General features: G+C 66.1%; 49 protein-coding genes and 2 pseudogenes (2 of these 51 only partly in view). 26 read left to right on the top strand and 25 right to left on the bottom strand.

Annotation, left to right across the window (positions count from 1 at the left end; genetic code table 11):
• The 3 genes from OEJ37_RS11445 to OEJ37_RS11435 all read right to left on the bottom strand — a co-directional run.
• Positions 1-89, bottom strand: partial view of a glycosyl hydrolase family 79 C-terminal domain-containing protein gene (locus OEJ37_RS11445; protein WP_263344335.1) — the start only. Its footprint begins 1,519 nt before the window's first position; only the first 89 of its 1,608 coding nucleotides appear in the window; the start codon lies at positions 87-89; the stop codon falls past the left edge of the window.
• Between the two features lie 235 nt (positions 90-324).
• Positions 325-1,803 carry a hypothetical protein gene (locus OEJ37_RS11440; RefSeq protein ID WP_254624610.1) on the bottom strand — a complete coding sequence of 493 codons (1,479 nt, stop codon included), beginning with the start codon at positions 1,801-1,803 and terminating at the stop codon, positions 325-327.
• Positions 1,804-2,092: 289 nt separating this feature from the next.
• Entirely contained in the window at positions 2,093-2,416 is a 324-nt protein-coding gene (locus OEJ37_RS11435) for a hypothetical protein (RefSeq protein ID WP_175918535.1), read from the bottom strand.
• 1,851 nt (positions 2,417-4,267) lie between these two features.
• On the opposite strand from OEJ37_RS11435, the pseudogene OEJ37_RS11430 reads away from it, so the two are divergent.
• Positions 4,268-4,927: pseudogene (locus OEJ37_RS11430) on the top strand (IS630 family transposase); the annotation flags it as partial.
• A gap of 644 nt (positions 4,928-5,571) precedes the next feature.
• Here the strand turns inward: OEJ37_RS11430 and OEJ37_RS11425 are convergent.
• The 8 genes and pseudogenes from OEJ37_RS11425 to OEJ37_RS11390 all read right to left on the bottom strand — a co-directional run.
• Positions 5,572-6,024 (bottom strand): annotated as a pseudogene (locus OEJ37_RS11425) (integrase core domain-containing protein); the annotation flags it as partial.
• Between the two features lie 195 nt (positions 6,025-6,219).
• Positions 6,220-7,626 (bottom strand): methyl-accepting chemotaxis protein, encoded by a 1,407-nt coding sequence (locus OEJ37_RS11420; protein ID WP_317891529.1) that lies wholly within the window; start codon positions 7,624-7,626, stop codon positions 6,220-6,222.
• A 220-nt stretch (positions 7,627-7,846) separates the two neighbouring features.
• Positions 7,847-8,917, bottom strand: coding sequence for a porin (locus OEJ37_RS11415; protein WP_258284362.1), 1,071 nt, complete (start codon positions 8,915-8,917; stop codon positions 7,847-7,849).
• A 218-nt stretch (positions 8,918-9,135) separates the two neighbouring features.
• Complete coding sequence (acs, locus tag OEJ37_RS11410; RefSeq protein WP_263344334.1) at positions 9,136-11,118, bottom strand: acetate--CoA ligase; 1,983 nt, start codon at positions 11,116-11,118, stop codon at positions 9,136-9,138.
• Between the two features lie 279 nt (positions 11,119-11,397).
• Entirely contained in the window at positions 11,398-13,293 is a 1,896-nt protein-coding gene (locus OEJ37_RS11405; protein ID WP_263344333.1) for a sigma-70 family RNA polymerase sigma factor, read from the bottom strand.
• Positions 13,277-13,591, bottom strand: a complete 315-nt coding sequence (locus OEJ37_RS11400) for a high-potential iron-sulfur protein (protein WP_174417644.1) — start codon at positions 13,589-13,591, stop codon at positions 13,277-13,279. Before OEJ37_RS11400 ends, OEJ37_RS11405 begins: the two co-directional genes overlap by 17 nt.
• 98 nt (positions 13,592-13,689) lie before the next feature.
• Positions 13,690-14,892, bottom strand: a complete 1,203-nt coding sequence (locus OEJ37_RS11395) for a c-type cytochrome (RefSeq protein WP_174417643.1) — start codon at positions 14,890-14,892, stop codon at positions 13,690-13,692.
• A 117-nt stretch (positions 14,893-15,009) separates the two neighbouring features.
• Entirely contained in the window at positions 15,010-16,731 is a 1,722-nt protein-coding gene (locus OEJ37_RS11390; RefSeq protein WP_152858297.1) for a methanol/ethanol family PQQ-dependent dehydrogenase, read from the bottom strand.
• Between the two features lie 419 nt (positions 16,732-17,150).
• Here OEJ37_RS11390 and OEJ37_RS11385 point away from each other — a divergent pair, with 419 nt between their 5' ends.
• Positions 17,151-19,556 (top strand): TonB-dependent receptor, encoded by a 2,406-nt coding sequence (locus OEJ37_RS11385; RefSeq protein ID WP_263344332.1) that lies wholly within the window; start codon positions 17,151-17,153, stop codon positions 19,554-19,556.
• A gap of 70 nt (positions 19,557-19,626) precedes the next feature.
• Here the strand turns inward: OEJ37_RS11385 and OEJ37_RS11380 are convergent, their stop codons facing one another.
• The gene (locus OEJ37_RS11380) at positions 19,627-20,688 is read right to left on the bottom strand and encodes an alpha/beta fold hydrolase (protein ID WP_263344331.1); all 1,062 of its coding nucleotides are present in this window, start codon (positions 20,686-20,688) and stop codon (positions 19,627-19,629) included.
• A gap of 316 nt (positions 20,689-21,004) precedes the next feature.
• Between OEJ37_RS11380 and OEJ37_RS11375 the strand changes: the two genes are divergently transcribed.
• The 7 genes from OEJ37_RS11375 (at position 21,005) to OEJ37_RS11345 (ending at position 27,515) form a co-directional block, all read left to right on the top strand.
• Positions 21,005-23,026 (top strand): sigma-54-dependent Fis family transcriptional regulator, encoded by a 2,022-nt coding sequence (locus OEJ37_RS11375; protein WP_263344330.1) that lies wholly within the window; start codon positions 21,005-21,007, stop codon positions 23,024-23,026.
• Positions 23,027-23,338: 312 nt separating this feature from the next.
• The gene (gene pqqA / locus OEJ37_RS11370) at positions 23,339-23,413 is read left to right on the top strand and encodes a pyrroloquinoline quinone precursor peptide PqqA (protein ID WP_006485436.1); all 75 of its coding nucleotides are present in this window, start codon (positions 23,339-23,341) and stop codon (positions 23,411-23,413) included.
• Positions 23,414-23,475: 62 nt separating this feature from the next.
• The gene (gene pqqB / locus OEJ37_RS11365; protein ID WP_263344329.1) at positions 23,476-24,399 is read left to right on the top strand and encodes a pyrroloquinoline quinone biosynthesis protein PqqB; all 924 of its coding nucleotides are present in this window, start codon (positions 23,476-23,478) and stop codon (positions 24,397-24,399) included.
• A 2-nt stretch (positions 24,400-24,401) separates the two neighbouring features.
• On the top strand, positions 24,402-25,121 hold the full coding sequence (pqqC, locus tag OEJ37_RS11360) for a pyrroloquinoline-quinone synthase PqqC (RefSeq protein ID WP_175918526.1): 720 nt from the start codon (positions 24,402-24,404) through the stop codon (positions 25,119-25,121).
• Positions 25,118-25,399 (top strand): pyrroloquinoline quinone biosynthesis peptide chaperone PqqD, encoded by a 282-nt coding sequence (pqqD, locus tag OEJ37_RS11355; protein ID WP_175918525.1) that lies wholly within the window; start codon positions 25,118-25,120, stop codon positions 25,397-25,399. The genes pqqC and pqqD overlap by 4 nt, the downstream gene beginning before the upstream one ends.
• A gap of 1 nt (position 25,400) precedes the next feature.
• On the top strand, positions 25,401-26,540 hold the full coding sequence (pqqE, locus tag OEJ37_RS11350) for a pyrroloquinoline quinone biosynthesis protein PqqE (protein ID WP_174417636.1): 1,140 nt from the start codon (positions 25,401-25,403) through the stop codon (positions 26,538-26,540).
• 183 nt (positions 26,541-26,723) lie between these two features.
• The gene (locus tag OEJ37_RS11345) at positions 26,724-27,515 is read left to right on the top strand and encodes an energy transducer TonB (RefSeq protein ID WP_263344328.1); all 792 of its coding nucleotides are present in this window, start codon (positions 26,724-26,726) and stop codon (positions 27,513-27,515) included.
• 316 nt (positions 27,516-27,831) lie between these two features.
• On the opposite strand, the gene OEJ37_RS11340 is transcribed toward OEJ37_RS11345, so the two are convergent.
• Positions 27,832-28,170, bottom strand: coding sequence for a helix-turn-helix domain-containing protein (locus OEJ37_RS11340; RefSeq protein ID WP_034180783.1), 339 nt, complete (start codon positions 28,168-28,170; stop codon positions 27,832-27,834).
• A 78-nt stretch (positions 28,171-28,248) separates the two neighbouring features.
• Here OEJ37_RS11340 and OEJ37_RS11335 point away from each other — a divergent pair, with 78 nt between their 5' ends.
• Both OEJ37_RS11335 and OEJ37_RS11330 read left to right on the top strand, forming a co-directional pair.
• Entirely contained in the window at positions 28,249-29,148 is a 900-nt protein-coding gene (locus OEJ37_RS11335; RefSeq protein ID WP_263344327.1) for a hypothetical protein, read from the top strand.
• Between the two features lie 207 nt (positions 29,149-29,355).
• Positions 29,356-29,586: a hypothetical protein gene (locus tag OEJ37_RS11330; RefSeq protein ID WP_174417660.1), complete on the top strand. Its 231-nt coding sequence runs from the start codon at positions 29,356-29,358 to the stop codon at positions 29,584-29,586.
• A gap of 97 nt (positions 29,587-29,683) precedes the next feature.
• Here OEJ37_RS11330 and OEJ37_RS11325 read toward each other — a convergent pair whose 3' ends face one another.
• From OEJ37_RS11325 to OEJ37_RS11305, 5 genes are all read right to left on the bottom strand, one after another.
• Positions 29,684-30,691 (bottom strand): aldo/keto reductase, encoded by a 1,008-nt coding sequence (locus tag OEJ37_RS11325; protein ID WP_263344325.1) that lies wholly within the window; start codon positions 30,689-30,691, stop codon positions 29,684-29,686.
• A gap of 53 nt (positions 30,692-30,744) precedes the next feature.
• A complete protein-coding gene (locus OEJ37_RS11320; protein ID WP_152858265.1) occupies positions 30,745-31,071 on the bottom strand; it encodes a carboxymuconolactone decarboxylase family protein in 327 nt (108 codons plus the stop codon).
• Between the two features lie 132 nt (positions 31,072-31,203).
• On the bottom strand, positions 31,204-32,097 hold the full coding sequence (locus tag OEJ37_RS11315; RefSeq protein WP_174417632.1) for a LysR family transcriptional regulator: 894 nt from the start codon (positions 32,095-32,097) through the stop codon (positions 31,204-31,206).
• 75 nt (positions 32,098-32,172) lie between these two features.
• Positions 32,173-33,051, bottom strand: a complete 879-nt coding sequence (locus tag OEJ37_RS11310; protein ID WP_174417659.1) for an alpha/beta hydrolase — start codon at positions 33,049-33,051, stop codon at positions 32,173-32,175.
• Between the two features lie 151 nt (positions 33,052-33,202).
• Complete coding sequence (locus tag OEJ37_RS11305) at positions 33,203-33,634, bottom strand: YciI family protein (protein WP_174417630.1); 432 nt, start codon at positions 33,632-33,634, stop codon at positions 33,203-33,205.
• A 208-nt stretch (positions 33,635-33,842) separates the two neighbouring features.
• On the opposite strand from OEJ37_RS11305, the gene OEJ37_RS11300 reads away from it, so the two are divergent.
• On the top strand, positions 33,843-34,073 hold the full coding sequence (locus tag OEJ37_RS11300) for a hypothetical protein (protein ID WP_174417629.1): 231 nt from the start codon (positions 33,843-33,845) through the stop codon (positions 34,071-34,073).
• 43 nt (positions 34,074-34,116) lie between these two features.
• Here the strand turns inward: OEJ37_RS11300 and OEJ37_RS11295 are convergent, their stop codons facing one another.
• The 4 genes from OEJ37_RS11295 to OEJ37_RS11280 all read right to left on the bottom strand — a co-directional run bounded on the left by OEJ37_RS11295 (position 34,117) and on the right by OEJ37_RS11280 (position 38,316).
• Entirely contained in the window at positions 34,117-34,815 is a 699-nt protein-coding gene (locus OEJ37_RS11295) for an MBL fold metallo-hydrolase (RefSeq protein WP_174417628.1), read from the bottom strand.
• Positions 34,816-35,017: 202 nt separating this feature from the next.
• Positions 35,018-36,442: an MFS transporter gene (locus tag OEJ37_RS11290; protein ID WP_174417627.1), complete on the bottom strand. Its 1,425-nt coding sequence runs from the start codon at positions 36,440-36,442 to the stop codon at positions 35,018-35,020.
• A gap of 162 nt (positions 36,443-36,604) precedes the next feature.
• Positions 36,605-37,366 (bottom strand): ABC transporter permease, encoded by a 762-nt coding sequence (locus OEJ37_RS11285; RefSeq protein WP_174417626.1) that lies wholly within the window; start codon positions 37,364-37,366, stop codon positions 36,605-36,607.
• Positions 37,367-37,371: 5 nt separating this feature from the next.
• On the bottom strand, positions 37,372-38,316 hold the full coding sequence (locus OEJ37_RS11280) for an ABC transporter ATP-binding protein (protein ID WP_263344324.1): 945 nt from the start codon (positions 38,314-38,316) through the stop codon (positions 37,372-37,374).
• A 434-nt stretch (positions 38,317-38,750) separates the two neighbouring features.
• Here OEJ37_RS11280 and OEJ37_RS11275 point away from each other — a divergent pair, with 434 nt between their 5' ends.
• The 9 genes from OEJ37_RS11275 to OEJ37_RS11235 all read left to right on the top strand — a co-directional run bounded on the left by OEJ37_RS11275 (position 38,751) and on the right by OEJ37_RS11235 (position 47,903).
• Positions 38,751-39,047, top strand: a complete 297-nt coding sequence (locus OEJ37_RS11275; RefSeq protein ID WP_174417624.1) for a cupin domain-containing protein — start codon at positions 38,751-38,753, stop codon at positions 39,045-39,047.
• Positions 39,048-39,665: 618 nt separating this feature from the next.
• Positions 39,666-41,279 carry a DUF2957 domain-containing protein gene (locus OEJ37_RS11270; RefSeq protein ID WP_263344323.1) on the top strand — a complete coding sequence of 538 codons (1,614 nt, stop codon included), beginning with the start codon at positions 39,666-39,668 and terminating at the stop codon, positions 41,277-41,279.
• Between the two features lie 71 nt (positions 41,280-41,350).
• Positions 41,351-42,604 (top strand): DUF2957 domain-containing protein, encoded by a 1,254-nt coding sequence (locus OEJ37_RS11265; protein ID WP_263344322.1) that lies wholly within the window; start codon positions 41,351-41,353, stop codon positions 42,602-42,604.
• A gap of 73 nt (positions 42,605-42,677) precedes the next feature.
• Positions 42,678-43,502: an OmpW/AlkL family protein gene (locus tag OEJ37_RS11260; protein ID WP_065501258.1), complete on the top strand. Its 825-nt coding sequence runs from the start codon at positions 42,678-42,680 to the stop codon at positions 43,500-43,502.
• Between the two features lie 122 nt (positions 43,503-43,624).
• Positions 43,625-44,128, top strand: a complete 504-nt coding sequence (locus OEJ37_RS11255) for an activator protein (protein WP_152858237.1) — start codon at positions 43,625-43,627, stop codon at positions 44,126-44,128.
• Between the two features lie 226 nt (positions 44,129-44,354).
• Positions 44,355-45,443 carry a hypothetical protein gene (locus tag OEJ37_RS11250; RefSeq protein ID WP_263344321.1) on the top strand — a complete coding sequence of 363 codons (1,089 nt, stop codon included), beginning with the start codon at positions 44,355-44,357 and terminating at the stop codon, positions 45,441-45,443.
• Positions 45,444-45,656: 213 nt separating this feature from the next.
• A complete protein-coding gene (locus tag OEJ37_RS11245) occupies positions 45,657-46,799 on the top strand; it encodes an MGDG synthase family glycosyltransferase (protein ID WP_174417620.1) in 1,143 nt (380 codons plus the stop codon).
• The gene (locus tag OEJ37_RS11240) at positions 46,796-47,290 is read left to right on the top strand and encodes a hypothetical protein (protein ID WP_263344320.1); all 495 of its coding nucleotides are present in this window, start codon (positions 46,796-46,798) and stop codon (positions 47,288-47,290) included. The genes OEJ37_RS11245 and OEJ37_RS11240 overlap by 4 nt, the downstream gene beginning before the upstream one ends.
• A 13-nt stretch (positions 47,291-47,303) precedes the next feature.
• The gene (locus OEJ37_RS11235) at positions 47,304-47,903 is read left to right on the top strand and encodes a dual specificity protein phosphatase family protein (protein ID WP_263344319.1); all 600 of its coding nucleotides are present in this window, start codon (positions 47,304-47,306) and stop codon (positions 47,901-47,903) included.
• Between the two features lie 83 nt (positions 47,904-47,986).
• Here the strand turns inward: OEJ37_RS11235 and betA are convergent, their stop codons facing one another.
• The 3 genes from betA to betI are packed head-to-tail and all read right to left on the bottom strand — an operon-like array spanning position 47,987 to position 51,795.
• Entirely contained in the window at positions 47,987-49,687 is a 1,701-nt protein-coding gene (gene betA / locus OEJ37_RS11230) for a choline dehydrogenase (RefSeq protein WP_263344318.1), read from the bottom strand.
• 23 nt (positions 49,688-49,710) lie between these two features.
• On the bottom strand, positions 49,711-51,180 hold the full coding sequence (gene betB, locus OEJ37_RS11225) for a betaine-aldehyde dehydrogenase (protein ID WP_263344317.1): 1,470 nt from the start codon (positions 51,178-51,180) through the stop codon (positions 49,711-49,713).
• Between the two features lie 30 nt (positions 51,181-51,210).
• Positions 51,211-51,795, bottom strand: a complete 585-nt coding sequence (betI, locus tag OEJ37_RS11220; RefSeq protein WP_174417613.1) for a transcriptional regulator BetI — start codon at positions 51,793-51,795, stop codon at positions 51,211-51,213.
• Between the two features lie 724 nt (positions 51,796-52,519).
• Between betI and OEJ37_RS11215 the strand changes: the two genes are divergently transcribed.
• The 5 genes from OEJ37_RS11215 to OEJ37_RS11195 form a co-directional block, all read left to right on the top strand.
• Entirely contained in the window at positions 52,520-53,422 is a 903-nt protein-coding gene (locus OEJ37_RS11215) for an alpha/beta fold hydrolase (protein WP_175944016.1), read from the top strand.
• 67 nt (positions 53,423-53,489) lie between these two features.
• Positions 53,490-54,059, top strand: coding sequence for a methyltransferase family protein (locus tag OEJ37_RS11210; RefSeq protein WP_175918506.1), 570 nt, complete (start codon positions 53,490-53,492; stop codon positions 54,057-54,059).
• A 17-nt stretch (positions 54,060-54,076) separates the two neighbouring features.
• On the top strand, positions 54,077-55,360 hold the full coding sequence (locus OEJ37_RS11205) for a glycosyltransferase (protein WP_263344316.1): 1,284 nt from the start codon (positions 54,077-54,079) through the stop codon (positions 55,358-55,360).
• Positions 55,357-56,958, top strand: a complete 1,602-nt coding sequence (locus OEJ37_RS11200; protein WP_174417609.1) for a DHA2 family efflux MFS transporter permease subunit — start codon at positions 55,357-55,359, stop codon at positions 56,956-56,958. Before OEJ37_RS11205 ends, OEJ37_RS11200 begins: the two co-directional genes overlap by 4 nt.
• Positions 56,959-56,968: 10 nt before the next feature.
• Positions 56,969-57,215, top strand: partial view of a glycosyltransferase family 2 protein gene (locus OEJ37_RS11195; protein WP_263344315.1) — the 5' portion only. It continues 701 nt past the right edge of the window; the window shows 247 of its 948 coding nt (coding positions 1-247); its start codon is at positions 56,969-56,971; its stop codon lies beyond the right edge, outside the window.

Raw genomic sequence — 57,215 nt, 5'->3', positions numbered from 1 at the left:
CGACGTTGCTGTTGAAATTGCGGTAAATCCCGAGTCATCTTTTTCAATTTTTTGCTCTCTAATTTCCGTTTTCCTGGACGTTGTTGCATGGGTTGTGGTGCAAATAGCGCTGGCGAGCGCGCAACCGTCGGGCCGATAGCATCTCAGCGAGCTGTAAGGACTGCCGCCCAAACAATGGATGCTTCGGCATCTTTGAGGAGCAATCGTGCGAGGTTGCGCGTGTCAAAACCTTGAGCCTCACTCGTCGGCCTCCCTATTTGCACCACGGCCCCCACAGTCCATGCTCGCCAGCAGCCTTGTCATGAAACGCGCCACCACCAGGCGTTACGAGATTCTGGCTAGCACGGCGCTGGCCGGGGCTATGGCAATCGCCAATTGCCCGTTGGTGATGGTTGCGGCTACCGGAGGCTGTGGAGACCAACTTCCGTCGGTCGCGAATGTTGCACCGTTGATCTGCGTCCCCGTCAGACTGTCGAGCGATGGCCCGCTCAACGTCGTCAACTGCGCGCCGCTTGCGGTGGGAGCGCAAGCAATCCGAGCCTGATACGTCGCACTGCTGTCGATGTTGACCAGGACAACGACGGTGCTGCCGTCTGTTGCCTGGACTGAGTACGCGAACAGCGTCGTGCCTTGCGTGCTGAGCGTCGTCTGCAGCAGCGTTCCCTGAGCGGCCTGCCGGAACAGATAGACGCCGTAGTACTCGGGATCGATCGCCATAACGGTTCCGCTCTGCATCTGGAACTTGATGGGCGAGTAGGTTGCGGTGCCGCCCGTGTGGAAATTTGCGCCCTGGCAACCGTACTGTGCAAGCGTGAACAGATAGTTGATGGCCCACAACGCGGAAGCGTGTGCATCGCTGATGCCCGCCACCCCGGAGCCGGTGGTGGGAGTGCTGTAGTAAGTGTTAGTCTCCGCCATCCGATAAGGCAGGGTGGGAGATGCAGCGCCTTGCAGTGCCTGCAACATCGTGACGAGGTTGGGGTCCGGCGCCAGCATGCTCGGGATCGTCGCCGTGGCCGGGTTGCGATAGTAGTGTTGCGTCAGAAGCGAGATCAGATTCTTCTCGTCACTGGCAAACGGGATCGTGTAATTCTTGTAGTTGTAGGATGAAGCCGGCCCGGTCAGAACCGACGACGGCACCGCGGCGCGAATGGCGATGGCATACTGTTCCCACTGCGTCTTGAATGTGGCATAGGTGCTGACGGCAGAGGCAGCGATATTTCGGTTATAAAGATCGGGCTCGTTGCACAGCTCGAACCCGATCAGCGCATTGCCCAAAGCCCCGGCGGCATAACTCGCTTCGTCGGCCATGCTGGCGGGCGTATTGGTGACGAAGTTCATGCCATAGATGACCTTCCAGTTGCACGCCTGAACGAACTGCGCCAGCCGGTCGACGCCGGCACGAGTGATGACGTAGGCCGTCTGATCGGGCCCGGTGGCTTGCCAGCTGGATTTATCGGCGCTGTTCCCGCCAATGCGCAGCACCCCTGGCCCCAATCGCTTGAACACGCCGATCAGGGCTGTGTTGCCACCACTCAGCGAGTTATAACTCAAGTTCTGCTTCTCCACGCTCAGCCCGGCAAACGACGTGTCCAGGATCACCGCATTCGCCATGGCCGATAGGGTAATGTCAGCTGGGTAGCTGGGTCCCGTAGGCGTGGGAGTGGGCGTTGAAGGAGCCACCGCTGCGTCGCTGTCCGAGCCGCCACCGCAAGCCGGGAGCAGCCCGGACATCACCAAGCCGCCGCTTGCTTGGAGCAAGCGCCTCCGCATTGGGTTCACCGCATCGTGTTGGTTGCTCATGAGTGTCCGCTTCCTGAACGTGATTCCTGAAAATAGCCATGACGTACGAGGCGTGATTCCGGGGTAGCGGGCCGTGTTGGTCGTTCGCTGCCCCCGAATCAATTTCCGCAAAGACGCAGATTGGATCGATTAGTTGTTGAAGCAGCGGTGTCCATACGGTCCCGGGTGGGTGCCTGGAGGGCATACCAATCCGGTGACAGGACTAACAGCACAACCATTCAATGCCAGAAGTGCCACGAACGATAATCCAACCATCATCTTTCTTTTCATCATTCACACTCGAGCTTTATTACCTGTTTCCGTTTGCGGCAATAGCGGCCTGCCTGATTTCCTGGCTGGCCTGTTCAAGCAGCGCCTTTGCTCGTGCTGCGTGACCACCCATTTCATCGTGATTCGCGACCTGTGCATCTCTTACCCTGTAGAAAGCCTGACCGATGAGCTGCTGTGCAGCAGCGAGTTCTGGATGATTGTCGGGACTCACACTCTGTATTGGATCGGCCATCGCCGTGCCGCTGGCCGCCACAGCGATCAAACCGCTTGCTACGATGAGTGTCAAACGACGCATTTTCTTCTCCTTATGAAACAAAAGTACACGACGCCAATCGTCATGCATTCAACATCAATAACGCAACATCGAGCCATATCGATTACAATGAATCGGTATCTTTTGTAACGTAATATTTAAAAAATATTGAATCTCTATTTATGCACTAATTAAAGCGCTGGCACTATCACCAGTGCCCCGGAACCCAACGGCCAAAACGGTTGTAGTGGCCGCGTACCCAGTACCCGCTTCGGACCGGAGTAGGCACGTAGACGTACTGGGCGGGTACCGCAACGTATCCGCTCACAACGGGCGGCGGTCCCGAATGCCAGCACGAATGACCGTATCGATGCGCCCAGCGACATTCCTGCGGCGATCCCCACCAGCCAGCAAAAGCCGTGTTCGCGCCAAACAGCGCGAGCATCCCACAGGCAACGACGAGCAACTTCTTCATAAGAATCTCCTTCAATCGATGCTCAGTCAGCAGCGCAGGGTTCGCTCATTGCCAGTGCCCCGCGGCGCCAGTAACCGTACGGACCATAGTGGCCGGGAACCCAGGCAGCGGGGCTGGCAACGGGAACCGGCGCAATGACGCATCCGGAAAGCACCGTGGCAAAAATCGCGGCGGTCAGCACGTATATGATTGACTTCATTGTCCGTTCTCCGTTGTCAGGAACGCTTCTCAGAGAAAGTGTTTTTCCTGACGAAATGACAATTGCCATCCACGCACGTAGACCGTGCGCGTACCAACGTGTCCGAGCAAGTCCGGATGGCGCGATATGTCACAGAACAGGCGTTGACTTCGCTCATCGCTACAGCGGTACTCTTGTCTTCTTGCGACAGGCTTGGTTAGCAATGCAGAGGAGCTGTCGACAGGTTAGCGTTTCGGCCGATTTCCCGTCGGTCAATATGGATCAGTTATAGAAGCATCGATGTCCGTACGGACCGGGATGCATGCCCGGAGGACACACCAGACCCGTAGCAGGACTGACGAAGCAACCGCCCAAGGCCAGCAGGAGCACGGACGACAGCACGGCGAAAAGACATTTTTTCATGAGACGACCTTCAGTTTTTTTGCAGACTGTAGAGATACGAATACAACTGACAGCATTACCGTCAACGAAGCACCGGCGACTCGATCAGGAAGAACGCAATCCCGAATATCAGCAATAAGCCAAGGGTCCAGAGCATCGTTCTGAATACATCGCGTACATTCATCGCGTCCCAATCACCTCAATCAGAGCGGATATAGCGCCTTCATGGTGCTATACCATTCAATCCAGTTTGCAGACGGTGCCCCATCGGCCCGGTCTGATTAAAAACTCCGGACCTCACATCACCGCTACCCTAAGACGAGAAGCCTCACGACATGGCTCCTCCCATCTTGAACGGTCCTTGCGCGGAAATCCGTCGCACAGCTTCCGTTTTTTTTGAGCGCATCCCGTGCTGACCATTGCGTCGACCCGCGTTTGGCGCCTTCAACATGTCCGCGCAACACACCGTCGTGCGTCTGCCGTGCCGCCGGCAGGCGATTGTAGGCCGCGCCGATTGCGCTTCGTGCATCCCGCAGTTCAGGGTGGTGAGCGCCGATATCCTGCTCCGGCAGCGGCGCTGCAGTTAGGTGGCGAAGGCAGTCGACGCGCCAAAGCCGATGAGGGGCGCCGAACGGATCAATGTGCGTAGTTTCATCCTCCCGTCCTTCTGATGATTGAGAAACGGTGTTCAAAGTGATGAAGTTGCGCTCTTCATGGAGCTATCGCTGAAAAAAGCTGACTGCTGTATTCCGAGCCGCGCTAGTCGCTAAAGCAGCGGTACCCGAACGGACCAGGATGCGTGCCGGCCGGGTAAACCAGACCAGTTGCCGGGCTGAGACGGTACGGCTGTTCAGCGCGATAAGCAGCCGAGACGACAGTTCGGCTGCGAGTCAGGAAGCTGTTGGGCTTCGCAGCGCAAACGCCGCTGTATCAGGCGTATCGACAGGACGCGCAGCTGGTACGGCAATGAGAGTTCAAAACGTACCCGGCGATTCGCGCCGAGGTGCGGGCAGTGGGAGCGACTCTCTACTTTGCCGATGAATCGGGCATCCGTTCGGACTACCACGCGGGCACGACATGGGCTCCGCAAGGCAGCACGCCGGTGGTGGCAGTGACGGGCAAGCGCTTCTTGCCGAACATGATTTCGGCGGTCAGTGCTCAAGGCGAGTTTCGATTCATGATGCATGAGGGGGCCGTCACCACCGCCGTCTTCCGGGAGCGTCTCGGTCGTCCGATGCTCGGCGTGAGCGGTCCGGTGTTCCTCGTGCTGGACGGCCACCCGGTTCGCAAGGGTAGGTTGGTCCATGATTTCGTGAGGGCGCAGAAGGAAAGCCTTGAGCTGTTCTATCTGCCGCCTTACTCGTCGCACCTGAATTCTTACGGAAAAGCCTGGGCGCATATGAGGCGCAACGTTTCCATGCGCCCGGTGCAGTCCAAAGATGAAATGAAACGAGTGGCCGTCGGTGCTCTGCGACGCATCCGGAATTTGCCGGCACTGGTGAAGTCCCTCTCTCTCCAGCCCGAATTTCGGTATACCACCATGTGACATTTATTTCGGAAACCTTACTAATAGGTTGCTAAACCACAAAGCTGAGGCGGGGACTATTGCAGCAGAGAGAAACGGTATGGGCGCGCTCCGTTTCGTGAATAAGGGAGCCTGCAGAATTTCCGGTAGCGTAGCAGTATCCGCATCGTAAAATGTCAAGAAATATGATGGATGCGTCGACGTCCCGGGGCAATTGCGTGAAACGTTACATCGCCATGAGCCATGCCGGCCAGGCAATTGAGCGAGATAGCGATCGTCCGTGCATTCTTTGAGGCGACGGATTTTCAGCCCCATCTTCGTTTGGCGATTCTCTCGTAGCAGGTTCATCGCAATGCGTTGAAGGATGGCGAAGTTCTCCGCGGCATTGTCTACGCGTACCCGGTACCGATCGTCGCCGAAGGCCACGTCGAGCACCCAATGCATCGAACTCCCGGTGCCCCAACGCAAGCGCACCGTATGGGCGATGCGAGCCGCCTCCGGTGGCGGGCTGGACACGTATACGGTGCTCCACCTACGGCGCTGTCACGTTGCCGAATTGGTCGAGTAAGATGTGCGACTCATAGAGTGCGCGAGCAGTGTTGATCTGACCTGAGCCGTTTCTTGTAGCCATTTGGCAAGTGAGTTCTCTTTAATCTGAGCGGTACTCAGGCTCGACGGACCCTTGCCGGAGGTAGACAGCGATGCGCGCGATGGGGCCGACGCTCGTTGCAGAACGGCCGCCAGCTCTGGCCTCGGCACGGCTGCGGAACCATTCCCGGTTCAGCAATTCGTCGCGCAGTTTGCCGTTGATGCTCTCGACGCACCCGTTTTTGCCACGAACTGCCGGGCGCGATGAAGGCCGGATCGATCGCAGCATCCCGCAGCCAGAGCATAACCTTCGGTGCCGTCGTCAGACCGAATAAACGCTGGCTTACCGTACAGCCGCATCGGTTGCGGCGGTGTCAGGATGACATCTTGCGACCGCAGGCCGGCGCCCACTCGGTCATCAGGCATTCGCGGGCGTATTCATCGATCACGCAGCGCATCTTCAACGCCTGTCCATCCACCAGTGGGTCGTGCGCAAAGTCGTAGCTCGAGACTGAATTGGGTTGGGTCGCGCGGTGCCGAGGTCACCGGGTTCAGGCGCATCGCCCGTTCGACCTGGATCGATAGCCCGTCGATGTCCAGGCGGCAGTCGAAAGCGGCGAAGCAGGCCAGGTCGCGGGAGCGGGCGGCCACTGTGCGATCTGTCCGGGCCGGCGTTCCGGGCGGCGGTGCGAGCGCCGCGCGGGAGGCGGCCCGTTAGCGCCGATTCACGCGCTGTAGCCGATCCGCAGGACACCCCATTGCCGTCCGCCGACAACGATGGGTGCCGAAACGTCCTTCATCAGCGCGAAGTTGCCGTTGCCCATGTCGCGTCGATAGGTCTGCAGCAGGAACGGTTTGGTATGCGACACGGAGGTGCGCGCCGTCCGGTCCGTGTAGATCCGGCGGTTCCGGCAGTTCGCCGCGTTCCACGCGGCGTCTGCGCGCTGGGGCAGCGAGAACTTCCGGTTGTGGGTCGGCAGGTAGCACTGTCGGTCGAAGCTGGCGCAATAGACGATGCGTTCGTCGATCTCGAGCACCGGCTCCTGGATGGCCGGCAGCACGCGATCGGTGAAGGCCGTGAAGCGCGTCATGAACTGCTGCGGATCCGTGCCGGGAATCGGCACGTAGTTTGCGTCGAACAGCGCGTCGAGCGCGATATCGCCGCGCGCGACCGCATCGTCGAAGAGCTTGCTGATCGCCGCGGCCGTGTTCCGCGCGGTTTCGATGAAGCGCGTGTCGGGCGACTCGATGCCGGTCGCGGCCGTGAGTTCGATGAGCGTCTCGGAGACGGAGAGCAGGTTGCCGAGCCGGTCCTTGGCTTGCGAGAAGTTGTCGCTGGAATCCTCGACGCCGGACGCCATTTCGCCAACCTGTTCCTCGAGGTGGTGGCACTGCGTCTCGATCTCGTCCGTCAGCGACGCGATCTGTTCGGCTTCGCCGGCGAGCTCGGTGATCGCGTGCCCCGTCGTGTGCACGACCTCGCCGATCGTGCGCGTGCCCTCGCGGACGCGATGAGCGCGCGCGGCGTTGTCGGTTCCCTCGGCGATCAGGTGTTCGGTCTGCTCGGCCAGGCGCGCGAGGGTCGTCTCGATCTGGGCCGTCGCCTGTCCGGTCTTCGCGGACAGGTTCTTGACCTCGGCCGCGACGACCGCGAAGCTGCGGCCCGACTCGCCGGCGCGCGCGGCCTCGATCGCGGCGTTCAGCGCGAGCAGGTGGGTCTGGCGGGCGATGACGGAGATCTCCTCGGACACGGCCCGCACGTGACCGAGCGCGTCGCGCAGTGCACCCATCTGGCTGCCGATCGAGGTGACGCCCTCGACGAGGCCGTGGATGTCGGCGAGCGAAGCCTCGATCGTCTGTTGCGACTTCTGGACCGCGCTCGACGCATTGGCGCTGACGGCGCGCACCTGCTGCGCGGCTTCGGCGATCCGGTGGTTGCCGCGCAGCGTGACGGCGGCCGATTCACGCAGCGTGTGGCAGACCTCCGCCTGCCTGGCGACGCGGGCGGCGACTTCCTCGACATGGCCCGAGACGTCGCAGATCTCGATGCCGAGCTTGCCGGCCTGCTCGGCGATGTCGCCGACGAGTGCGCGCGACGAACGGCGGCCGCGGCCGATTCCGAAGAGGTTCACGTTGCTGGGTCTCCTAGAGGGCGCGCATTCCCTGTTCTTGACAGATTTTGGGGGTGCGCACCTGACTTGACGGCAGCGTGGCCGTCGACTTGAGGTCGGGTAAACGTCAGGTCCTGAAATCCGGATTGTCGGGCTAGCGCCGCGCGTTTTCCTTTTTCGCGACGGCAGTCAGCCGGCGCGGGGCCGGACGAGCGCCGATCGCCCGTCCGGAGGCGCCGCGTCAGAATACGTGGTGGATGCCGACGTTGGCGCCGACCGTCGTGCCGGGCAATCCGAACAATGCGCCGCCCGTGATGCCGAGGCCCGTATCCATCGCGCCGTGGTTGTTGACGACGCCGACTTGCGCATAAAGGCCCGTGCGCTTCGACAGGCTGTAATCGGCGCCGACCGCGGCGAGCAGCGAATGATTGTGCGAATCGTTGCGATCGATCGTGTACCACGCGCCGGTATTCAGGTCGAGGGCCGGCGTGACGCGATAGTCGAGGCCGGCGCTATACACGTTGTTGCTGAACGAGCCGGCGACCTTGTAGCTCGTGAACGACGCCTTGCCGGTCACGGGCCCGAACGTATACGCGGTGCCGATCGTGCGGCCGACGAACGCGACCGTGCTCGAAACCGGCGTCGGTGACGTGCCGCCGTTGCCGTCGTAGAGCGCCGCGTTGAGCATGAAACCGCCGTTCGTATAGGTGAGGCTGCCGGAATACTGGCGTCCCGCCTGGAAGTCCCCGGCTTTGCCGCCGAACCCGAACATCGCGCTGCCCGTCAGCCCGCCGATCGTCGGGCTCGTGTACGAAATCGCGTTCGGGTTGAAGAGGCCCGTGACGAGCACGTTGTCGACGTACGGGATCAGCGCGGCGCCGAAGTGCGAGATATTGCGAGGGTCCGAGCCGAGCACCGCGAGCACGAACGGCGAGAACTGCAAGCCGATCTTCGTCTCGCCGAAGCCGCCGCCGAGCCCGACCCACGCCTGGCGGCCGAAGAAGTTGCCGTTCGAATGGCCGAACGCGCCGTCCGTGATGTTGAAGCCGCTCTCCAGCTTGAACTTCGCGTGCAGCCCGCCGCCGAGATCCTCGGTTCCCGTCATGCCGAAGTTGGTCGGCGTCATGCCCGTGTCGGTCAGCGCGAACTGGCGGCCGGCGTTGGCGCCGGTCGCCGAGTTGAGCGACCGGCTCGTGTAAAGCAACGCCGCGTCGAGATCGCCGTACAGCGTGACGCTGCTCTGCGCGAAGCCGTTCGTGCTTGCCGCCGCGCCGAGCAGCGCCGCGCAAATCGTCCATGTCCTGCTCTTCATCGTCTGTCTCCGTTTTTGTCAAGTTTTGTAATACGTACGACTAATCAATACTGCGACGGCGGAATCGATGCATGCCGCCTGTCTGCCGTGCTGTCGGGGAACGCACGGCGGTGCGTCGTGCTGCGCCGGAATGCGGCCGCTTGCCCGGCGTGGAGAGCGGGCAAGCGGCCGCGCTCCGGCGCCGCGACGAAGCGGAGCGCCCGCCGGAGCGGGCGCTGTTACATCGAACGGTTCAGTTGATCGAGGATGGCCGGATTCTCGAGCGTGGACGTATCCTGCGTGATCGCCTCACCCTTCGCGAGCGAGCGCAGCAGGCGCCGCATGATCTTGCCCGAGCGCGTCTTCGGCAGGTTGTCGCCGAAGCGGATGTCCTTCGGCTTCGCGATCGGCCCGATCTGCTTGCCGACCCAGTCGCGCAGCGTCTTCGCGAGCGTCGCCGCTTCCTCGCCCTCCGGACGCGAACGCTTCAGCACCACGAACGCGACCACGGCCTCGCCCGTTGTGTCGTCCGGACGGCCGACCACGGCCGCCTCGGCAACGAGTTCGTGCGACACCAGCGCCGACTCGATCTCCATCGTGCCGAGCCGGTGGCCCGACACGTTCAGCACGTCGTCGATCCGGCCCATGATCGTGAAGTAGCCGGTGTCCTTGTCGCGCACGGTGCCGTCGCCGGCGAGGTAGAGCGTGCCGCCGAGTTCTTCCGGGTAATAACTCTTCTTGAAACGCTCCGGGTCGCCCCAGATCGTGCGGATCATCGCCGGCCACGGGCGCTTGACGACGAGGATACCGCCCTGACCGTTCGGCACGTCCTGGCCCGTCTCGTCGACGACGGCCGCCATGATGCCCGGCAGCGGCAGCGTGCACGAACCGGGCACGGTCGGCGTCGCGCCCGGCAGCGGCGTGATCATGTGGCCGCCCGTCTCGGTCTGCCACCACGTATCGACGATCGGGCAACGCTCCTGGCCGACGTGCTTGTGATACCACATCCACGCTTCCGGATTGATCGGCTCGCCGACCGTGCCGATGATGCGCAGGCTCGACAGGTCATAGCTCTTCGGATGCACCTTGTCGTCGGCTTCGGCCGCCTTGATCAGCGAACGGATCGCGGTCGGCGCGGTATAGAACACGCTGACCTTGTGGTCGCCGATCATCTTCCAGAATCGGCCGGCGTCGGGATAGGTCGGCACGCCCTCGAACACGACCTGCGTGCCGCCGCATGCGAGCGGGCCGTACGTGATGTACGTGTGGCCGGTGACCCAGCCGATGTCGGCCGTGCACCAGAACACGTCGGTCGGCTTCCAGTCGAAGGTCCACTTCATCGTCTGCGCGGCCCACAGCAGGTAGCCGCCGGTGCTGTGCTGCACGCCCTTCGGCTTGCCGGTCGAGCCCGACGTATACAGGATGAACAGCGGATGCTCGGCACCGACCCATTCCGGCTCGCAGCGGTCGGACTCGCCGTCCGCGATCTCATGCATCCACAGGTCGCGGCCCGCATGCCAGTCGATCTTGCCGCCGGTGCGGCGATAGACGATCACGCTTTTCACGGCTTCGCAGCCACCCATCGCGATCGCCTCGTCGGCGATGCTCTTGAGCGGCAGCGTCTTGCCGCCGCGCGCCTGCTCGTCGGCGGTGACGAGCGCCACCGCGCCGACGTCGACGAGCCGCTCGTTCAGCGATTTCGCGGAGAAGCCGCCGAACACGACCGAGTGGGTCGCGCCGATGCGCGCGCAGGCCTGCATCGCGACGATGCCTTCGATCGACATCGGGATGTAGATGACAACGCGGTCGCCCTTGCCGATCCCGCGTTTCTTCAACGCGTTCGCGAAGCGCGACACGCGCGCCAGCAGATCGGCATAGGTGACGCGCGTGACGGTGCCGTCGTCGGCCTCGAAGATCACCGCGACGCGCTCGCCGTTGCCGGCTTCGACGTGGCGGTCGAGGCAGTTGTACGACGCGTTCAGTTCGCCGTCGTCGAACCATTTGTAGAACGGCGCGTTGGACTCGTCGAGCACCTTCGTGAACGGCTTGTGCCACGCGAGGCCCTCGCGCGCGAGACGCGCCCAGAAGCCTTCGTAGTCGCGCTCGGCCTCGGCGGCGAGCGCGCGATAGGCCGGCATGCCGGAAATGGTCGCCGCCTGCTCGAGCGCCGCGGGCGGCGCAAACTGGCGGGTTTCGTGAAGAACCGATTCAATCGTGGACAAGAGTGTCTCCATGCGTTCTTGTGATACCGGGTTGCGTTCGAGAAAACGCAACATGCATGCCAGCAGCGGCGATCGATGCGCGTATTCGGCGAAAGCCGCGGCAGCCGTGCGCGATTCGATCGACCGGGTAGAGCGGGCGGGGGCGCGGACGGTGGCGCGATGCAGCTTGTCGTTCAGATATGCAGCACGTTGTGTTGCAGTCCTCAACAGCCGGTGTATGGCGGCGAGGGCGGCCGGCCGATTCGGATCGCGATCGGGCGGCAGGGCGGCACGGACGCGTCAGGCGATCAGCGATCGAAGCGCCGGCGCGTGCCTGAATTGCCTGATCCGTTCGAGCGCCGCCGCTTCGATCTGGCGAACGCGTTCGGCTGACAGGTTCAGCTGTCGGCCGATCTCGCGCAGCGAATACTCGCCGTCGACGCCGACGCCATACCTCAAGCGCAGAATCCACGCTTCGCGCGCCGGCAGGTTGTCGATCAGCGCCGCAACCGCGGCGCGAAGCTGGCCGGCGCTCGCGGCTTCTTCCGGAGTCGGTGCATCGTGGTCGATCACGACGTCGCACAACGTCAGGTCGTGATGGGGCGAAACGGGCGTGTCCGCGGAGACCGGCTCGCGCACGATGCTCATCAGGTCGCGTACCTTGTCGACGGGCAGCCGCATCTGCGTGGAGAGGGCCGGCGCGTCGGCAGCATGGCCGGTCTGTTGCGCATGCGTTCGCGCGAGCCGCGACAGCTTGTTGATCGCGTCGACCGTATGCGCGGGCACCCGTATCGTGCGGCCCTGATCGGCGATCGCATGCGTGATGGCCTGCCGGACCCACCAGGTCGCATACGTTCCGAATTTGAAGCCGCGCCGATGGTCGTAGCGCTCGACGGCCTTCATCAGCCCGATATTGCCTTCCTGGATCAGATCGAGGAACTGCAGGCCGCGATCGGGATACCGTTTGGCGATCGACACGACAAGCCGCAGGTTGCTCTGGAACAGCTTCTTCCTCGCGGGCTGCATCGCGCGATCAATGCGCGACAGTCGCGCGTCGATCGCAATCGCGATGTCGAGCGGCAGGCCCGGCTGGTCGGCAAGCTGCGCAAGCGAGGTTCGCGCTTCGAGCAGCACCGGTGCGCGCCGGGCGAGCGCGGCGGCGCAGCCGGGATGCCCGGTCGTGCATGCGTCGAGCCATGCGCGGACGTCGTCGCACGGCGCGAACAGGCCGTGGTGCGACGCATCGGCGTGGATGCCGGCTTCGGCCAACGTTGCGGTGATGCGTTTCTCGAGCCGGCGGGCCTGCGTCGCGCGTTCGCGAATCGCGTTGCCGATGCGTTCGATCGCCCGCGCGGTAAAGCGGATTCCTCCGGTCAGCTCGGCTGCCTCGCGCATCAGCGGCCGATATCCGGCGGATGCGAAGCCGGCGGTGCGCAGCGTGTCGCTCATCCGCGATGCCAGCGCGGCGGCGTGGTCGAGCGATTCGGCGATGGTATCGCGCGATGCGGTGTCGTCCGGCGACGGGTCGGATTCGTCGTCCACGGGCGACGATTCGAAATCCGGATCGGGCGCCGCGTCGCTCGAGGGCGAATCCGCGGGCATTTCCGCGTGCGTGTCGGAATCGCGGACGAACCCGGTCACGTAGACGGAAGCGGCCACCTTGCCCGCGCGGATGTCGGCGGCAATCGACGCGATGGCGCACAGCGCGGCCGGATCGCGGCTCATCGCTGCGATGCAGGCCGCGCGACCGCTTTCCAGTTGAAGCGCGAGCGCGATCTCTTCTTCGCGTTCGAGCAAAGGTGTCGCGCTCATTTCGCGCAGATAGATCCGAACGGGATCGTTCGTGCGGCCCGTGAGCAGATCGGCGGTCGCGAGCGGCGCCGACGCATCGGCGAGCGGTGCTGACGCGTCCGCCGCTCGCGCGAAATGACGATCAAGCGTCCATGCGCTTCGCGAGTCGACGTGTTCGCGCATTTCGATCCCCAGCTCGCCGAGCATCGACGCGGCCGCGTCGAAATCCGCGTTTTCGGCCGCTTCGTCGGGCAGCGCATCGACGATTTCGCCGCGCGTCACGTAACCGCGATCGATGCCGAGTGCGATCAGCGCATGCAGATGTGCGGCGCGTTCGGCGTCCGCGCCGCGATGCGGCGCGGTGTCGTGCCCGCATGCGTGCCCGGGATCAAGCAAGCTTTGCATAGACGTTGCACCAGCCTTCGGCGGCAACCGCCTTGCCCGCGAACATCGGGCACGTACCTGAGGATTCGCCCGCAGCGCCCTTGTAGAAGCGGCAGTTCGAGCACGTCTGGCCTGCCTGGTACTTCGGGAACTTGCCGGCGTCGACGGTCGTCGCCTTCGCGCGGTAGCCGAGCGTCTTCGCGGCAGGGTCGTTCTCGTCGACGAGCGGCGCTGCCGCGAATGCGCGGGTTCCGGCCGCGAGCGCGGCACACAGGCCGGCCGTCTGAATCATGAAGGTTCTGCGATTGCGGGAGATCATGTCGTTTTCCTGAATGAAATGAAAAGAAAAAATCTGCCCCGCACGCCGGGAGTGCTTCCCGGCGCGGCGGGTCGGCCGAAACGAAGGGGGCGGGAGCGTTACTTGCGCGGCCCTGCGATGAGCGGCGCCTTCGACGCGTTGGCGGAATCGGCGGTCAGTTTTGTTTTCGACGCGTCATAGCCGTTCGAGTAGAGCAGGAACGCCATCAGGTCCGAGTATTCCTGTTCGGTCATCTTGCCGGGGCGATCGGCCGGCATGTTGTTCGACATGTACTGGTAGATGCCGCCGACCGTGATGTGCGACTTGCCTTCGGGGGCAAAGGATTCCCCGCTCAGTGCGGGGGCGGTATTGCCTTCGAGCTGGTCGCCGTGGCATTTCGCGCAGGCATCGGCGTAGATCTTCTTGCCATGCTGCACCTGCGCCTGCTCGAACGGCGGTACTTCGCTGCCTTCGTTGGCCGAAACCTTGATGAAGCCGCTTTTTACCGGTTGCGCGGATGCGACCGACCCGTCGAGAAATCGGCCGGGCGCATGCGTGCCCGTTGTTTGCGCGACCGTTTCCGGAAGTGCCCAGCCGCGCGTGAGCGCGGCGAGACGGCCGTTGCCGTTCATCCGCGACAAGGCCGCGTCGATGCGCTTCTGCAGCGCTTCCTTGCCCGGCCCGAATGCAAACGACAGTTGCCAGTCGGAGTACGGCGACGCCGTCGCCGCTACCTGGAACCGTTGTTGCGGGTGCGCGCGCTCATACGCGACGACGCTCGGATACCAGACGATGGCGCGCTGTGCGCGGCCCGCGGCGACTGCGCCGATCGTTTTCTCGCTGGTATTTTCGAGGTCGAAGCGGGCGTTCGTCTGCTGCGCGGCGATCAACTGCGAAGGGCTGCCGTACGTGGCTGCGATCGTTTCCTTGACGCCGGACGAGGCTTGCGCGTTGCGCAGCGACACGCTGACGTAGCCGGAGCGCAGGTAGCCTTGCGAGAACGTCATTCTGGAACCCGACCCGTCGGCGATCTCCGAGCGCGGGAAGCCGGCGATCACGTCGCAGTCGCGTTCGAGCGATTTCTTCAGCTCGCTGGCGGAGATGCCGTCGTCGCCGCCGTCGTCGTCGACGCCGCGCTTGTTGAACGATGCGGCGATGCCCGCGGTGCGGAACACTTCGCGTGCAACGGATTGGTCGAGCACCGTGGTCGGGCTGCCGGGCAGCGTGCAGACGCGCACGCCGGCCGACGCGGCTGCCGGTGTCAGCGCCACGCCCACGGCGAGCAGACTGGCGACGGTAACGGGAGTGAGGCGAGTATTCATGATCGTGTGTCCGGTTGAAGCGGTTGGGGCGTCGCACCCGCATCGGGCGCATGCGGGCGCGACCGGGGCCGGGGCCTGTTCGCGCCGGTAGCGGGCTACGAACAGGCCGTGGCCCGATCAGTCGAGCGCGAACACGTAGAGCGTGCCGCCGCGCGGAACGTCCTTCGCGATGTCGGCCATCGGGCCGCCCCAGATCGGGTTCGCGCCGCCGTAGCCGGCGAGCACGGCGACGTACTCCTTGCCGTCGACTTCATACACCGAGGGCTGCGAAATGATGCCGCTCGCGAGCTGCGGGCTTTCCCACAGCACCTTGCCGGTCGCCGTGTCGAACGCGTACAGGTGGCCGTCGAGCGAGCCGCTGAACGCGAGGCCGCTCGCGGTGGTCGCGACGCCGCCGTTCCACGGCTTCTTCGACCAGTGGCTCCACAGCTTCTTGCCGGTGTTCACGTCGATAGCCGTCAGCTCGCCGTAGCCTTCGCTGCCCGGTTCGGGCTTGATCTCGAAACCTTCGCCGAGATACGGCAGGCCTTCCTGATAGCTGACCGACTTGCCGGTCAGGCTCATGCACGCGTGCAGCGCGGGCACGACCGCGATGTTGCGATCCTGGTCGTACGAGATCGACCACCAGTTCTTGCCGCCGAGGAAGCTCGGGCACGTTTCGATCGTCGTGCCGGCCTTCGGGAACTTCGATGCGTCCTGGATCGGCTTGCCGTCGGCCGTGTAGCCGGTGACCGAGGTCGCCTTCACGAACGGCGTCGCATAGATCAGCTTGCCGGTGGTGCGGTCGATCGCGTGGAAGAAGCCGTTGCGATCCGCGTGGATGATCGCGTCGTAGTCCTTGCCTTTGTAGCGGATGTCCGCGAGGACGGCCGCGTTCACGCCGTCGTAGTCCCACGTGTCGTTGCTCGTGTACTGGTAGTGCCACTTCAGGTTGCCGTTCTTCGCGTCGAGCGCGAGCAGCGAGTCGGAATACAGGTTGTCGCCGGGGCGCAGCGCCGCGAGCCACGGGCCGGGGTTGCCGACACCCCAGTACAGCGTGCGGGACGCCGCGTCGTACGTGCCGGTGAGCCAGGCGGCGCCGCCGCCATGGCTCTGCATGCCGTCGGGCCAGGTTTCCGAGCCTTTCTCGCCGGAATCGGGGATCGTGTAGCGTTTCCAGACCTCCGAGCCGTCGTCCGGATTGAGCGCGGCGATGTAGCCGCGAATGCCGTATTCGCCGCCGGACGTACCGACGACGATCGCGCCGTCGAGCGCGAGCGGCGCGAGCGAGAACGCGTAGCCGAGGCCCGGCTCGAACATCTGCTTCTTCCAGACGAGATTGCCGGTCTGCGCGTCGAGCGCCGCGATTTCTCCGTTCAGCATCGCGATATAGACGTTCTTGCCATACAGCGCAACGCCGCGGTTGACGACGTCGCAGCACGCGGTCTTGAACGATGCCGCGCCGAGCTTCGGTTCGTATTTCCACAGTTGCTTGCCCGTCTTCGCATCGAATGCGTAGACGTTGTCCTTCGGCGTTGACACGAACAGGTAATTGCCGTTGACGATCGGCGTCGCTTCGAAACCCTGCTTCAGGTCGGCGGGGAACTTGTAGGCCCACACCTGCTTGAGGTCCTTCGCGTTCGACGTGTCGATCTGCTTGAGCGGCGAATGCGAGCGGCCGTTGTAGGTGCGGTAGTAGGTCAGCCAGCCCGGATCGCGCTGCGCATCGGTCAGCCGCTGGTAGGTCACGGCCGGATAGTCCGCGGCCGCTTCGACGAGGCCGGGGTTCAGCGCAACGGCTGCTGCCGCCGCGATGCCGATCGTCGCCAGCCGGCTCGCTGAAGCCGAGAGTTTTTTCATGGTTGTCTCCTGAGTCATTGTGGTCGCACCGCCGCGAACGGTTCGTCGCGCCGGCACGGGTGGGGTTCCGGGCCGAATGCGATGCCGTTCACGCAAGTCGCATGCCATCGCGGCGCGAGGGCCGCGCGGTGCGGCGTCGGGCCGCAGCGCGCGCCGCGATGGCGTCAACGAAGGTGTTGCATTCAGGTACACCGCCGTGTGCGGGGTGTTGCCAAACATGACAGGTGGCGTGGCACCCGTGACAGGTGAGCGGCCTCACGCGCGGATGCCGAACGGAGACGGTGGTGGCGTGCACTGCGGCGCTTGCGCGCGCCGCACCGGCGGTGCTGGCACGGTTATCGCAAGCTGGCTTCGCGACAACATATCGCCGCTCGGCGCCGAGCACGCCACGGCGGAACACCAGGACGGAGACAGCGGGAATGATCAGGAGGCCAAAGGCAGTCGGGCGCGGCAACGCGATGCGAGGCGGCCGGCGCGCGCGGCACGCCGGCGCGATTCTTGGACTGACTCTCGGTCCGACGCTCGGCGCGATCGCGCTGCTCGGCCTGTCGACGGCAGGCGTGCATGCGCAGCCGAATGCGGACGGCACGACGGACGGAGCGGCAGCGGCGAGTGCCGCCGCACCGCCGGCCGCTGCCGCTGCCGCCGCGCCGCAAGCGTCGGTCGACATGCTGCCCGCGGTGGTCGTCGTCGGCACGACACCGCTGCTCGGAATCGGCACACCGCTGTCGAAGGTGCCGGCGAACGTGCAGACGGTGCGCGCGGCCGAGTTCGACGCACAGCACCGCGCGACGCTGACCGACTTCTTCGCCGCGAACCTGCAGAGCGTGACGATCTCGGAAGCGCAGGGCAACCCGTACCAGACGGACGTCAACTATCGCGGCTTCACCGCGTCGCCGCTGCTCGGCACGCCGCAGGGCTTGTCGGTGTTCGTCGACGGCGTGCGCGTGAACGAGCCGTTCGGCGACATCGTGAACTGGGACATCCTGCCCGCGCATGCGATCGACCGGATGCAGCTGATTCCGGGCTCCAACCCGGTGTACGGACGCAATACGCTTGGCGGCGCGCTCGCGATCACGACGAAGAACGGCAAGTCGAATCCGGGCGGCGAAGCGGAAGTGTCGGGCGGCTCGTGGGGCCGCAAGACGGCCGACGTCGAGCAGGGCGGTACGATCGGCTCGAACCTCGACTACTACGCAACCGCGAACGTCGCGAACGACGGCGGCTGGGCCGACCACAACGCGAGCCGCGTGCGGCAGGCGTTCGGCAAGCTGCGCTACACCGATGCGGACACGACGCTGTCGATCGCCGCGGGCGACGCGGACAACGCGCTGTATGGCACCCAGACGATCCCGCGCTCGTTCCTCGACAACCGGAAGCAGGCGTACACGTATCCGGACCTGAACCGCAACAGCGCCGGGTACCTGACGCTGTCGGGCGACCATTTCTTCGGCGAGCACGTCGAGCTGAGCGGCAACGCGTACTACCGGCACCTGCGTAACAGCAACATCAGCAGCAACAACAATACCGACTACGGTTCGGTCGACGCGGACGGCACGGTCGACACCGTGCAGGGCACCAACGCGCAATCGACGATCGTCACCGACAGCTACGGCGGCAGCCTGCAGCTCACGCTGCTCGGCAAGCTCGGCGGGATGTCGAACCAGCTGATCGCGGGCGTCGCGGCGGATGTCGCGAACTCGAGCTACGTGGCGTCGTCGCAGGACGCGTATTTCACCGACACGCGCGCGGCGATCGGCGTCGGCGATTTCGTCCAGCGGACGAACGCGAAGACGCGCAATGCGAACCTCGGCGTATACCTGAGCGACGCGCTGTCGCTGACGCCGCACTGGACGCTGACGCTGTCGGGCCGCTACGACTGGTCGAAGTCGCAGATCGGCGACGAGAGCGGCTCGCAGCCGCTGCTCGACGGCAACCATACGTTCTCGCGCTTCAACCCGGCGGTGGGGCTCAACTGGAACCCGGTCGCGGGCTTCACCGCGTACGCGACCTACAACGAAGGGATGCGCTCGCCGACCGCGATCGAACTCGCCTGCGCGGACCCAGCCGCGCCGTGCTCGCTGCCGAACGACTTCATCGCCGACCCGGCGCTCAAGCCGGTGATCTCGAAGACGTTCGAAGTCGGCGCGCGCGGCCGCATCGGCGCCGCGACGACCTGGAGCGCGGCCGCCTACCGCACGACGCTGACGGACGACATCCAGTTCATCAGCAGTCCTGCAAGCGCGCAGGGCTATTTCCGCAACGTCGGCGACACGCGGCGCCAGGGCATCGAGCTCGCGGGCCGCACGCAGCTCGGCCCGGTCGGCGTCGGGTTGTCGTACACCTACGTCGACGCGACCTATCGTTCGTCGTGGACCGAACACAGCCCCGCGAACTCGGCCGCCGACGCGAACGGCAACGTGGCGGTCAAGGCGGGCGACCGCATTCCCGGCATTCCCGCGCACACGGTGAAGCTGCGGCTCGATTACGCGGCGACGCACGCATGGAACATCGGCGCGAACGTCACGTGGCGCAACGGCGTGTTTGCGCGTGGCGACGAGAACAACCAGGACGCGAACGGCAGGATCGCGGGCTACGTGCTCGTCGATCTCGACATGCGGTATCGGATCACGAAGCGCTTCGAGGTGTTCGCGAGCGTGACGAACCTGTTCGACAAGCGCTACGCGAGCTTCGGCGTGCTCGGCCAGAACTTCTTCAACGGGCCGAATCACACGTTCGACGGCGCTAATCCGGTCAACGAACAGTTCGTCGGGCCGGGCGCGCCGCGCGGCGCGTGGGTCGGCGTGCGTTATGCGTGGGATTGAGTGTTACATGGCTGCGCCTGCTGTCGCTTGACGACGTGAACCGGCGCCGGGCCGTGCCCGACATGCGCCGTCACGTGAACGGCGCCGCCGCGAACATCGCTTGCACCGCGCGGGCGACGCTGCGCGCCAATGCCGGGTCGCTCGCCAGATGCCCGGCAGGCACGCGTTCGATTTTGGCCCCGGGCACGGCACGAGCGAGACGGGTGGCGTTGTCGACCGGGCAAACGGGGTCGTGCATCCCGTGAGCGGCGAACAGCGGCACGCCTTCGCCAGCTGCCCGCCGCGCGAGTGCGAGCACGCGGCGCTCGCCGAGCCAGCAATCGCGCTGCAGGTAATGCGCCTGGATCCGGTACTTGTCGATCAGCCGGCTGACAGTCTTGTGCGAGCGGATCGCGTGCGCGGGCGAGCGGCGCGTTTGCGACGACGCGAGGACTGCGTTTTCGTACGCGCGCCACGCGAGCGCCACCGCGCGCTGCCGGGCCGCGCCCGCGCCGCGGCGCAGCCGCCGCGCGCAGCACGACAGCAGACGATCCGGCTGGCCGCAGCCGGCCGCCGCACACAGGCGCCGCCATTCGCGGGGCGCGCGCGTGCGCGACGTCGTGAACAGGCGGCGGACTTCGCGCGGCGACGTCAGGAACAGGCCGCGCAACACGACGCCGGTCACCCGCGCGGGATGCGTGCCCGCATACGCGAGCGCAAGCGCGGCGCCCCACGATCCGCCGACGACACCCCAGCGCGCGATGCCGAGTTGCGCGCGCACCGCCTCGAGATCGCAGATCAGTCGCGCGGTGCTGTTATGACGCGTGCCGCCGCGCGGCGCGGACGCGCCCGCGCCGCGCTGGTCGACGAGCACGACGCGTGTGCGCGTCAGGTCGAACAGGCGCAGGATGCCGGCCTGGCTGCCGCTGCCGGGGCCGCCGTGCAGCACGAGGACCGGGTGGCCGTGCGCAGCGCCGGCCACGGTGAACGCGATCGACTGTGCGTCGCGGTGCAGGCGCCGGTGAACGGGGGCGGCGGGCACTGCAGGCGAGGCAGGCACGGCAGGTGCGTCGGGTGATACAGGCGCGCGAGGCGCGGCAGAAGAGGCCGCCATCGCGGGCGACGGCGCGGATCGAATCGGGGCAGGCGTCATGTCGATGTGGTTCGGATGGAATCGGCGCAGCCGTCACTCGGCCGCGTGGGTGTCCGGGCGACCGCCGGGCTTGATCCACGACAAAGCCAGAAACGCGCCAGCCGCGAAGATCGGGATTCGCACGGGTAGTCACGCGTCGGGCAGTCGCGGTATCACGAAGGCCGACCTGTCGGGTGAATCGACATGCGCGGCCGCGATCTGACAATGTCTTACATCATGCTTTCGATCTGCGCCGCGACGCTTGCGTGGCCCGATGCTTGCTTGTTACGACGGCAAAGAGTCCGGCAGATGACCGGAAGGATCCCCGGAGGAGACAATGCGCGATGACGTAGATCAGGCGGCCCGGACTCGGGCCGCGCATCCCGCCGGCTGGCCCGCGCCGTCGATCCAGAAAGCCCATGAGCGGTCCGAAACGTTCGGCCTGCAGGTATCGGCACGCCCCGACTACGACGTGCTGTCGAGCGCGGCGCTGGTGCTGAAGCGCGAGCAGAGCCGCGTGCTGTGCGTGCACGCGATGCCGGTGATGGAGACGCTGCACGAGCAGATCGTCAACACGCAAAGCATGATCGTGCTGACCGACGCGGAAGGCCTGATCCTGCATTCGATCGGCGACGACGATTTCCTGCAGCGCGCGGAGAAGGTCGCGCTGCGCCCGGGCGCGAACTGGGCGGAGAGCCGGCAGGGCACCAACGCGATCGGCACGGCGCTCGCCGAGCTGTGCCCGATGGTGGTCCACGGCGACCAGCACTTCCTGGCCGCGAACCGCTTCCTGACCTGTTCGAGCGTGCCGATCCTCGACCCGTACGGCGACGCGATCGGCGTGCTCGACGTGACGGGCGACCACCGCAGCTATCACCAGCACACGATGGCGCTCGCGAAGATGTCGGTGCAGATGATCGAGAATCACCTGTTTACGACGACCTTTCAGGAAACGCTGCAGGTGTCGTTCCATGGCCGTCCCGAGTTTCTCGGCACGCTGATGGAGGGGATCGTCGCGTTCACCGCCGACGGCCGCTTCCTGTCGGCCAATCGCAGCGCGCAGTTCCAGCTCGGCATGCCGCTCGCGGTGCTGCGCGCGCATACGCTGTCGTCGCTGTTCGACATCACGAGCGCGCAGCTGATCGACCGCATGCGCGCGAGCACCGACCGGCACCTGATGCTGAATCTCGGCACCGGCGCGGTGGTCTGCGCGCGCGTGCACTTCCGGCGTGCGACGCTCGCGGAAGGCAGCCGGCCGACGGACGTCCACGACGCGGGCGCGCCGGCCGCGCGCGCGAGCACGGTGCCGGCGCCGGCGGCGGGCACATCGGCGGGCCTGTCGCGGCTCAACTATCTCGACACCGGCGATCCGCAGGTCGCGTGCGTGATCGCGAAGGTGCGCAAGGTGATCGGCAAGGACATTCCGATCCTGATCACCGGCGAGACCGGCACCGGCAAGGAACTGCTCGCGCAGGCGATCCACAACGACTCGCCGCGTCGCGACGCGCCGTTCGTCGCGGTCAACTGCGCGTCGATTCCGGAGACGCTGATCGAATCCGAGCTGTTCGGCTATGAGGAAGGCGCATTCACCGGCGCGCGCCGCAAGGGGGCGATCGGCAAGCTGCTGCAGGCGAACGGCGGCACGCTGTTCCTCGACGAGATCGGCGACATGCCGTATCCGCTGCAGGTGCGGCTGCTGCGCGTGCTGCAGGAGCGCCTCGTCAACCCGCTCGGGTCGACGAAGACGATTGCCGTGGACATCTCGATCATCTGCGCGACCCACCGCGACCTGCGCGACATGATTGCGCAGAACCGCTTCCGCGAGGATCTCTACTACCGGCTGAACGGCCTCGTGGTGCGCCTGCCGCCGCTGCGCGACCGCACCGATCTCGCGATCGTCGTGCAGAAGATGCTGCAACGCGAAGCGTTCGCGGGCTCCGACTGCCCGCCGCTTTCCGTCGCGCCGGACGTGATGGCGCTGTTCGTGCGCTGCACGTGGCCCGGCAACTTCCGCCAGCTCGGCAACCTGCTGCGCACGGCGGCGGCGATGGTCGACGACGATGGCGAAATCCGGCGCGAGCACCTGCCGGACGATTTCTTCGACGACCTGCGCCGCGGCGATGCGCCGGCCGAGCCGGCCGCGCAGCACGATCCGGCCGTCGCGCCGTGTGTCGTGGAGGCGTTCCCGCCCGCCGACGCGCGCTTGCAGGACGTCGCCGCGTCCGCGATCGCCGCCGCGCTGGCCCGTCACGGCGGCAACGTGTCGGCCGCGGCGCGCGCGCTCGGCGTGTCGCGCAACACGATCTACCGGAAGATGCCGGCGGCCGACGCGGAGCGTCAACAGTCCGACGAAAGCTGACGCGCAGGCCGCGCGATCCACCGCAGCCGGTGTGTCAAGTTGCAACACCCGTTGCAACACCGGTGTTCAACGATTCAACACCTGTCACCGCCCCCGCGCATCGTGCCGCCGGGGCGGCGTATCGCATCCGCGCGAATCGTGTCGGCAAATCGTAAGGATTGCATCCCGATGCCCGGACGGCGGCCATGTGCCGCCGTCGCGCAGGCAAAGTGCGGCTTCGGCACGCTCCTTGCTGAAGAGGAACCGACCGCCAGATTGCCGCGGTTGTCGGACTTACCGACGCGACTCACCAACCCAACCAGGAGACACATCATGCAGTGGACGACCCCGTCTTACACCGACCTGCGCTTCGGCTTCGAAATCACGATGTACATCGCCAACCGCTGATCGTCGCGATGCGCCGTCCGTGCCGCGATGCGCGGCGCGGACGGCCTCGGGAGCTGACGCCCATGAAGATCAAGATACTCGGCTCGGGAGCCGGCGGCGGCCTGCCGCAGTGGAACTGCAATTGCGCAAACTGTCGCCGCGCGCGCAGCGGAAGCGGTCATGTGCTGCCGCGCACGCAGTCGTCGCTCGCGGTCAGCGCGGACGGCATCGACTGGATCCTCGTCAACGCGTCGCCCGACATTCTTTCCCAGTTGCGTGCGAATCCGGACCTGCAGCCGGCGCGCGCGATCCGCGACAGCGGCATCGCCGCCGTCGTGCTGTGCGACGCGCAGATCGATCACGTGACCGGCCTGCTGATGCTGCGCGAGCGTGCGACGCCGCTGCCGCTCTACGCGAGCGCGCCGGTGCTCGACGACCTGTCGACCGGGTTGCCGCTCGTGCCGCTGCTCGGCCACTACTGCGGCGTCGATGCGCACACGATCGCGCTCGGCGAGCCGTTCACGGTGCCGGCGGCGCGCGGGATCCGCTTCACCGCGATTCCCGTCGACAGCAAGGCGCCGCCGTATTCGCCGCGGCGCGCGTCGGCCGCGCCCGGCGACAACATCGCGCTGTCGATCGAAGATGTCGCGAGCGGCCGGCGCGCGTTTTATGCGCCGGGGCTCGCGGCCGTTTCCGACGACGTGCGCGCGGCCATGCACGGCGCCGATCTCGTGCTGGTGGACGGCACGTTCTGGACCGGCACCGAGATGATCGACCTCGGCCTGTCGAGCAAGCACGCGGCCGACATGGGGCATCTCGCGCAGTGCGCGGAACACGGGCAGCACGGCATGATCGACTGGCTCGACATGCTGCCCGCGCGCACGCGCAAGGTGCTCACGCACATCAACAACACGAACCCGATTCTCGACCCGCATTCCGTCGAGCACGCGCATCTGCGCGCGCATGGCATCGACGTCGCGCACGACGGCATGCAATTCCAGGTCTGACCATGAACGCACCGATCCCCGCTACGGCGTTGCACGCGACGCCCTGGACCGCGACCGAATTCGAGGCCCGCCTGCGCGCGCTCGAATCGCGCTATCACATCCATCACCCGTTCAACCGGCGGCTCAACAGCGGCGCCTGTTCGCCCGCGCAGATCCGCGGCTGGGTCGCGAACCGTTTCTACTACCAGATCAACATCCCGCTCAAGGATGCGGCGATCCTGTCGAACTGCCCCGATCGCGACACGCGGCGCCGGTGGATCCAGCGGCTGGTCGACCACGACGGGCAGGGCGACAACGAAGGCGGCATCGAGGCGTGGGTTCGACTCGGCGAGGCGTGCGGTCTCGATCGTGCCGAGCTGTGGTCGCTCGAACACGTGCTGCCCGGCGTGCGCTTCGCGGTCGACGCATATGTGAATTTCGCGCGGCGCGCACCGTGGCAGGAAGCCGTGTGCTCGTCGCTGACGGAGATGTTCGCGCCGCAGATCCATCTCGACCGGCTCGCGGGCTGGCCGTCGCACTACCCGTGGATCGAGCCGGACGGGCTGCATTACTTCCGCAGCCGCGTGCCGCTCGCGCAGCGCGACGTCGAGCACGGGCTTGCGGTCACGCTGCAGCATTTCACGACGCCGGATGCGCAGCAGCGCGCGCTCGGCATCCTGCAATTCAAGCTCGACATTCTCTGGTCGATGCTCGACGCCGTCGAAAAGGCCTACCCCGTATGAACGCGATCGATGCCGCCAGCGGCGTGCCGCTGCGCCCCTGCCTGAGGGGCATGTACCGCCTGCAATGGGAGGCGGCACAGGATGCCTACGTGCTCCTCTATCCGGAAGGAATGGTCAAGCTCAACCCGAGCGCGGCCGAGATACTCGTGCGCTGCGACGGCACGCGCGAGCTCGACGACATCATCGGCGAACTCGAGTGCCTGTTCAGCACGTCGGATCTTGCCTCCGACGTATACCGTTTCCTCGATCATGCGCGGCTGCGCGGCTGGCTCGACTGACATGGCACCCGATACTTCCCGTCCGTCCACGCCGCTGTGGCTGCTCGCGGAGCTCACGTACCGCTGCCCGCTGCACTGCGCGTTCTGCTACAACCCGGTCGACTTCGCGACGCACGGCGCGGAGCTCGACACAGATGCGTGGCGCGCGGTGATAAGCGATGCGCGCGCGCTCGGCGCCGCGCAGATCGGCTTCTCGGGCGGCGAGCCGCTGCTGCGCGACGACCTCGAGACGCTCGTCGAGCATGCGCGCGGGCTCGGCTTCTACACGAACCTGATCACGTCGGGCATCGGGCTGAACGTCGCGCGCATCGAGCGGCTCAAGGCGGCCGGGCTCGACCACATCCAGTTGTCGCTGCAGGATTCGACGCGCGAGCTGAACGATTTCCTGACCAGCACGCGCACGTTCGAGCTGAAGCACCGCGTCGCGCGGCTGATCAAGGCGCACGGCTACCCGATGGTGCTCAACTGCGTGCTGCATCGCTACAACCTGCCGCACGTGGGACAGATCATCGAGATGGCGCTCGATCTCGGCGCCGATTACCTGGAGCTGGCGAACACGCAGTACTACGGCTGGGCGATGCTGAACCGCGACCAACTCATGCCGACCGTCGAACAGGTGCGCGAGGCCGAGGAAACGGTGAACCGCTATCGCAAGCTGGTCGGCGAGCGCTGCCGGATCCTGTTCGTCGTGCCCGACTATTTCGAGGAGCGCCCGAAGGCGTGCATGAGCGGCTGGGGCTCGGTGTTTCTCGGCGTCGCGCCGGACGGCACCGCGCTGCCGTGCCATGCCGCACGTTCGCTGCCGGGGCTTGCGCTGCCGAACGTGCGCGACCGGTCGCTGAAGGAAATCTGGTACGACAGCGACGCGTTCAACGCGTTTCGCGGCGACGCGTGGATGCGCGAGCCATGTCGCACGTGCGACGAGCGGCATACGGATCATGGCGGCTGCCGGTGCCAGGCGTACCTGCTGGCCGGCGATCCGAAGGAAGCCGATCCGGTGTGCGCGAAGTCCGCGCATCACGGCCAGGTCGAGCAGGCGGTGCAATTCGCACGGCGACCGGCGCCGCGCGACGAGCAGCCGCTGGTGTTTCGCAGCAGGGAGAATTCGCTCGCGCAATGCGGGGCGGCGTGCGACCGCTGACGGCAGGCGGCGACGACGACGGGAGCGAGCGATGCGATGCGATGCGATGCGATGCGATGCGATGAACACCGTGGCGATCGATATGCAGTCCTCTTCATGGTGGAGAGGTGGCGTGCGTGAGCGAGGGTGGGTGAACGCGGGACGGGGCGCGTGATGAGTACCGCTGCGTTCGGCGCGCGAGAGATGGGCGGGGCGATCGGAGCCGTCCGCAATCGCGCCCTTCATCGCGGAATGCGCGTCGCGTCGGTCGTCGCTGTCGTGTGCGTGCTGCATGTGGGTGGATTCGTGCTGCTCGCGCGTGAACAAGTCGTGCATAGCGTGCCCGTGCAACGGCAGGTGATGGTGGCGACGCTGATTGCGCCGGCACCGGAGGCTTCGACGATGACGACTACCGCGACGAAGTCGATGGCAGTGCCGCACGCGATGCCTCGGGCGACGTCCGTGCTCCGATCGTCGGCGAGCCGAGAATCGTCGACAGCAAAGCCGATCGAACCTGTTCGAACCCGGCCGCAGGTGCATGACACGCCTGCGCCATTGCGGCCTGTTCCTGACGCCGCCGCGGTTGAGCGACACGGTGCGCCGCAAAACGTTGTGCCGTCCAATGCCGCGCAGACGCAGACGCAGACGCAGACGCAGACGCAGACGCAGACGCAGACGCAGACGCAAGCGTCCCCAGCGCCCACGACGCCCACGACGCCCCGCTTCATCGCGCATCCCGAATGCGCGCTGACCAAACCAGACTACCCGCCACAGTCGCTGCGCATGGGCGAGCACGGCACCGTGCTCGTCGAACTGGAGACTGATGCGGCGGGCCAGGTCGTCGCCGCGCGTGTCGTGACCGGCAGCGGTTATCCGCGTCTCGACGCGGCGGCGCGCGAAGCGGTGCTGGCGAGCCGCTGCGCGCCGCATGTGGAGAACGGCGCGCCGATCCCGACGCGGGCGCGCGCGCCGATCACGTTCAATCTCGACGAATGACAGGACACCTCATCATGAAGGACGATGGAATCGGTCACATCTGGGCGCAACCCGACACCGAAGTCCGCGCGGCAGTAGCGTAGCAAATACCTTCCCGCGACCAGCGCAACTCGACACCAAAGTGAACGCGCGCTGCCGCTTGCCGCCGCGCGCCCGCCTGCAACGAGCGCGCGTTACCCGCATCCAGATGCAACACCGGCGGCGACCGGCTCGATCGTTGCCACCCGCGCGCCGTCATGCCGGGTCAGCTTCGCTCCCCGTCGGCTTCAAGCCGCCCGGCCAGGCGAATGAAATCGAACGAAATCGAACCGCGACATCACCCGTCGTCGGCCTTCGCCTGCAGATCCTTCAACCCCTGAATCACGACCAGCAGCGCGCGCCCGTGCTCGTCGGAGCCGTCCCATGCGTCGACGATCGCGTCGCGCAGCAGGTCGTTATAGCGGCGGCGCGACGGCCCGGTATCGACGCCATAGAAACTGCATAGCTTATTGAATGGCGCGCTACGGCGCAGCCGATGCCCGTTAGACAGCCGCAGGCGCGATACGGTTGGCTGGCTGACCCCGGAAAGTCGCGCGATTTCGCTGGACGAGCGTGTATCTGCCATCAGGCGGCGCAACAGGTCTTGAACGGGAAAATCTTGGTCCGGGGCTTCCATGCGATGCATTATACCTATACAGTTACGGCTGTTGAATGGGCTTCCTGTCACCAGCGAGGCTGTATCCCGAGAAAGTTGATGACGCTGAAACACCTCCCCCCCACGTTCTGCTGGACCAAGATCGGCACCGAGTCCGGCGAGGAACTGCCGACCGTCGTGCTCCGCAAGGAATGGGAGCGCCGGCTCGGGGGCGGGCGTTTTCTGTGGGGCATCAACCAGCCGCTCGGCAGCAGCGCGCAAGTCGCCGCGCATCGCACGGGCTCGCTGCTCGCGCTGTTTTCGCCGGTCGCGTCGCGCCCGCGCGCGGGCGCGCGCAAGGACGCGCTGCTGTGGAACGCATGGATCGACGCGAGCGGGCAGGTGCGCCCGCTTCCGCCGCACACGTTCATCGCGAGCCGCTCGACGCTGCCGTCGGGCCGTCGTCGCGAACAGCACTACGCGCTCGTGTGCGCGTCGTCCACCGCGCTCACGGTCGGCACGCAATTGCGCGTGTTTCCCGATCACCTGCGCAGCGTGAGCACGGGCAAGCCGCTGGGCGCGGCACAGGGCGCGGCCGTGGTCGATTGCGTCGGGCGCGCGAAGGAGCAGACGGGCAAGAGCTATCCGCTCGCGCTGTCGGTCGAGCTCGAAGCGCCGTATTTCGTGCGGCTCGCGCAGCCGTGCGTGCTGAGGGCGCGCGATCTCGCGGAAGTGAACAAGGCGACGCGCGCAGGCGATTTCGATCGTTTCGTCGAGTTGGTTGCGCGCTTGCGCGGCCGTTCGCCGACGGATGCCGTGCGCGGCGTCACGCGCGACCTGTTCGACGTACCGCCGATCGAAACCGCGGCCGCGTATGTCGCACCCGCGCATGCGGCGCGATTGCGCAGCCGGCCGGCGGTCGAGCATCCGCGCGATCTCACGGGCGATCTGTTCGACCTGTCGCCGGGCGACGCTGCTACGTTCGGTGGCCTCGCGCATCCGCGCATCGGGCGCGCGTGACGGCAAGCGCGGAGAAGGTCGCACGAAAATTTGTTGCAATCTCGCCATAGCGGATCGGCGAGCGCAGGGGGACAATCGGCATGAAGCGCGCTGCGCGGCGGCCGATGCGTCGACAATCGATGGATCGTGGTTCACGCCGCCGACATGCGTACCACGCACACTGAGCGTCGGCTTGCTTCACACTGCAATCCTGAGGGAGAAGTGTCGATGTCGACCCATATCTGTTCGCGGGAAGCCCGGGCTGCGCAACGCTTCGTCGAAGCGACGCGCAACGTCGATCAGGCCTTTCGCGCCGTGCGCGGCGAAAGCGACGACGACGCCTCGTCGGCCGAATACGCACGCGCGATGTCGCGCCTCGATCGCGCGCTCGACGAGCTGGCGCGTGCGCAGGAAGTCTTCGATCGCGTGGTGAGTGCCGACGCGGCGCGCGGCAACTGATTCCGCCGCTGCCATTTTTCTGCGCGTCGAGCGACGCGCTTTCGTCATCTTGCCGGGCGTGCCGCCCGGCATGTCAGTCGTTCATTCCTTCCCGACTTCAGACCTTGCGGCCTTCGACCGGATAACCGGGATCGGTGTAGCCGTGCGTCGACGCGTGGCCGGGCGGCACGAGCGAATCGACGAACCTTTCGTCGTCGGGGCCGAGCTCGAGCGTCAGCGCATCGATGTAGCTGTCCCAGTGCGCTTCGGTGCGCGGCCCCGCGATCGTCGAGCTGACGATGCGGTTCTTCATGACCCACGCGAGCGCGAACGCGACCGACGTCGTGCCGCGCGCGGCCGCATGCGCGGCCACCTGCTGCGCGATGTGCAACGACTCGGGCCGCCATTCCGTCTGCTGGATACGCCGGTCGCCGCGACCTGCACGCGAATCGGCGGGCGGCTGCGCATCAACCGTGTATTTGCCGGTCAGCACGCCGCGCGCGAGCGGGCTGTACGGCACGACGCCGATCCCGTAATGCGCGGCGGCCGGAAGCTGTTCGACTTCGGCCGTGCGATCGACGAGGTTGTACAGCGGTTCGCTCGCGACCGGACGATCGATGCCGAGCTGGTCCGCGAGGCGCACGATCTCGGCGATGCGCCAGCCCTTGAAGTTCGACAGCCCGAAGTAGCGCACCTTGCCTTGCCGGATCAGGTCGGCCAGCGCGCGCATGCCTTCGTCGAGCGGCGCGTCGGTCAGCGCACGATGGAAATAGAGGATATCGATGTAATCGGTGCCGAGCCGCTTCAGGCTCGCGTCGACCGATTCGACGATCCATTTGCGCGACTGGCCCTGCCGGTTCGGCCCCGCGTCGGGGCCGGCCGGATAGCCGAACTTCGTCGCGACGACCCAGTTGTCGCGACGCGGCGCGATCGCGCGGCCGACGATTTCTTCCGAGCGGCCCGCGTGATAGACGTCGGCCGTATCGATGAAATTGACGCCCTGGTCGAACGCCTTGTCGATGATGCGTGCCGACGTCGCTTCGTCGGTCTCGCCGCCGAACATCATTGCGCCGAGACACAGCGGCGACACCTTGAGCGCACTGCGCCCGAGATAGCGGTAATCCATGGGGAGGCTCCATGCGGGCGCGGGCCCGCCGGTTGAAGGAAGGGGCGCCGCGCTTATGCGCCGGCTTCGTCGAACACGCGCTGCGCGATCGGCAGCGCCGAGCTCGCGGTCGGCCAGCCCGAGTAGAACGCGAGATGCGTGATTGCTTCGATCAGCTCGTCGCGCGTGAGGCCGTTGTCGAGCGCCTTCTTCAGATGGAACGGCAGCTCGTTTACGCGATACAGCGACACGAGGCTCGCGACCGTCACGAGGCTGCGATCGCGCGGCGACAGGCCGGCGCGCTGCCAGACGTCGCCGAACAGCACGTTGTCGGTGTAGTCGGCGAGGGCGGGCGCGATGGCGCCGAACGCTTTGTGCGCGGCGGAAGTCGGTTCGGACATCGAGGGCTCCGGGAGACGGTTGGGACACCGACGATGGTAGCGGCGGATGCGCCTATCGATAATCCCCAACAATCTGCATGCACTTATCGAGCGGATTCATGAATCGCGGCTCGTGGCAGACGCCTGCGCAGCTCATGCACGGTAGCGCAGCGCATCGACGATCACCGCGAGCGCGCGCGACGATTGCCGCCGGCTCGCGTAATACAGATGATGACCGGGGAACGTCGGGCACCAGTCGTCGAGCACGCTGTCGAGGCGGCCGGCGGCGACATGCGGCGCCGCGAGGTCGGCGGGCACATATGCGAGCCCGTAGCCGGCGAGCGCCGCGTCGAGCATTTCATACGTGCCGTTGAACGTAACCTGTCCGTCGACGCGCACCTGCAGCGTGTCATCGCCGCGCGCAAGCTCCCACGCGTACAGCGCGCCATGTGTCGGCAGGCGCAGGTTGATGCAGTCGTGCGCGACGAGATCCTGCGGCGACGCGGGGCGTTCGCGTTCCGCGAAATACGCGGGCGCGCCGACGATCGCCATTTTCAGGTCGGGCGAGATGCGCACGGCGATCATGTCCTTCGCGACCTGGTCGCCGAGCCGGACGCCGATGTCGAAGCGCTCCGCGACGATGTCGGACAGCCCGTAGTCGGTCACGAACTCGACCTTCAGTTCGCGGTAGTCGCGCAGCACCGGCGCGAGCTTCGGCCACAGCAGCGTGCGGATCATGTAGTCGGTCGCGTTGATGCGCACGGTGCCGGCCGGCTTGTCGCGCAGTTCCGCGAGCGCCGACAGCTCGGCCTCGATTTCGTCGAAGCGCGGGGCGAGGTTGCGCAGCAGCCGCTCGCCGGCTTCGGTCGGTGCGACGCTGCGCGTCGTGCGCGTGAGCAGCCGCACGCCGAGGCGCGTTTCGAGCGAGCGGATCGTATGGCTGAGCGCGGATTGCGACACGCCGAGCTGGGCGGCCGCACGCGTGAAGTTGCGCTCGCGCGCGACGGCGATGAAGGCGAGCAGGTCCGCAAAGTTGTCGCGCGGCATGGAGGGCGTCGGGTAGTCGGTGCCGGCGCATCGTACCACCGGTTCACCGGGCCGCGCGGCGACGCGGCGCGCGCGTCAGCCCGCGCGCGTCATGCCCGGCGCAGGGGTTGCCGGATGGAACGCGTAGCCGCGGTGCTGGAACGACGCCGCGAAGAACCGCATCTGGTAGCGGATCGCATTCGCCCAGTAATCCCAAGTATGGCCGCCGGGCCGCTCCGCATAGTCGTGCGGCACGCCGAGCGCGACGAGCCGTTCGTGCAGCGTGCGGTTCGAGCCGACGAACGCGTCGTCGCGGCCGCAATCGATTGTCACGTCGAGATGGGCGCGCACGAACGCGCGTGCGCTTTCGACGATCGCATTGCGGTTCCAGAACGACGGATGGCGGCCGGGATCGCCGAATACGTGGTCGATGCCCGGCTCGTCCTCGCAGCAGCGCGGATCGACCGCGCCGCTGATGCTGCCGACCGCGCCGAACGTGTCGGGCCGGTCGAGCGCGATGCGCAGTGCGCCGAAGCCGCCCATGCTGAGCCCGGTGATCGCGCGGGCGCGCTGGGTTGCGATCGTGCGGAAGTGCGAATCGACGTAGGACACGACTTCGTCGCCGATGAAGGTTTCGTAGCGGCTGCCCGAATCGAACGGGCTGTCGATGTACCAGCTTTCGTGTCCGCCGTCGGGCATCACGAGGATCACGCGATAGCGGTCGGCCAGCGCGGCGATGTGCGTGTTCGACGTCCAGTCGGTATGGTCGCCGCCCGAGCCGTGCAGCAGGTAGACGACCGGATAGCGTTCGCCGTTGCGGTTGGCGCGCGCGTAGTCGTCGGGCAGCACGACGGTGGCCCTGAGCGTCTCGCTCATCGCGGCGCTCGGGATCGCGACGACCCGCGCATGAAACGCGAAGGCAGGGCTCGTGACGGCGAGCAGCAGAAGCAGCCAGAAGGCGCGTGCCAGGTGCATCGATCCTTGCATGTGTCGACCCTGTCCGGCGCCGGGGCACCGGGAAAACCCTGTTCGGACGACTCTAGCAACCGCACCTTTCAACCATATTTCGGCGAATCCTACGGGTTTGTCAGGCGGGTGCCGCGCTGGCTCCGCTCCCGCCTGCCGCTCAGGATTTCTGCCGGGCGTCGATTTCCGCGCGCATGCGCGCTTCCTGCTCCTGCAGCTCGGGCGTGAATTCCGCGCCGAAATCCTCAGGCGAAAACACCTGGCGGATCTCGATATCCGATTCGCCCGGCATCGGGTTCGGGCAGCGCTTCACCCATTCGACGGCTTCTTCCATCGAGTTCACCTGCCACAGCCAGAACCCGGCGATGAGTTCCTTGGTTTCTGCGAACGGGCCGTCGATCACCGTCCGGTCCTTGCCGGCGAAGTGCACGCGTTTGCCGCGCGAACTCGGGTGCAGCCCTTCGCCGGCGAGCATCACGCCGGCCTTCACGAGTTCCTCGTTGTACTGGCCCATCGCGGCCAGCAGTTCGGTGTCCGGCATCTTGCCGGCTTCGGAATCGGCGGTTGCCTTGACGATGACCATGACGCGCATTGTCGTATCTCCTGGATCGGGAAAGGTGGAGTGGGTGTCGGCCGTGCGGGAATACCGACCAGTGCTTGCGATGGTACGACGGGCGACGCGCGGCGAAATCGACATCGGCACGAAAAAAAGGCGCCGTTGCTTGAGCGGCGGGCGAGCTGGCCGACCCCCTCGCCAAAACTGGTATGCTGAACCTCACCACGTTTACGCGGAGGGTGCCATGGCTGCTAAAGAAGTCTCGAAGAAGAAATACCTGAAGATCCTGAACAAACGCTTGCGCGCAGAGCCGTCCGCCCCGGACGGCGCGTCGTTCGTGTTTTTCCCGCTGGGCGCGAAGGCGAAGCACGCGACGGGTGTCGTGTCCTCCGACGCGCGCAGCAAGCGCGAGCTGGCGGTGATGGCCGCGATCCAGCGCAAGGCGGCCGAAGAGTTCGTCGTCACCGGCGCCTGACCGGCATTCGTCATACCACCGCTTGCGTCTCCGCCCGCGTGTGTTACGCGGCGGCCTCGCAATGCGCGATCGCACCGGCCAGCACGCGCGGGATGTCGTGCGTGATGGCCGGCCCGTGCATCGGCAGGATGATGTCGAGATCGAGCGCCTGGATGCGGCGCAGCGCGCTCGCCAGGTGCGCGAGCGACGGCAGGTAGTCCGAGCGCGCGATCGAATCGACGATCGCCGGCAGCGGGTCGTCCGTTGCCTCGTCGCCGAAGCGCATCAGGATGTCCGACGACAGCAGCGCCTTGCAGGCCGGCAGGTACACGACCAGCGCATCCCATTGATGCACGTGCTTCGTGAAGATCGGCACGATGTCGACGCCTGAGATCGTCGTCGGCGTGCCGTCCTTCAGCGGTGTCGCCCGCACGCCGAACACGTCCGCCAATCCCCACGTGCACATCGGATGGCCATACGCGATCAGCGCCGGATTGGCCGCGAGGAAGTCGGGCAGTGCGCCCATTTCGTCGGCCTCGAAATGCGGGACGATCACGCTGCTCACCATCGACGGCGTGATGCCGACCGTCGCGAGGCTCGCGCTCAGTTGCGGGAAGTTGGAACGGGTGCCCGTTTCGATGCAGACGACTTCGCCGTTCGGCGATCGCACGAAAAACTGACTGAAACAGAGGTTCAGCGTGTCGACGTAGGTCGTCGCGCGAAACAGGCCGCTGCGGATTTCTTCGATACGAGCGTTGTCCATCGATGCAATCCTCGCGCGGGCGGTGGGGGCGGGACAGCACCGTCGCGCGATCGCCGCGACGCACCAACGGCCGCACGAGCCGGTGCCTCGATGCAGTCTAGCAGCGTCGATCCGTACATGAAGCCAGTCGATTCGCGCAACGGCCGGGAACGACGTTGAACGCCATCCCGGCCTGAAAGAAAACCGCGATTCGATTCGTGGATCAGGACACCTTGTCCGCTGCCGCCGCCGGATACCGGCCGCTGCCGTCGGCTCCGTCGCCCGCCGCCAGTTGCTCCAGCGCGAGGCCCTTCGTCTCGATCCCGAGCGTCCACACGGCGATCGCGGCCGCGATGAACGACAGCGCGCCGAGCGTGAACACGCCGCCCTGGCCGAACACGGGCAGCACGACGCCCACTACATAAGGCCCGATCAGCGAACCGACGCGCCCGATCGCCGACGCGAAGCCCGAGCCGGTCGCGCGCGCGCCGGTGCCGTACAGCTCGGGCGTGTACGTGTACAGCGCGGCCCACATCCCGAACAGGAAGAACTGCATCGCGAGGCCCGTGCCGATCAGCAGCGCCATGCTGCCGCCGTACAGCGCGCTCTGGCCGTACGCATACGCCATCGCGCCGCCGCCGATCAGCGATGCGATGCAGGTCGGCTTGCGCCCCCAGCGTTCGACGAGCCACGCGGCGCACAGGAAGCCCGGCACGCCGCCGAGCGAGATCAGCACCGTATAGAACACCGATTTCGTGACCTCGAAGCCGGCCTGCTGCAGCAGCGCGCCGAGCCACGATGTGAGGCCGTAGAAGCCGAGCAGCGCGAAGAACCACAGCAGCCACACCATCACCGTGCGGCGGCGGTACACGCCGCTCCAGATCTCGCGCAGCGCGCCGCGGCCGCGCGCGGCCACCGGTTCGGCGAGCCGCGACGGCGGCGGCAACGTCGTGACGCCGGCCGAGCGCATCACCTTCGCCTCGATCGTGTTCATCACCGAGTCGGCTTCCGCGTGCCGGCCCGCATGCTCGAGCCAGCGCGGCGATTCGGGCACGATGCGGCGCACGACGAGCACGAACACCGCGGGAATCGCGAGCAGCGCGAACACCGTGCGCCAGCCGAATTGCGGCAGCACGAAGTACGCGACGATGCCGGCCGTGATGAAGCCGAGCGGCCAGAAGCCGTCCATCAACGCGATCAGGCGGCCGCGTTTTTCGGTCGGCACGAATTCGGACAGCAGCGTCTGCGCGACCGGGAATTCCATGCCCATCCCGATCCCGAGCAGCACGCGGTAGACGATCAGCGCGTCGACGCTCTGCGCGGTCGAGCACAGGTACGACGCGGCGCCCCACAGCACCATGCTCCACTGGAACACCGGCCGGCGGCCGAAGCGGTCGGCGAGCAGGCCGGCGACGGCCGCGCCGAGCACCATGCCGAAGAAGCTTGCGCTCGCAACGAGGCCGGCGGCCGCGGTCGACAAACCGAACTCCTTGCGGATCGAGCCGAGCACGAACGTCATCGTGCCGAGGTCGACCGAGTCGAAGAAGAACGCGATCGCGATGATGAAGAAGATCCGCTTGTGATAGCCGGAGAACGGCAGGCGTTCGAGCCGGGCGGCGGCGGAGGCGGGAGCGGTGGCGGCGGGCATTGGCGTCCTCTGAAATGAAAAGGGGCCTCGCAGCGCATGCTCCAAGGCCCCGATGCTTCGGTATTCAGTAGACGCGACCACAAAGTGCCGCATCAGAGGAAAAGCGCCGCCTGCTTGCTCAAATGCGTCATCGGCGGGCGGCGCCGGGTGCGTCGGTTTGCGTCAGTTCTTCAGCTTGTATCCGGTGCGGAACATCCACGCGACGATCGCGAGCAGGATCACGAGGAACAGCCCGGTGGCGGCGAGGCTGATCCACACGTGCACGTCGGCGAGCCCGTAGAACGACCAGCGGAAGCCGCTGACCAGGTACACGATCGGGTTGAACAGCGTGATGATGCGCCACGCGGGCGGCAGCATGTCGACCGAGTAGAAGCTGCCGCCGAGGAACGTGAGCGGCGTGATGATCAGGAGCGGCACGAGCTGCAGCTTCTCGAAGCTGTCGGCCCAGATGCCGATCACGAAGCCGAACAGGCTGAACGTGACCGCCGTCAGCACGAGGAACAGCACCATCCAGAACGGATGCAGGATGTGCAGCGGCACGAACAGGCCGGCCGTCGCGAGGATGATGACGCCGAGCAGCATCGACTTCGACGCGGCCGCGCCCACGTAGGCGATCACGATCTCCCAGTACGACACGGGCGCGGACAGGATCTCGTAGATCGTGCCCGTGAAGCGCGGGAAGTAGATGCCGAACGATGCGTTCGAGATGCTTTGCGACAGCAGCGACAGCATCACGAGGCCCGGCACGATGAACGACCCGTAGCCGATGCCGTTCACGTCGCTGATGCGCGAGCCGATCGCGGAGCCGAACACGACGAAATACAGCGACGTCGAGATCACCGGCGCGATGATGCTCTGCATCAGCGTGCGGCGCGTGCGGGCCATTTCTGCGCGGTAGATCGCGCGGATTCCATGAAGGTTCATGCGCGTCAGGCTCCTTGTGCGCCGTTGCGGCGGTTGTCGATCAGGCTGACGAAAATATCCTCGAGCGAGCTCTGCGTCGTGTGCAGGTCGCGAAAGCCGATGCCGGCCGAGCCGAGCGCGTTGATCAGCGTCGCGATGCTCGCGTCGTCGCGCTGCGAGTCGTACGTGTAGACGAGCGCGGCGCCGTCGTCCGCGCGTTCGAGCCCGAACGGCGCGAGCGCGGGCGGCATGTCCGCGAGCGGATGCTCGAGCTGCACGGTGAGCTGCTTCTTGCCGAGCTTGCGCATCAGCTCGTGCTTTTCCTCGACGAGCACGAGCTCGCCGCCGAGGATGATGCCGATCCGGTCGGCCATTTCCTCGGCTTCCTCGATGTAGTGCGTGGTCAGCAGGATCGTCACGCCGCTTTCGCGCAGCGAATCGACGAGCTTCCACATGTCGCGGCGCAGCTCGACGTCGACGCCGGCCGTCGGCTCGTCGAGGAACAGGATGCGCGGCTCGTGCGACAGCGCCTTCGCGATCATCACGCGGCGCTTCATCCCGCCCGACAGCGTCATCAGCTTGTTGTCGCGCTTGTCCCACAGCGACAGCGCTTTCAGCGTCTTCTCGATGTGCGCGGGATCGGGCGCCTTGCCGAACAGGCCGCGGCTGAACGACACGGTCGCCCACACGGTTTCGAACGCGTCGGTGGTCAGCTCCTGCGGCACGAGGCCGATCATTTCGCGGGCCGCGCGGTATTGATCGCGGATGTCGTGGCTGCCGACCGTCACGCGGCCTTCGGTCGGCGTGACGATGCCGCAGATCGAGCCGATCAGCGTCGTCTTGCCGGCGCCGTTCGGGCCCAGCAGCGCGAAGATCTCGCCGGGACGGATGTCGAGGGTCACGTGCTTCAGCGCCTGGAAGCCGGACGCGTAAGTCTTGGAGAGGTCTGAGACGGAAAGGATCGGTTGCATGCTCACGGATGGCACGGCCGGCCGGCGCGACGGTGTGTGCCGCGCGTGCCCGGTATCGCCGCCGCTGCGAAGCGGCCGGGATCGGGGACGGCATGGCGAACGGGCGTCATGTCGAACGGCGTTGTGGTGCGGGATCGCGGGACCGCCATATTAGCAACCGGCAGATGGAAATGCATTCCGGTGGAAAGGCCGCGCGTGGTCGGTGCCGGATTTGCTCGAAATGCTCGAGTGTTGCTCAATAAAGCGGCGCTTTGTTTGAGTTGCTCGAACAATTTTGGATATTTTCGGCGAACCGGATGGCGATCGCGTTTTCTCGCGGCCGCGCGGCGGCCGGCCCGCCGACTGTGCCGCCCGAACGCCTTTGCGCCGTACCGGGACGGCATGCCTGGCGCTCGCGATAATGCGTTCCTTTCACGGTTCACGGAGCGGGGCGAATGTCTTTGATCGATTTCAGATCCGTTGCGGCCGCGCAGGCCGTCGCGTGGAAATCCACGATCGTCGGCGAGGTCGGGCCGGCCAGGATCAAGGTGTTGCGCATGGACGCGCAGCCGTACGAAGCGGAAGTGCACGACTACAACGAGGGGCTGCTGGTGCTCGACGGCCAGCTGATGCTCGAAGTCGGCGCGGAAACGATCGTGGTCGAGGCGGGGCAGATGTATCTCGCGCTTGCCGGCACGCGCCACGCGGTGCTGCCCGGCAGCCATGGCACGCTCGCGATCATCGACGTGTAAAAGGTTGCGCGGCCGTGTTCGCGACGCCGCCTGCGGGCCGCGTCGCCCGCCCGGCGCGGGGCGCGGCCTGCCGCGCAGGGCCGTCGACCGGGTCATCTATTTGTCTGAGCAAATAAAATGAAGGCTGTTTGAAAAACTGTCAAACACCGTGAAAACACGAGGATCGCGTGGTTCCGGCCGTTTGGAACTCTGCATCCATTTACTTGTGCGTATCGTCCGATCATAGTCTCGACAAACGACGCATCACGATAACGAATCAAGCGTACGTACGGAGACCAATTCATGCGACGCGTATCCGCGGGGCCAGCCGGACTGCCGTTTCCCAGTTTTTCGCTGAATGCAGGCGCGACGCAGGTCGCCTGCCTGCGTTGTCGCATCGCCGTGTAGCGGCGAACCACTTTCCGTTTCGATCGTTCCGACGGCGCCGTGCCGCATGACGGCGCCGCGGGAGAGCGCTTGTCTGCCGCCGCGGCTTTCGTCGCATTTGCATGAGCGGCAGAGCGGTTGACTTGCGAACACCACATCATGCGCCGCGCGTTCTTGCGGCGGCGCGATACCAACCGGCAGGCCATGCAGCCCGTCCGGACGAGACTTGTCGTACCTGAAAAGGAGGGGTTGATGATTTGCATTCCTGAATGGCGGAAGGCGATCCTGTCGTGCGCGGTGCTGGTGCTGCCGTTCGTCGCCGGTTGCGGCGGCGGTGACGATCCGGGGCCGATCAACGTGCCGCAGTGCTCGGGCAGCGCATGTGGGCCGAGCGGTCCGATCACGCAGCCGCCCGTCGTGACGAAGCTGTGCCCGGATTCGCTCGATTACACGACGACCTACACGGGCGGTTCCGGCAGCGGCGAATACGTGAAGGTGAAATTCGACACGACGAAGCTCACCTACCAGATGCAGTTCATCGAATCGTCGGTGCCGACGTCGGCAGGGCAAGTCAACAACACGCGCGCGGGCTTGACGATCAGCGGCGCGTTCCATCATCCGAGCAATCTCCCGACTGCCGAGCAGAACCGCTGCGCGTTCGTGCTCGATAGCGGCGCGACGAGCGACGGCGCGTATTCGGTGACGATCAATCGTGCCGATCCGCCGATGCTGTTCGTCGGCAATGGCGTGGTCGGCGGCGGGATTCCGGGCGCGACGATCGCGTTCCAGGGCCTCGAGCCGATTCCGGGTCTTGTCCTCGGCGTGGTGCCGTCGCGCACGTTCGATTTCTATCCGTTCATCGGCTTTGTCGAAACGGAAACCGACTTCACGAAGGTCGCGGGCAACTACAACGAGGTTGGCATTCACCTGTCGCCGGTCGGCACCAACTATCAGAACGTTCTGGCGCCCGTCGGCTGGCAGCCTGACGTGATCAACTGGAACCAGACGTTCAACGCGGATGGATCGTGCACGATCACGCCGGGCAGCGACTACTCGTGCCAGACCACTGGATCGCCATGGACGTTGCGCCAGAACACGGACGGATCGGCCGATAACGTCTTCGTGAGCAATGCGATGGCGAACCAGGTCGGCACGGTCGTCTATCCGTTCGCGGGGCAGGGGGCGGCCATCGTGATTCTGGCCCCCAGCCAGGCGAAGGGCATCATGATCGTCGGCAAGCTGAATGGCGTGCTGGTGCCGGTCGTGATTCGTGTTGGCTACACGCATATCGATACCAGCAACGTCCTTGCATCGGTCGCCGATGCCGAAGTCGGCATCTCGATGCTCTCGTCGACCAAGACGATCGCGGCGAATTCGCTGAAAGGCGGGTACATCGGTGCAACCAGCGCGTCGGCATGCGGCATCGTGACGTCCAACGGACCGACGGGTGCTTTCGCGACAGGCGGTCCGAGTTTCAACGTCAATATCCCGCATCCGGACTTGCCCGGAACCTTCAACGGCAACGCCTTCCTGCCGGAAGCGGGCACCTGCAACGACGGCACCGCCGTGTCGACGATCGCCGCGAACTACACGTCCACGCTGTTCCAGGGCAATACCGCGGCCTTCATCGATCCGCAGACGTCGTCGGTGAGCTCGCTGTTCGCGCTCGACTACACGCAGGCCACGCCCGGCAAGATCAAGGTCACGGCCACGCAGGACTTCAATGCGAAGGGTGCGAACGGCAACGTGGCGATCTTCAGCAAGGGCGATACGGGCTGGCTCGTGACGGCCGGTAACGTCTACGCGATGGTCGTCAACAACAGCAAGGTCAACCCGTTCTTCACGGTCGGCGCGTTCGTCCAGTAACCGCGCACTGAACACCTAACACCGGCGGCGCACGCGTCGCCGCCGGCGGAGCGAATTTCAAGAGGATTCCTATGAATTTGAAGCAATGGATGGCCGCGGCCTCGCTCGCGCCCGTGCTGGCCGCGTGCGGCGGAGACGGCGACCCGCCGCCCGCTCCGGTGGTCCGGCTGTGCCCGCAGACGATCGACTACAACACGGTGTTCATCGGCGGCTCCGGGTCGGGCGAGCTCGTGAAAGTGCAGCTCGACACCACGAAGATGACGTACCGGATGACCTACCTCGCGTCGCCGGCGCCGACCACCGCGGGCACCGTGCAGCCGACGCGCGACACGGCGCCCGCGAACGTGGTGGACGGCACGCTGGCCGACGAAACGGGCCTGCCGACCGTGAAGCTGAACCAGTGCACGTTCCGGATGCAGAACGCGAGCCTCGATCCCAGCCGGCCTGCGCGGCTGTTCCTCGGCGAAGGCGTGCTGGGCGGCGCGATTCCGGGCGCGACGATCCAGTTCGACGGCGTGATCGGCGTCGGCAGGATTCCGAAGACGACGTTCCCGTACTACCCGTTCATCAGCTTCTCGTCGCTGGAAACCGATCTCACGAAGATCGCCGGGACCTACAACCAGCTCGGCTATCACCAGGTGCCGTCGCAGAACTTCCAGCCGGTGGCGCTCGATCAGAAGGTGACGATCAACGCGGACGGCAGCTACGTCGAGACCGACAACTTCGGCAAGAAGAACGGCGGGCAGCCGCTTGCGTCGAGCGCGACCGTGAACCAGCCGTTCACGCTGCGCCCGGATGCGCCGGCGTTCCAGTCGCTCAACTACCAGCCGCAGATTCCGCCGACGCTCGCGGCGGTCGATCCGGCGAAGGCCGGCAAGGGGATCCTGATCGTCGGCAAGCTGCGCAACCAGCTCGTGCCGATCTTCATCCGCACCGGCGCCGCGAACGCGGACCTTACGCAGGGCCCGCCGAGCGCGGACGACGAATCGGGCATCTCGTTCCTGGGCCCGCAGACGGCGATCGCGCCGGGCTCGCAGAACGGCGAGTACACGGGTGTCGACAGCGCGTTCAACTACCGTGCGACCGCGCTCATCGGTGCGCAGGCGACGCTGCTCGATCCGTTCAACGCGTCGCAGGCCGCGCTTACGCGCGCACTGAACCTCGACTTCACGCAGAAGGTGCCGGGTGTCGTCACGACCGTGCATGCGGATGCGGCGTCGGGCCCGGCGACCGGCAAGTTCGTGTTCACCGGCGGCGTGTTCGGGTTCCTCGACATGAACGATACGAGCAATCCGTACTTCACGGTCGGCGCGTTCGTGCAGTGACCACACCCGGATGGAGACACGGCGGCGTCGCGCGCGAATGCGCGGCGCCCCGACAGAATGATGAGGAGACTTCATGAAGAAGCTGATTGTCGCGGGTGTCGTCGCAGGCATGTCGACGCTCGCATCGGCCCAGCAGGCGGGCGACAACGTCGCGACGCTGGGCTGGCTGCACATCATGCCGCAGGATTCGACCAACGGGCTGACGACGAATCTCGCGAACATGCCGATCAACGGGCCGCTGCGCCTGCCCGGGTCGTTCACGTCACCGGGGACGAGCCTGACGGTCAACAACGCCGATACGGTCGGCCTCACGCTCACGCACTTCTTCACCGACCACATCGCGGTGACGTCGGTGCTCGGCGTGCCACCCGAATTCACGCTGACCGGGCACGGCGTGATCCGGCCGCCGGGCCCGGCCGGCTCGCTCGGCTCGGTCGACATGGACAAGACGTCGAACCAGCCGGCCGTGAAGAACGCGCGGCAGTGGAGCCCGACGATCATCCTTCAGTACTACTTCAATGCACCGACGGCGAAGTTTCGCCCGTTCGTCGGGATCGGCGTGGCCTACAGCTGGTTCAGCAATATCGAGCTGAACGGCAACTTCGCGAAGGACATCAACGAGAACCTCGGCAGCGTGCTCGCGGCCGGTGCCGGCAAGCCGGGGCCGACGTCGGTGGAGGGCAAGGCGTCGTCGTCGTTCACGCCGGTCTACAACGTCGGCGCGAGCTATGCGATCGACAAGCACTGGGGGCTCACCGCGACGCTGACGTACATGCCGCTGAAAACCTACTCGTCGCTCGTGATCAAGGCGGCGGACGGTTCGACGCTCGCGACCACGCGCACGCGGCTGAAGGCCGATCCGCTGATCACGTTCGTCGGGATTTCCTACAAGTTCTGAGCCGTCCGGCGCGCATGACGCGCGCCGGACGGCTTCCTGCGGCCGGCTGGCCGGGTTGTTTCGGCCGGACGGTTGCGTTCCTGGCGGCATGCCGCCATTTGTGAAGAGAGGGGGCAGTTCAAATGAGCATTCGCAAAATCGTATCGCTTGTTGCTGCAGTGGCTTTCACCGCGGTTTCGGCCGCGCCTGCTTTCGCAGTCACCGTTTCGCGCGCCGACGGGCAGCCGATGAACCCGAACGGCGAACCGTTCTCCGTATCGGGGCTCACGAACCTCAGCAAGGGATCGATTGCCGCATCCTGCAACGCGACGTTCAACGGCACGATCACGTCGACCGGCATCGTCCACATCACGTCGACGCAGTTCACCGGCGGCGCCACGTGCGGGCTGATCAGCGGCAGCGCGAGCAGCACGTCGCCGTGGACGGGCCAGGCCGACAGCACGACGCAGTTGTCGATCAACAACGTGCAGGTGAACGTCGCGCTGCTCGGCGCGTGCGGCCCGAGCAAGGTGGTAACGGCATGGAACGATCCGAACTCGTCGCTGACGTTCAATAACGCCGCATTGACGCCGAATTGCACGGTGTCCGGCACGGTCACGACGTCGCCGAAGTTCCACGTGCAGTAAGCGCCGCTCGATCGAAACGTGGCGCCCGCCGTGCGTGAGGGCCGTGCGGCATGCGCGGCGGGTGTCCGCGGCTTCGATGCATTCGTGCCGTCGCGCGTATCGGCGCGACGGCCGATTGGCCGCCCGTGTCGCGATCCGATGCGGGCGGACCTACAAGGTCGGCACGGTTCACCGCTATGACCGAAACAACATTATTCCAATTGGCCAGAACATTCCCGGACGACCCATGCTCACCGACCCAGCGAAGTATGGCGATGCCCGCGGCGCGACGCCCGACCGGCTGCGCACGGCCGCGTGGCTGCAGTACCTGATCGAACATCTCGGCGCTGCCGCTTGCGTGGCGGCGGCGGGCGACGCCGGCGACACGACCGTCGTTGCGTCACAGGCGATACGCATGAGGGCAGGCGGGAGCCTTTCTCGCGACGCAACGGAGATTCTTCACCGGCTTGCGCCGTGGATCGCAACGGATGGCGGCGGCTGCGCTTGCGACGCGACCGACCCGCTCGGCGCGTGCTCGCACGTGCCTTCCGCGCAGCAGCTCGCCGAAGCCGAACGCTGCTGCCCCGGTTCGCGCGCCGTGTTCGAAGCCGCGCACGGCGTGATCGATGCGTGCGCGTTCGACGATCCCGATGTCGGCTGGGCCGCGCTCGCGCGGATTGCCGGCGGTGTCGAATGCAACGGCGAAGACGCTGGCGAACGCACCGCAGATGAAAGAGACGGGCAGGGCGAGACGCCCTTTGCGAAGAACCTGAGAGAAAGGCTGGCCGTCGTCGCGGCGACGAGTGCGGACGCATCGGCCCGTCCCGGCGCGATCATCGACGCGATCGTGCTGCGCGTGTGCGGCCCGCGCGACGACGCATCACGCATCGACGAGATGGCCGCGCTGGCGATGTTCTCGGCCGAGCTCGCCGCCGGCAACGGGATTTCCGTTGTCGCGTACGGCGGTCAGCACAACCTCGTTGCGCGGGCGATCCGCACGCATCGGGCCGATCTCGCGTCGGTGGACGGGCTGCTTGCTGCGCTGTCCGTGTGCCGGCTCGACCGACTCGTCGGCGCGGGCAGCTTCTGGGCGTACTACTTGCTGGCGGGTATCGTGATCGAAGCGCCGGACGCGGTGCGGGAAATCGGCCGTCGTTTTCATGGCGACATCTGGCAGACGTGGCTCGATGACGTGCTCGCGCGGCCGATGGTCAGCCGCTTCGGACCGAAGGAGGATGTCGCGTTCGAGCGCCTGCGCGACGCGATGAGCCTGACGTCACGATGGAACCCGATCGTCCGCGCAAAGCGGATGCGCACGCGGGCCATGCCAACCTGACCGACAGCGCGGCAGCCGCAGATCCGAGCCGCATCGACCGGACGCAGTATGATTCCGCAGACGATGCCGGCGTTCGATCGATTCGGAGTACCCGACCGCTGGCGCCGCCGAAGATCCGCCAAGCTTGTCGAAAGCCGGACGCGAGACGCAGTCGCGTGAGAGCGCCGCTGCCGAACCCGCGTCCGGATCACCTTCATCGATACGGTCAGTCAGATGTCAAAGCAAAACAAGAAAATCCTTCTCCTGAGCGTCAGCGCCGGCGCCGGGCATACCCGCGCGGCCGAAGCGATCCGCGCATTCGCCGGCAGTCATCCCGCCGGCATCGAAGCCACCCACCTGGACGTGATGGATTTCGTGTCCACCGGTTTCCGCAAGCTGTACACCGATCTCTACATCAAGCTCGTCAGCAGCCAGCCGGCGCTGTGGGGCTACCTGTACCAGAAGACCGACGAGGTCGATCCCGCCGCGCCATCGCAGAAAATCCGGCGCGCGATCGAGCGGCTCAACTGCCGGCAGTTGCTCGCGGAGATCGAACGGCAGCGCCCGGACGCGATCATCTGCACGCACTTCCTGCCCGCCGAACTGCTGTCGCGCGAGATCCGCAAGGGCCGCGTCGACACACCGGTGTGGGTGCAGGTCACCGATTTCGACCTGCACAGCATGTGGGTCGTGCCGAACATGCGCGGCTACTTCGCGGCCAACGACGAGATCGCATGGCGCATGCACGCCCGCGGCATGGCGCCTGAAACGGTGCATGTCAGCGGCATTCCGATCATGCCGGCGTTCGGTCTGCCGCTCGAGCGCGCGGCCTGCGCGGCCGAATTCGGCCTCGATCCCGCGCGACCGACGTTCCTGATGATGTCCGGCGGCGCGGGCCTCGGCGGGCTCGACGTGCTGGCGACGCGGCTGCTGGAAATGGACGCCGATTTCCAGTTGATCGCGCTGGCCGGCAAGAACCAGGCGATGCTGGCGTCGCTGCAGACGCTTGCCGCGAAGCATCCGGGCCGGCTCTTTCCGCAGGGCTTCACGCAGCAGGTCGAGCGCCTGATGGCCTGTGCCGACCTCGTCATCACGAAGCCGGGCGGCCTGACGACGTCCGAATGTCTCGCGATGAAGCTGCCGATGATCGTCAACTCGCCGATTCCGGGCCAGGAAGAGCGCAATGCGGATTTCCTGCTCGAACAGGGCGTCGCGCTGAAGGCTATCGACGACGATGCGCTCGTCTACCGGATCCGCGCGCTGCTGCAGACGCCGGAGCGCCTGGCCGACATGCGCCGCCGCCTGGCCCCGCTCGGGCGGCCGCTGGCCGGACGCTTCGTGCTCGATCGCGTGCTCGGCCTGGAGCCTGCCGCATGAGCGTCGCGCGATTTGTGCCGACGCGCCATACGCTGTTCGTCGTCGCGTGGGTCGTGTTGCTCGCGTTCTTTTTCGCGAACGTCGAGATCCAGATCGAGGGCAGCGCGGGCTGGGCCGCCAACCTGCCGACCTGGCGCATCGACAAGCACTGGCTGCTCGACATCTTCTGGGGCGGGCGCCCGATGACCGGATACCACGCGTGGGTGTTTCCGTTCGTCGCGCTGTTCTTCCACCTGCCGCCCGTGTTCAACGGGCGCTGGTCGTGGCGCATCGAAGCCCGCATCATCGCGTGCATCATGGTGTTCTGGCTGACCGAGGATTTTCTGTGGTTCGTGCTGAATCCCGCCTATGGTCTTGCCCGCTTCAACCCGGCCAACGTGCCGTGGCATATCCACTGGCTGGGCGTGGCGCCCACCGACTACTGGACCATGAGCGCCGCCGCGATCGTCCTGTTCATCCTGTCGCGCGAGCACAAGCGCGCATTCCACTGAACACCGAACCAACATGAAAATCGCCTTCATTGCCGCGATCGCCGTCACGCTTGCCGGGCTCGTGCAGCCGGCATACGCGGACCCGGCTTCCGGCGTTGCGGCCCGACCGATCGCGGCCCGACCGATCCAATGGGCGCAAAACATTGCCGATGCGCGCGTGAACAACCTGCATCGCATCACGCCGACGCTGTACCGCAGCGCGCAGCTCTCGCGGGAAGACGTGCCGGAATTGCAGAAGCTCGGCATCCGCAAGGTCATCAGCTTCCGTGCGTTTCACGCGGACGACAGCATCCTGGCCGGCACGCAGATCACGATGCAGCGCATCCGGATCAACACGTGGTATATCCGCGACGAAGACATGGTCGCCGCGCTGAAGGCGCTGCGGACCGCCGACCAGGATGGTCCTGTGTTGATCCACTGCCAGCACGGCGCCGATCGCACGGGGCTCGTGTCCGCGCTGTACCGGATGGTGTACCAGGGCTGGACGCGCGAGCAGGCGCTCGACGAGTTGCAGCACGGCGGCTACGGGTTCCATCCGGTCTGGCAGAACATCACGAATTACCTGAAGCACGTCGACGTCGAGCGTTTGCGGCGAGAGGTCGACAACGGCTGAGCCGGAAAGGAAAAACGCCGCTGACGGCAATCGTCAGCGGCGTTTCGTACATCAGTCGAAGACGGGCAGCACGCCCGCCGTCGTCAGACCGTCTCCGGTTGCCTCACGGCCTTCGCGACATCGCGCGCGAGCGCGCCGTTCGCGACGAAATACGGCACGTCCACACGCGCGAGCGGCTGCTTCCCACGAATCTTGTCGGCGATCTTCTCCGCGATCATGATCGTCGGCGCGTTCAGGTTGCCGGTCGTGATGATCGGCATGATCGACGCATCGACGACGCGCAGGCCTTCCAGCCCGTGCACGCGCCCCTCTTCGTCGACCACCGCCATGTCGTCGTAACCCATCTTGCACGAGCACGACGGATGGAACGCGGTCTCCGCGCGGGCACGCACGAACGCGTCGAGCTCCTGGTCGCTCTTGCAGTCGGCGCCCGGGTTCAGCTCGCGGCCGCGATAGCGGTCGAGCGCGGGCTGCCGCATGATCTCGCGCGTCGCGCGGATCGCATCGCGGAACTCGCGCCAGTCGAGCGCTTCGGCCATGTAGTTGAACAGGATGCTCGGATGCTGGTTCGGATCGCGCGAGCGCAGTTTCACGCGGCCGCGGCTCGGCGAGCGCATCGAGCCGACGTGCGCCTGGAAGCCGTGCATCTCGATCGCGTTCGAGCCGTTGTAGTTGATCGCCACCGGCAGGAAGTGATACTGGATGTTCGGCCAGGGATCGTCGTCGCGCGTGCGGATGAAGCCGCCCGCCTCGAAGTGGTTGCTCGCGCCGAGGCCGGTGCCGTTCAGCATCCATTCGAGGCCGATCTTCGGCTGGTTCCACCACTTGAGCGCCGGGTACAGCGACACGGGCTCCTTGCACTCGTACTGGATGTACATCTCCAGGTGGTCCTGCAGGTTCTGGCCGACGCCGGGCAGGTCGAGCACGACGGGAATGTCGAGTTCCTTCAGCCACGCGCCGGGGCCGACGCCCGAGCGCTGCAGCAGTTGCGGCGATGCGATCGCACCGCTGCACACGAGCACTTCGCGGCGCGCATGCGCGGTCGCTCGCTCGCTGCCGCGCAGGTACGTGACGCCCGATGCGCGCTTGCCGTCGAACAGGATGCGGTCGGCGAGCGCGTGCGTGACGATCTCGAGGTTCGGCCGCGCACGCGCCTGGTCGAGATAGCCGCGCGCGGTGCTCGCGCGTCGGCCGCGCGGCGTGACGGTGCGGTCCATCGGGCCGAAGCCTTCCTGCTGATAGCCGTTCAGGTCGTCGGTGCGCGGATAACCGGCCTGCACGCCCGCGTCGATCATCGCCTCGAACAGCGGGTTCACGCCCGGCTTGCTGGTCGTGACCGACACGGGGCCGTTGCCGCCGTGGTAATCGTTCGGGCCGACGTCGCGCGTCTCGGCTTTCTTGAAGTACGGCAGGCAGTCGAGATACGTCCAGTTCTCGAGGCCCTTGTGCGTCGACCAGTTGTCGTAGTCGAGCGCGTTGCCGCGGATGTAGCACATGCCGTTGATCAGCGACGAGCCGCCGAGCCCCTTGCCGCGACCGCATTCCATCCGGCGGTTGTCCATGTGCGGCTCGGGGTCGGTCTCGTACGCCCAGTTGTAGCGGCGGCCCTGCAGCGGATAGGCGAGGGCGGCCGGCATCTGCGTGCGGAAGTCGAAGCGGTAGTCGGGGCCGCCCGCTTCGAGCAGCAGCACCGTGACGTCCGGATCTTCCGTCAGGCGCGTTGCGAGCACGTTGCCCGCGGAACCTGCGCCGCAGATGATGTAGTCGTATTCGCGTGTCGTCATGACGGGTTCTCCTCCTTCAAGAATCAAAACACCGGGTTGTAGCGGCCGAGCTCGACCTGCACCGACTTGATCCGAGTGTAGTGCTCGAGCGTCGTGATGCCGTTCTCGCGTCCGACACCGGATTGCTTGTATCCGCCAACCGGCATTTCGGCCGGCGATTCGCCCCACGTGTTGATCCAGCAGATGCCGGCTTCGAGGCGATGGATCGTGCGATGCGCGCGCGACAGGTTCTCGGTCACGACGCCGGCAGCAAGGCCGTAGTGCGTGTCGTTCGCGCGGGCGATTACTTCGTCCTCCGATTCGAAATCGAGGATGCTCATCACCGGCCCGAAGATTTCCTCGCGGACGATCTTCATGTCGTCGCGGCAATCGCCGAACACGGTCGGCGCGACGTACTGGCCGCTGCCGAAGTGGCCGTCGGTCAGGCGCGTGCCGCCCGCGAGCAGCTTCGCGCCTTCGGCCTTGCCGCTTTCGATGAAGCCGAGCACCTTGTCGAGCTGCGCAGCCGACACGAGCGGGCCGAAGTTGGTATCGGCATCGGTCGGCTTGCCGACGCGGATGCGCTTCACGCGTTCGAGCACACGCTGCGTGAACGCGTCCTTGATCGAGCGGTGCACGAACACGCGCGTGCCGTTCGTGCAGACCTGGCCCGAGCTGAAGAAGTTGGCGGTCACCGCGATGTCGGCCGCGCGGTCGAGGTCCGCATCGTCGAACACGATCAGCGGCGACTTGCCGCCGAGCTCCATCGTCACTTCCTTCAGCGACGATGCGCCGGCCAGCGACATCACCTTCTTGCCGGTCTCGACGCCGCCCGTGAACGACACCTTCGCGATGTCCGGGTGGCCCGTGAGCAGCGCGCCGACGGAACCGTCGCCCTGCACGACGTTGAACACGCCGGCCGGCAGGCCGGCTTCCGTATAGATTTCCGCGAGCTTCAGCGCGGTCAGCGGCGTGACTTCGCTCGGCTTGAACACCATCGCATTGCCGGCGGCGAGCGCGGGCGCCGTCTTCCAGCACGCGATCTGGATCGGGTAGTTCCATGCGCCGATGCCCGCACACACGCCGAGCGGTTCGCGGCGCGTGTAGACGAACGAATCGGCGCGCAGCGGCACTTGCAGCCCTTCGATCGCGGTCGCGAGGCCCGCGTAGTACTCGATCACGTCCGCGCCGGTGACGATGTCGACCGCGAGCGTCTCGCCGATCGGCTTGCCCGTGTCGCGCGTTTCCAGCGCCGCGAGCTCGTCGTTGCGCTCGCGCAGCAGGTCGACCGCGCGGCGCAGGATGCGCGAGCGCTGCATCGCGGTCATCGCGGCCCATTCGCGCTGGCCTTCCTGCGCGGACGCAACCGCACGATCGACGTCGGCCGCGCTCGCCTGCTGCACCTGCGCGAGCAGTTCGCCAGTGGCGGGATCGAAGGTGTCGAAAGTCTTGCCGCTCGTGGCGTCGACGTAACCGCCGCCGATGTAGAGGCGCTGCAAACCGAATACGGACATGAGGATCTCCTTGAGGGCGACTGCGTAGCGTCAGTCGGACGCGAGCAGCAGGTCGATGTAATCGTGGGCGAGCTTCAGTGCCGCCCGGGTGTCGATCGGGCCGCCGGCGAGCGCGCCGCGCAGCCACAGGCCGTCGATCAGCGCGGCGAGGCCGCTGGCGGCTTCGCGCGCCTTCTTGCGCGGCAATGCCTTCGCGAATTCGGCGCACAGGTTCGAATGGAGGCGCCGCGTGTTGACGTGCTGCAGGCGCTTGAGCATCGGGTCGTGCATGCTCTGCGACCAGAACGCGAGCCAGGTCTTCATCACGGGCGCGCTGACCTGCGTGTCGTCGAAGTTCGCGGCGACGACCGCGCGCAACCGCGAACGCGGATCCTTGCGGGCCGCCACGCGACGGCGCGTGGTGGCCGACCACAGGTCGCGCAGCACGTGCCGCATCGTCGCTTCGAGCAGGCCGTCCTTGTCGCCGAAGTAGTGGCTGACGATGCCCGTCGAGATCTTCGCGCGTTGCGCGACCGATGCGAGCGTCGTGCCGGGCAGGCCCGCTTCGTCGATCGAACGCAGCGTGGCGTCGATCAACTGCGCGCGGCGAATCTCCCGCATTCCGACTTTCGGCATCGCGACTCCCTTCGCCCGGGCGGGCCAATCCATGGAAGTCGAGAGCTTAGCGGTTTTTTATTGAACGTTCAATCAACAAAAAAATAGGGGTCGGACGGTGGCGGAGTGCTCGGCAGTGCGGCGGACCGACCGTTTGCCGCGATGTGCAGGTGCGGAAAAATGAATTGAAAGGAGATTAAATAAGTTGGAGTTTGTTTAAAACGGTTTGTGAAAAGGTGATGCAATGCGGCGGAAAATTTCCGGCTTCGTTTCTATTACAAAACGAAAGAGTGTGGAGGTCTGCAATATTCTCCGCGATGTGAAATTGTGAGTTCCTGTCATGAAGATCGGCAATGTCATAAAATCCGTTTAAATCGAATGATTTAAATGCGACATCTGTATGAATATAAAGGGAAATATTTGATTTTTGAACGGTGAGTCAGATTGCTCGCAAACGATTGCCGTCGCGTTTAATTTGATCGCGTTTACCATAAAAAATGATGAAAGAATTTGAATCCGGCGTATTCCCGGGTCGAGTAGAGGGAATCGTTGGGGTGACTTGAGTCAGTAATATTGTCCGTATTAGTATGGCGCCGCACCACGAGGAATGAATGAGCGCCGCCGGCATTTGCCGCGGTGCGTCGGCAATGGGCGCGGCGCCGCACCGCGCGCGGGGCCGGCGCCAGCCATTGCGCACCTGCAGCATGCCGCGACGTCGAGACGCCGCATCCACCGGAGAACGACGATGCCGACCGAAAAACACGTGGTCCCGCTGCCGAATGGTCTGAAGGTCTACGTCGAACGGAACGTGTTCGACCCGGCATTCGACACGGCGATGCTCGTCAACGGCGCGCTCGCGACGACCGCGTCGTTCGGGCAGACCGTCCAGTATCTGGGCGAGCGGATGAACACGATCTGCTTCGACCTGCCGTACGCGGGGCAGTCGCGCCAGCACAACCCTGGCTGCTTCATCCTGACCAAGGACGACGAAGCCGCGATCCTCCAGCATCTGGTCGAGCGCTTCGCGCCGGCGTTCCTCGTGTCGGTGTCGTGGGGCGGCGTTGCATCGCTGTTCGCGCTCGCGCGCGGCTGCCCGAGCGTGCGGCGCGCGGCGATCTGCTCGTTCTCGCCGTTCCTGAACGACGCGATGGTCGACTACGTGACGCGCGCACGCGATCACATCGCGGCCGGCGAGAACCTGAAGGCCGCGCAGCTGCTGAACGATACCGTCGGCCGCTACCTGCCGCGCATCATGAAGCTGTACAACTACCGGTATCTCACGCGTCTGCCGCGCGACGAGCAGGACCAGGTCGCGTTCCACGTCGACCAGATCCTGTCGCTGCAGCCCGAGCGCTACTTCAGCGAGTTCTCGAACATCGGCTGCGAACTGCTGTTCCTGAACGGCGAGCGCGACGAATACACGACGCCGGCCGACGTTCGCCAGCTCGGCGCGCACGTGTCGCGCGCGCGGTTCGCGACGGTGCCGGACGCCGGCCATTTCCTCGACATCGAGGGCCGCGCGCAGCGCGAATACACGCGCTCGGCGCTGCTCGATTTCTTCTGCGACGGGGCGCCGGTCGCGGCCGGCGTGGCGCGCGCCGCCGCGCATGCGTGCGTGCCGGCGCCGATGCACGCGCTGTCGTCGTGACGCCGCACGTCGTGCCGCGGGCCCGGCCCGCGCATCCGAATTCCCATCCCAACGAGGCAGGCCAGCCGTGAATATCGTTCAGACCATCGCCATCGTCGTTCCCTGGGCCGCATGGCTCGCGTACTGGATCGCCACGTCGCAGGGCGTGAAGACGACCGTGCGCAAGGAAGCATCGCGCTCGCGCACGCTGCAGTCGATTCCGCTGATCGTCGGCGGCGCGCTGATCATCCTGCCCGATCCGTCATGGCAGGCGCTCGTGCCCGACTGGCAACGCTTCGGCCTGCAGGCGCAATGCGGGCTCGCGGTGCTGGTCGCGGGCCTGCTGTTCTCGGTGTGGGCGCGACTGCATCTCGGCACGAACTGGAGCGTGTCCGTCACGCTCAAGGAAGACCACGAACTCGTGCGCACGGGGCCGTACGCGCTCGTGCGTCATCCGATCTACACGGGCTGCCTGCTCGCGCTCGCCGGTGCCGCGCTGATCGGCGGCGAATGGCGCGGCGCGATCGGCGTGCTGCTCGTGTTCGCGTCGCTCGCCTACAAGGTGCGTGTCGAGGAGAGCTGGCTGACCGGGTATTTCGGGCCGGCGTACACGCAGTATCGCCGCGAAGTCTCGGCGCTGATTCCCGGCTTCTACTGATTCCCGCGAGGCGCGCGATGGCGAAGATGATCGTGACCGCGATCGGCTCGGCGGGCGACGTGCATCCGTTGCTCGGCGTCGCGCGCACGCTCGCGGCGCGCGGTCACGCCGTCGTGTTCTGCACGCACGCGCCGTTCGAGGCGGCCGTGCGTCGTTGCGGTTTCGAATTCGTGCCGGTCGGCACCGCGGCCGAATACGAGGCCGCGATGGCGAATCCAGCGCTGTGGAACCCGCGCACGTCGTTCCGCACGCTGTGGCAGGTGATCGCGCCGATGCTGCGCCCGCATTACGACGCGCTGCATGCGCTGACCGACGACGATACGGTGCTCGTCGGCACGCTGTGGGCGTTCTCCGCGCGCTTCATGCAGGAGCTGCACGGCACGCCGTACGTATCGGTGCAGGTGTCGCCGTCGACGCTGCTGTCCGCGCATGCGCCGCCGACGCACCCGCGCCTGACGATTCCCGCGCGCTGGCCGCTGCGGGTGAAGTCGGCGCTGATGACGCTGATCGAGCGGCAGGTGCTCGACCGCGTATGCGGCCCCGCGCTCGACACGGTGCGCCACGAACTCGGGCTCGCGCCCGCGCGGCGCGTGCTCGGCCGCTGGCTGCATTCGACCGACGGCGTGCTGTGCCTTTTCCCCGGCTGGTTCGCGCCGCCGCAGCCCGACTGGCCGGCGAATCATCTGCAAAGCGGCTTTCCGTTGTTCAACGATATCGCGGCGCCTGACGAAGATGCGGAACTCGATGCGTTTTTCGCGGCCGGTGAACCACCGGTCGTGTTCACGGCCGGCTCGACGCTCGTCGATCACGCGGCGTATGCGCGCGCGGTGGCGGACGCGCTGCGCACGACCGGCGCGCGTGGGGTCCTGCTGACGCCGCACGATGCAGCACCGGACGACAACCGGCTGCTCGTGCGCCGCTTCGTGCCGATGCGCACGCTGCTGCCGCGTTGCCGCGCGCTCGTGCATCACGGCGGGATCGGCACCGCGGCGCTCGCATACGAAGCCGGGATCGTGCAGGTCGTGACGCCGTTCGCGCACGACCAGTTCGACAACGCGCAACGCGTCGCGGCGAGCGGCTGCGGCGTGCGTGTCGACGGCTCGGTCGATGGCGCGCGTCTCGGTGCGGCGCTTGCGCACGTGCTCGACGAACCCGCATTCGCGGTGCATGCGGAGCGCGCGCGTGCGCTGCTCGCCGCCGCGCCGGACGGCTGCAGCGCGGCTGCCGATTTCATCGAACGGTTCGCGCCGAAGCGCGGGCGGGCGGCCGCGCGGGCCGATGTCGCGGTGGCCGGCGCATGAGCACCGCGTCGCCGCTTCACGATGCGCCCGTCGCGCCGTCCGCGTTCGATGCGCCGGCCCCGGCCCCCGCGCCGGCCGCGCAGCCGGTGCGCGGCATCCGGCTCGCGCTGCTGACCTTCGCGCTGTCGCTCGCGACCTTCATCGAGGTGCTCGACTCGACCGTGACGAACGTCGCGGTGCCGGCGATCTCCGGCAGTCTCGGCGTATCGAACAGCCAGGGCACGTGGGTGATCAGTTCGTATTCGGTCGCGGCCGCGATCGCGGTGCCGCTGACCGGCTGGCTCGCGCGCCGCGTCGGCGAATTGCGGCTGTTCGTCGGCGCGGTGCTGCTGTTCACGCTGACGTCGCTGCTGTGCGGGCTCGCGCGCGACCTGCACGTGCTGGTGATCTGCCGCGCGCTGCAAGGGCTGTGCTCGGGGCCGATGGTGCCGCTGTCGCAGACGATCCTGCTGCGCACGTTCCCGCCGGACAAGCGCACGATCGCGCTCGCGCTGTGGGCGATGACGGTGCTGCTCGCGCCGATCTTCGGGCCGGTGGTCGGCGGCTGGATCGTCGACAACTTCTCGTGGCCGTGGATCTTCCTGATCAATTTGCCGATCGGGCTGTTCTCGTTCGCGGTCTGCACCGCGATGCTGCGCCCCGACGCGCAGCGCGGCGCGGCCGGCCCGATCGACGTGCCGGGCATCGTGCTTCTCGTGATCGGTGTCGGCTCGCTGCAGGCGATGCTCGATCTCGGCCACGATCGCGGCTGGTTCGATTCGCCGCTGATCGTCACGCTCGCGGTGGTCGCGGCGCTCGCGATCGTGTCGCTGCTGATCTGGGAGGCGGGTGAAGCGCACCCCGTCGTCGATCTCGGCCTGTTTCGCGACCGCACGTTCTCGTTCTGCGTGCTGATCATCTCGCTCGGGATGATGAGCTTCTCGGTGGTCGGCGTCGTGTTCCCGCTATGGATGCAGGCCGTGATGGGCTACAACGCATTTCACGCGGGGCTCGCCACGGCATCGCTCGGCGTGCTCGCGCTCGTGTTCTCGATCCTCGTCGGGCTGCATGCGCACCGCTTCGACGCGCGCGTGCTCGCGACGTTCGGCTTTCTCGTGTTCGCGGCCGTGCTCGCGTGGGACGCGCATTTCACGCTGAAGATGACGTTCGCGCAGATCGCCGCGCCCGGGCTGATCCAGGGGATCGGGCTGCCGTGCTTCTTCATCCCGCTGACCGCCGCGACGTTGTCGCGCATTCCGGACGACCGGCTCGCCGCCGCGTCGAGCCTGTCGAACTTCCTGCGCACGCTGTCGGCCGCGTTCGGCACCGCGATGAGCGTGACGCTGTGGGACAACCGCGCGACCTATCACTACGACGTCGTGTCGCAATCCGTCACGCATGCGTCGGCGAACACGCAGCGCTTCGTGCACACGCTGAACGCGATGGGCGTGGACGGCGTGCGCGAGCTGACGACGCTGCACCAGGTCGTGATGCAGCAGGCTTACATGATGGCGACGAACGACATGTTCTGGATGGCGAGCATGACCTGCCTCGTGCTCGCGGCGATGATGTGGCTGACGCGGCCGAAGCGCGGCGCGGCGGCGTCCTTCGGGCATTGAGGAGACGAACATGACGACACTCGGCGCACTCGTGATCCTGTATCACCCGAGCGACGCGCAGCTCGACGCGCTTGGCGCGTGGCGGCATGCGTGCGACGCGTTGCTCGTCGTCGACAACACGCCGCAGCCCGATGCGCGGGCGCGCGACCGGTGCGCGCGCGAAGGCATCGCGCTGTTGCATCACGGCAACCGCGGCGGGATCGCGGGCGCGTACAACGCGGGGCTCGCGGCGCTGTTTCGCGATCGCATCGATGCGG

The sequence above is a fragment of the Burkholderia sp. BKH01 genome (assembly GCF_025685725.1).
GTDB lineage: Bacteria > Pseudomonadota > Gammaproteobacteria > Burkholderiales > Burkholderiaceae > Burkholderia > Burkholderia pyrrocinia_C.
The sequence above is the reverse complement of the archived record's forward strand: the minus strand, read 5'-3'. Positions and strand labels throughout refer to the sequence as shown.

Bases quoted from the DNA above. Each gene is read 5' to 3' on its own strand.
- OEJ37_RS11275 (WP_174417624.1), top strand. From the start codon at position 38,751: ATGTCTTTGATCGATTTCAGATCCGTTGCGGCCGCGCAGGCCGTCGCG.
- OEJ37_RS11385 (WP_263344332.1), top strand. From the start codon at position 17,151: ATGATCAGGAGGCCAAAGGCAGTCGGGCGCGGCAACGCGATGCGAGGC.
- OEJ37_RS11245 (WP_174417620.1), top strand. From the start codon at position 45,657: ATGTCAAAGCAAAACAAGAAAATCCTTCTCCTGAGCGTCAGCGCCGGC.
- OEJ37_RS11215 (WP_175944016.1), top strand. From the start codon at position 52,520: ATGCCGACCGAAAAACACGTGGTCCCGCTGCCGAATGGTCTGAAGGTC.
- OEJ37_RS11200 (WP_174417609.1), top strand. From the start codon at position 55,357: ATGAGCACCGCGTCGCCGCTTCACGATGCGCCCGTCGCGCCGTCCGCG.
- OEJ37_RS11330 (WP_174417660.1), top strand. From the start codon at position 29,356: ATGTCGACCCATATCTGTTCGCGGGAAGCCCGGGCTGCGCAACGCTTC.
- OEJ37_RS11250 (WP_263344321.1), top strand. From the start codon at position 44,355: ATGCTCACCGACCCAGCGAAGTATGGCGATGCCCGCGGCGCGACGCCC.
- OEJ37_RS11380 (WP_263344331.1), bottom strand. From the start codon at position 20,688: ATGACGCCTGCCCCGATTCGATCCGCGCCGTCGCCCGCGATGGCGGCC.
- OEJ37_RS11305 (WP_174417630.1), bottom strand. From the start codon at position 33,634: ATGCGCGTCATGGTCATCGTCAAGGCAACCGCCGATTCCGAAGCCGGC.
- OEJ37_RS11255 (WP_152858237.1), top strand. From the start codon at position 43,625: ATGAGCATTCGCAAAATCGTATCGCTTGTTGCTGCAGTGGCTTTCACC.
- OEJ37_RS11390 (WP_152858297.1), bottom strand. From the start codon at position 16,731: ATGAAAAAACTCTCGGCTTCAGCGAGCCGGCTGGCGACGATCGGCATC.
- OEJ37_RS11270 (WP_263344323.1), top strand. From the start codon at position 39,666: ATGATTTGCATTCCTGAATGGCGGAAGGCGATCCTGTCGTGCGCGGTG.
- OEJ37_RS11320 (WP_152858265.1), bottom strand. From the start codon at position 31,071: ATGTCCGAACCGACTTCCGCCGCGCACAAAGCGTTCGGCGCCATCGCG.
- OEJ37_RS11280 (WP_263344324.1), bottom strand. From the start codon at position 38,316: ATGCAACCGATCCTTTCCGTCTCAGACCTCTCCAAGACTTACGCGTCC.
- OEJ37_RS11315 (WP_174417632.1), bottom strand. From the start codon at position 32,097: ATGCCGCGCGACAACTTTGCGGACCTGCTCGCCTTCATCGCCGTCGCG.
- betA (WP_263344318.1), bottom strand. From the start codon at position 49,687: ATGACGACACGCGAATACGACTACATCATCTGCGGCGCAGGTTCCGCG.
- OEJ37_RS11345 (WP_263344328.1), top strand. From the start codon at position 26,724: ATGGGCGGGGCGATCGGAGCCGTCCGCAATCGCGCCCTTCATCGCGGA.
- OEJ37_RS11310 (WP_174417659.1), bottom strand. From the start codon at position 33,051: ATGCACCTGGCACGCGCCTTCTGGCTGCTTCTGCTGCTCGCCGTCACG.
- OEJ37_RS11435 (WP_175918535.1), bottom strand. From the start codon at position 2,416: ATGCATGACGATTGGCGTCGTGTACTTTTGTTTCATAAGGAGAAGAAA.
- betB (WP_263344317.1), bottom strand. From the start codon at position 51,180: ATGTCCGTATTCGGTTTGCAGCGCCTCTACATCGGCGGCGGTTACGTC.
- pqqC (WP_175918526.1), top strand. From the start codon at position 24,402: ATGAACGCACCGATCCCCGCTACGGCGTTGCACGCGACGCCCTGGACC.
- OEJ37_RS11240 (WP_263344320.1), top strand. From the start codon at position 46,796: ATGAGCGTCGCGCGATTTGTGCCGACGCGCCATACGCTGTTCGTCGTC.
- OEJ37_RS11400 (WP_174417644.1), bottom strand. From the start codon at position 13,591: ATGATCTCCCGCAATCGCAGAACCTTCATGATTCAGACGGCCGGCCTG.
- betI (WP_174417613.1), bottom strand. From the start codon at position 51,795: ATGCCGAAAGTCGGAATGCGGGAGATTCGCCGCGCGCAGTTGATCGAC.
- OEJ37_RS11290 (WP_174417627.1), bottom strand. From the start codon at position 36,442: ATGCCCGCCGCCACCGCTCCCGCCTCCGCCGCCGCCCGGCTCGAACGC.
- OEJ37_RS11285 (WP_174417626.1), bottom strand. From the start codon at position 37,366: ATGAACCTTCATGGAATCCGCGCGATCTACCGCGCAGAAATGGCCCGC.
- OEJ37_RS11265 (WP_263344322.1), top strand. From the start codon at position 41,351: ATGAATTTGAAGCAATGGATGGCCGCGGCCTCGCTCGCGCCCGTGCTG.
- OEJ37_RS11205 (WP_263344316.1), top strand. From the start codon at position 54,077: ATGGCGAAGATGATCGTGACCGCGATCGGCTCGGCGGGCGACGTGCAT.
- pqqD (WP_175918525.1), top strand. From the start codon at position 25,118: ATGAACGCGATCGATGCCGCCAGCGGCGTGCCGCTGCGCCCCTGCCTG.
- OEJ37_RS11395 (WP_174417643.1), bottom strand. From the start codon at position 14,892: ATGAATACTCGCCTCACTCCCGTTACCGTCGCCAGTCTGCTCGCCGTG.
- OEJ37_RS11375 (WP_263344330.1), top strand. From the start codon at position 21,005: ATGCGCGATGACGTAGATCAGGCGGCCCGGACTCGGGCCGCGCATCCC.
- OEJ37_RS11295 (WP_174417628.1), bottom strand. From the start codon at position 34,815: ATGGACAACGCTCGTATCGAAGAAATCCGCAGCGGCCTGTTTCGCGCG.
- OEJ37_RS11340 (WP_034180783.1), bottom strand. From the start codon at position 28,170: ATGGAAGCCCCGGACCAAGATTTTCCCGTTCAAGACCTGTTGCGCCGC.
- OEJ37_RS11335 (WP_263344327.1), top strand. From the start codon at position 28,249: ATGACGCTGAAACACCTCCCCCCCACGTTCTGCTGGACCAAGATCGGC.
- OEJ37_RS11325 (WP_263344325.1), bottom strand. From the start codon at position 30,691: ATGGATTACCGCTATCTCGGGCGCAGTGCGCTCAAGGTGTCGCCGCTG.
- pqqB (WP_263344329.1), top strand. From the start codon at position 23,476: ATGAAGATCAAGATACTCGGCTCGGGAGCCGGCGGCGGCCTGCCGCAG.
- OEJ37_RS11260 (WP_065501258.1), top strand. From the start codon at position 42,678: ATGAAGAAGCTGATTGTCGCGGGTGTCGTCGCAGGCATGTCGACGCTC.
- OEJ37_RS11235 (WP_263344319.1), top strand. From the start codon at position 47,304: ATGAAAATCGCCTTCATTGCCGCGATCGCCGTCACGCTTGCCGGGCTC.
- OEJ37_RS11415 (WP_258284362.1), bottom strand. From the start codon at position 8,917: ATGAAGAGCAGGACATGGACGATTTGCGCGGCGCTGCTCGGCGCGGCG.
- OEJ37_RS11405 (WP_263344333.1), bottom strand. From the start codon at position 13,293: ATGCAAAGCTTGCTTGATCCCGGGCACGCATGCGGGCACGACACCGCG.
- OEJ37_RS11440 (WP_254624610.1), bottom strand. From the start codon at position 1,803: ATGAGCAACCAACACGATGCGGTGAACCCAATGCGGAGGCGCTTGCTC.
- OEJ37_RS11300 (WP_174417629.1), top strand. From the start codon at position 33,843: ATGGCTGCTAAAGAAGTCTCGAAGAAGAAATACCTGAAGATCCTGAAC.
- pqqE (WP_174417636.1), top strand. From the start codon at position 25,401: ATGGCACCCGATACTTCCCGTCCGTCCACGCCGCTGTGGCTGCTCGCG.